Origin of the sequence: Herbaspirillum sp., from assembly GCF_035644555.1 — a bacterium.
Lineage (GTDB): Bacteria > Pseudomonadota > Gammaproteobacteria > Burkholderiales > Burkholderiaceae_D > Herbaspirillum.
This window is the reverse complement of record NZ_DASQOH010000081.1, coordinates 1-56308: the sequence shown is the minus strand read 5'-3', so window position 1 is coordinate 56308 and position 56308 is coordinate 1. Positions and strand designations below refer to the sequence as shown.

Annotated in this window: 56 protein-coding genes (1 of these 56 cut by a window edge); 23 read left to right on the top strand and 33 right to left on the bottom strand. The window is 62.3% G+C overall.

What is annotated here, in order from left to right; genetic code table 11:
• The 8 genes from fliM to fliF form a co-directional block, all read right to left on the bottom strand.
• On the bottom strand, window positions 1–232 hold the beginning of the coding sequence (gene fliM / locus VE092_RS23040; RefSeq protein ID WP_324880216.1) for a flagellar motor switch protein FliM. 773 nt of this gene lie to the left of the window's left edge; the window shows 232 of its 1005 coding nt (coding positions 1–232); the start codon lies at window positions 230–232; its stop codon lies beyond the left edge, outside the window.
• A gap of 29 nt (window positions 233–261) precedes the next feature.
• Entirely contained in the window at window positions 262–777 is a 516-nt protein-coding gene (gene fliL, locus VE092_RS23035; RefSeq protein ID WP_324880215.1) for a flagellar basal body-associated protein FliL, read from the bottom strand.
• A gap of 127 nt (window positions 778–904) precedes the next feature.
• Window positions 905–2194, bottom strand: coding sequence for a flagellar hook-length control protein FliK (locus VE092_RS23030; protein WP_324880214.1), 1290 nt, complete (start codon window positions 2192–2194; stop codon window positions 905–907).
• A gap of 86 nt (window positions 2195–2280) precedes the next feature.
• Complete coding sequence (fliJ, locus tag VE092_RS23025; protein WP_324880213.1) at window positions 2281–2721, bottom strand: flagellar export protein FliJ; 441 nt, start codon at window positions 2719–2721, stop codon at window positions 2281–2283.
• 37 nt (window positions 2722–2758) lie between these two features.
• Complete coding sequence (gene fliI / locus VE092_RS23020) at window positions 2759–4165, bottom strand: flagellar protein export ATPase FliI (protein ID WP_324880212.1); 1407 nt, start codon at window positions 4163–4165, stop codon at window positions 2759–2761.
• A 38-nt stretch (window positions 4166–4203) separates the two neighbouring features.
• On the bottom strand, window positions 4204–4908 hold the full coding sequence (gene fliH, locus VE092_RS23015; RefSeq protein WP_324880211.1) for a flagellar assembly protein FliH: 705 nt from the start codon (window positions 4906–4908) through the stop codon (window positions 4204–4206).
• Window positions 4909–4967: 59 nt separating this feature from the next.
• Window positions 4968–5963 carry a flagellar motor switch protein FliG gene (fliG, locus tag VE092_RS23010; RefSeq protein WP_006462657.1) on the bottom strand — a complete coding sequence of 332 codons (996 nt, stop codon included), beginning with the start codon at window positions 5961–5963 and terminating at the stop codon, window positions 4968–4970.
• Entirely contained in the window at window positions 5956–7740 is a 1785-nt protein-coding gene (gene fliF / locus VE092_RS23005) for a flagellar basal-body MS-ring/collar protein FliF (RefSeq protein WP_324880210.1), read from the bottom strand. The genes fliG and fliF overlap by 8 nt, the downstream gene beginning before the upstream one ends.
• 249 nt (window positions 7741–7989) lie before the next feature.
• On the opposite strand from fliF, the gene fliE reads away from it, so the two are divergent.
• On the top strand, window positions 7990–8346 hold the full coding sequence (fliE, locus tag VE092_RS23000; protein WP_324880237.1) for a flagellar hook-basal body complex protein FliE: 357 nt from the start codon (window positions 7990–7992) through the stop codon (window positions 8344–8346).
• Between the two features lie 121 nt (window positions 8347–8467).
• On the opposite strand, the gene VE092_RS22995 is transcribed toward fliE, so the two are convergent.
• The 10 genes from VE092_RS22995 to lexA all read right to left on the bottom strand — a co-directional run bounded on the left by VE092_RS22995 (window position 8468) and on the right by lexA (window position 18565).
• Window positions 8468–9223, bottom strand: a complete 756-nt coding sequence (locus VE092_RS22995) for a flagellar brake protein (protein WP_324880209.1) — start codon at window positions 9221–9223, stop codon at window positions 8468–8470.
• 27 nt (window positions 9224–9250) lie between these two features.
• Window positions 9251–9595, bottom strand: coding sequence for an EscU/YscU/HrcU family type III secretion system export apparatus switch protein (locus VE092_RS22990; protein ID WP_324880208.1), 345 nt, complete (start codon window positions 9593–9595; stop codon window positions 9251–9253).
• Window positions 9582–10763 (bottom strand): flagellar hook-length control protein FliK, encoded by a 1182-nt coding sequence (locus VE092_RS22985; RefSeq protein WP_324880236.1) that lies wholly within the window; start codon window positions 10761–10763, stop codon window positions 9582–9584. Before VE092_RS22985 ends, VE092_RS22990 begins: the two co-directional genes overlap by 14 nt.
• A gap of 2 nt (window positions 10764–10765) precedes the next feature.
• Window positions 10766–11095 carry a flagellar protein FliT gene (locus tag VE092_RS22980; protein ID WP_324880207.1) on the bottom strand — a complete coding sequence of 110 codons (330 nt, stop codon included), beginning with the start codon at window positions 11093–11095 and terminating at the stop codon, window positions 10766–10768.
• 5 nt (window positions 11096–11100) lie between these two features.
• Entirely contained in the window at window positions 11101–11559 is a 459-nt protein-coding gene (fliS, locus tag VE092_RS22975; protein WP_324880206.1) for a flagellar export chaperone FliS, read from the bottom strand.
• A 29-nt stretch (window positions 11560–11588) separates the two neighbouring features.
• Entirely contained in the window at window positions 11589–13658 is a 2070-nt protein-coding gene (fliD, locus tag VE092_RS22970) for a flagellar filament capping protein FliD (protein WP_324880205.1), read from the bottom strand.
• A 230-nt stretch (window positions 13659–13888) separates the two neighbouring features.
• Window positions 13889–14248: a flagellar protein FlaG gene (locus tag VE092_RS22965; RefSeq protein WP_324880204.1), complete on the bottom strand. Its 360-nt coding sequence runs from the start codon at window positions 14246–14248 to the stop codon at window positions 13889–13891.
• Between the two features lie 78 nt (window positions 14249–14326).
• Window positions 14327–15415 carry a flagellin gene (locus tag VE092_RS22960; protein ID WP_324880203.1) on the bottom strand — a complete coding sequence of 363 codons (1089 nt, stop codon included), beginning with the start codon at window positions 15413–15415 and terminating at the stop codon, window positions 14327–14329.
• Window positions 15416–15738: 323 nt separating this feature from the next.
• Window positions 15739–17712 carry a tetratricopeptide repeat protein gene (locus VE092_RS22955; protein ID WP_324880202.1) on the bottom strand — a complete coding sequence of 658 codons (1974 nt, stop codon included), beginning with the start codon at window positions 17710–17712 and terminating at the stop codon, window positions 15739–15741.
• Window positions 17713–17911: 199 nt separating this feature from the next.
• Window positions 17912–18565, bottom strand: a complete 654-nt coding sequence (gene lexA / locus VE092_RS22950) for a transcriptional repressor LexA (protein WP_324880201.1) — start codon at window positions 18563–18565, stop codon at window positions 17912–17914.
• A 317-nt stretch (window positions 18566–18882) separates the two neighbouring features.
• Between lexA and rpsF the strand changes: the two genes are divergently transcribed.
• The 7 genes from rpsF (at window position 18883) to VE092_RS22915 (ending at window position 23942) form a co-directional block, all read left to right on the top strand.
• A complete protein-coding gene (rpsF, locus tag VE092_RS22945) occupies window positions 18883–19248 on the top strand; it encodes a 30S ribosomal protein S6 (protein WP_006462645.1) in 366 nt (121 codons plus the stop codon).
• 24 nt (window positions 19249–19272) lie between these two features.
• Window positions 19273–19575 carry a primosomal replication protein N gene (priB, locus tag VE092_RS22940; protein WP_324880200.1) on the top strand — a complete coding sequence of 101 codons (303 nt, stop codon included), beginning with the start codon at window positions 19273–19275 and terminating at the stop codon, window positions 19573–19575.
• 54 nt (window positions 19576–19629) lie between these two features.
• Window positions 19630–19914, top strand: coding sequence for a 30S ribosomal protein S18 (gene rpsR, locus VE092_RS22935; RefSeq protein ID WP_006462643.1), 285 nt, complete (start codon window positions 19630–19632; stop codon window positions 19912–19914).
• A gap of 26 nt (window positions 19915–19940) precedes the next feature.
• The gene (gene rplI / locus VE092_RS22930; protein ID WP_324880199.1) at window positions 19941–20393 is read left to right on the top strand and encodes a 50S ribosomal protein L9; all 453 of its coding nucleotides are present in this window, start codon (window positions 19941–19943) and stop codon (window positions 20391–20393) included.
• A 205-nt stretch (window positions 20394–20598) separates the two neighbouring features.
• Window positions 20599–22044 (top strand): replicative DNA helicase, encoded by a 1446-nt coding sequence (locus VE092_RS22925; RefSeq protein WP_006462641.1) that lies wholly within the window; start codon window positions 20599–20601, stop codon window positions 22042–22044.
• Between the two features lie 203 nt (window positions 22045–22247).
• Complete coding sequence (locus VE092_RS22920; RefSeq protein ID WP_006462640.1) at window positions 22248–22874, top strand: DUF47 domain-containing protein; 627 nt, start codon at window positions 22248–22250, stop codon at window positions 22872–22874.
• Window positions 22875–22934: 60 nt separating this feature from the next.
• Window positions 22935–23942, top strand: a complete 1008-nt coding sequence (locus VE092_RS22915) for an inorganic phosphate transporter (RefSeq protein ID WP_324880198.1) — start codon at window positions 22935–22937, stop codon at window positions 23940–23942.
• Between the two features lie 93 nt (window positions 23943–24035).
• Here the strand turns inward: VE092_RS22915 and VE092_RS22910 are convergent, their stop codons facing one another.
• The 10 genes from VE092_RS22910 to VE092_RS22865 form a co-directional block, all read right to left on the bottom strand.
• Window positions 24036–25739, bottom strand: a complete 1704-nt coding sequence (locus tag VE092_RS22910; protein ID WP_324880197.1) for a PhoH family protein — start codon at window positions 25737–25739, stop codon at window positions 24036–24038.
• A gap of 386 nt (window positions 25740–26125) precedes the next feature.
• Window positions 26126–26602, bottom strand: coding sequence for a peroxiredoxin (locus VE092_RS22905; RefSeq protein WP_102662957.1), 477 nt, complete (start codon window positions 26600–26602; stop codon window positions 26126–26128).
• A 70-nt stretch (window positions 26603–26672) separates the two neighbouring features.
• Window positions 26673–27614 (bottom strand): xylanase, encoded by a 942-nt coding sequence (locus VE092_RS22900; RefSeq protein WP_324880196.1) that lies wholly within the window; start codon window positions 27612–27614, stop codon window positions 26673–26675.
• Between the two features lie 254 nt (window positions 27615–27868).
• Window positions 27869–28924 carry a bifunctional UDP-4-keto-pentose/UDP-xylose synthase gene (locus VE092_RS22895; RefSeq protein ID WP_006462634.1) on the bottom strand — a complete coding sequence of 352 codons (1056 nt, stop codon included), beginning with the start codon at window positions 28922–28924 and terminating at the stop codon, window positions 27869–27871.
• A gap of 29 nt (window positions 28925–28953) precedes the next feature.
• Window positions 28954–29871 carry a formyltransferase gene (locus VE092_RS22890; protein WP_324880195.1) on the bottom strand — a complete coding sequence of 306 codons (918 nt, stop codon included), beginning with the start codon at window positions 29869–29871 and terminating at the stop codon, window positions 28954–28956.
• Window positions 29868–30824, bottom strand: a complete 957-nt coding sequence (locus VE092_RS22885; RefSeq protein WP_324880194.1) for a glycosyltransferase — start codon at window positions 30822–30824, stop codon at window positions 29868–29870. The genes VE092_RS22890 and VE092_RS22885 overlap by 4 nt, the downstream gene beginning before the upstream one ends.
• Before the next feature lie 180 nt (window positions 30825–31004).
• Complete coding sequence (locus VE092_RS22880; protein WP_324880193.1) at window positions 31005–32135, bottom strand: DegT/DnrJ/EryC1/StrS aminotransferase family protein; 1131 nt, start codon at window positions 32133–32135, stop codon at window positions 31005–31007.
• 83 nt (window positions 32136–32218) lie between these two features.
• Window positions 32219–32590 (bottom strand): EamA family transporter, encoded by a 372-nt coding sequence (locus VE092_RS22875; RefSeq protein ID WP_006462630.1) that lies wholly within the window; start codon window positions 32588–32590, stop codon window positions 32219–32221.
• The gene (locus VE092_RS22870; protein ID WP_324880192.1) at window positions 32587–34347 is read right to left on the bottom strand and encodes a glycosyltransferase family 39 protein; all 1761 of its coding nucleotides are present in this window, start codon (window positions 34345–34347) and stop codon (window positions 32587–32589) included. Before VE092_RS22870 ends, VE092_RS22875 begins: the two co-directional genes overlap by 4 nt.
• Before the next feature lie 55 nt (window positions 34348–34402).
• A complete protein-coding gene (locus VE092_RS22865) occupies window positions 34403–34783 on the bottom strand; it encodes an Mth938-like domain-containing protein (RefSeq protein ID WP_077237067.1) in 381 nt (126 codons plus the stop codon).
• A 393-nt stretch (window positions 34784–35176) separates the two neighbouring features.
• Between VE092_RS22865 and VE092_RS22860 the strand changes: the two genes are divergently transcribed.
• On the top strand, window positions 35177–36406 hold the full coding sequence (locus tag VE092_RS22860) for a pyridoxal phosphate-dependent aminotransferase (RefSeq protein WP_006462627.1): 1230 nt from the start codon (window positions 35177–35179) through the stop codon (window positions 36404–36406).
• Window positions 36407–36478: 72 nt separating this feature from the next.
• On the top strand, window positions 36479–37789 hold the full coding sequence (locus tag VE092_RS22855) for a homoserine dehydrogenase (protein WP_324880191.1): 1311 nt from the start codon (window positions 36479–36481) through the stop codon (window positions 37787–37789).
• A gap of 112 nt (window positions 37790–37901) precedes the next feature.
• Here VE092_RS22855 and VE092_RS22850 read toward each other — a convergent pair whose 3' ends face one another.
• Complete coding sequence (locus tag VE092_RS22850) at window positions 37902–38339, bottom strand: surface-adhesin E family protein (RefSeq protein WP_324880190.1); 438 nt, start codon at window positions 38337–38339, stop codon at window positions 37902–37904.
• A gap of 314 nt (window positions 38340–38653) precedes the next feature.
• On the opposite strand from VE092_RS22850, the gene thrC reads away from it, so the two are divergent.
• From thrC to VE092_RS22800, 10 genes are all read left to right on the top strand, one after another.
• The gene (thrC, locus tag VE092_RS22845) at window positions 38654–40114 is read left to right on the top strand and encodes a threonine synthase (RefSeq protein ID WP_324880189.1); all 1461 of its coding nucleotides are present in this window, start codon (window positions 38654–38656) and stop codon (window positions 40112–40114) included.
• Between the two features lie 217 nt (window positions 40115–40331).
• Window positions 40332–41552, top strand: a complete 1221-nt coding sequence (gene glp, locus VE092_RS22840) for a gephyrin-like molybdotransferase Glp (protein ID WP_324880188.1) — start codon at window positions 40332–40334, stop codon at window positions 41550–41552.
• A gap of 16 nt (window positions 41553–41568) precedes the next feature.
• A complete protein-coding gene (locus VE092_RS22835; RefSeq protein WP_324880187.1) occupies window positions 41569–42411 on the top strand; it encodes a DUF817 domain-containing protein in 843 nt (280 codons plus the stop codon).
• A 29-nt stretch (window positions 42412–42440) separates the two neighbouring features.
• Complete coding sequence (gene moaD / locus VE092_RS22830) at window positions 42441–42698, top strand: molybdopterin converting factor subunit 1 (protein ID WP_008328251.1); 258 nt, start codon at window positions 42441–42443, stop codon at window positions 42696–42698.
• A 1-nt stretch (window position 42699) separates the two neighbouring features.
• Window positions 42700–43344, top strand: coding sequence for a class I SAM-dependent methyltransferase (locus VE092_RS22825; protein WP_324880186.1), 645 nt, complete (start codon window positions 42700–42702; stop codon window positions 43342–43344).
• A gap of 136 nt (window positions 43345–43480) precedes the next feature.
• Window positions 43481–44851, top strand: coding sequence for a gluconate:H+ symporter (locus tag VE092_RS22820; RefSeq protein ID WP_324880185.1), 1371 nt, complete (start codon window positions 43481–43483; stop codon window positions 44849–44851).
• Between the two features lie 77 nt (window positions 44852–44928).
• The gene (moaE, locus tag VE092_RS22815) at window positions 44929–45381 is read left to right on the top strand and encodes a molybdopterin synthase catalytic subunit MoaE (protein ID WP_324880184.1); all 453 of its coding nucleotides are present in this window, start codon (window positions 44929–44931) and stop codon (window positions 45379–45381) included.
• 70 nt (window positions 45382–45451) lie between these two features.
• A complete protein-coding gene (locus tag VE092_RS22810) occupies window positions 45452–46798 on the top strand; it encodes an Nramp family divalent metal transporter (RefSeq protein WP_324880183.1) in 1347 nt (448 codons plus the stop codon).
• A gap of 72 nt (window positions 46799–46870) precedes the next feature.
• On the top strand, window positions 46871–48172 hold the full coding sequence (locus VE092_RS22805; protein ID WP_324880182.1) for a type II toxin-antitoxin system HipA family toxin: 1302 nt from the start codon (window positions 46871–46873) through the stop codon (window positions 48170–48172).
• Complete coding sequence (locus VE092_RS22800; protein WP_324880181.1) at window positions 48173–48460, top strand: helix-turn-helix transcriptional regulator; 288 nt, start codon at window positions 48173–48175, stop codon at window positions 48458–48460. It abuts the gene before it with no gap.
• 54 nt (window positions 48461–48514) lie between these two features.
• Here VE092_RS22800 and VE092_RS22795 read toward each other — a convergent pair whose 3' ends face one another.
• The 4 genes from VE092_RS22795 to VE092_RS22780 form a co-directional block, all read right to left on the bottom strand.
• Complete coding sequence (locus tag VE092_RS22795; RefSeq protein ID WP_324880180.1) at window positions 48515–49489, bottom strand: HlyD family secretion protein; 975 nt, start codon at window positions 49487–49489, stop codon at window positions 48515–48517.
• Between the two features lie 78 nt (window positions 49490–49567).
• Entirely contained in the window at window positions 49568–49768 is a 201-nt protein-coding gene (locus tag VE092_RS22790; RefSeq protein WP_324880179.1) for a DUF1656 domain-containing protein, read from the bottom strand.
• Window positions 49758–51971 carry an FUSC family protein gene (locus VE092_RS22785; RefSeq protein ID WP_324880178.1) on the bottom strand — a complete coding sequence of 738 codons (2214 nt, stop codon included), beginning with the start codon at window positions 51969–51971 and terminating at the stop codon, window positions 49758–49760. Before VE092_RS22785 ends, VE092_RS22790 begins: the two co-directional genes overlap by 11 nt.
• On the bottom strand, window positions 51968–53437 hold the full coding sequence (locus tag VE092_RS22780; protein ID WP_324880177.1) for an efflux transporter outer membrane subunit: 1470 nt from the start codon (window positions 53435–53437) through the stop codon (window positions 51968–51970). Before VE092_RS22780 ends, VE092_RS22785 begins: the two co-directional genes overlap by 4 nt.
• A gap of 189 nt (window positions 53438–53626) precedes the next feature.
• On the opposite strand from VE092_RS22780, the gene VE092_RS22775 reads away from it, so the two are divergent.
• From VE092_RS22775 to VE092_RS22765, 3 genes are all read left to right on the top strand, one after another.
• The gene (locus VE092_RS22775; protein ID WP_324880176.1) at window positions 53627–54592 is read left to right on the top strand and encodes a LysR family transcriptional regulator; all 966 of its coding nucleotides are present in this window, start codon (window positions 53627–53629) and stop codon (window positions 54590–54592) included.
• 40 nt (window positions 54593–54632) lie between these two features.
• Entirely contained in the window at window positions 54633–55007 is a 375-nt protein-coding gene (crcB, locus tag VE092_RS22770; protein WP_324880175.1) for a fluoride efflux transporter CrcB, read from the top strand.
• A 104-nt stretch (window positions 55008–55111) separates the two neighbouring features.
• Window positions 55112–56308 (top strand): Clp protease N-terminal domain-containing protein (locus VE092_RS22765; protein WP_324880174.1); only part of this gene is annotated, 1197 nt, incomplete at its 3' end.

Below are 56308 nucleotides of genomic sequence, written 5' to 3'. Positions count from 1 at the left end.
CGGCGGTACGGTGAATGAAGTTGAACAAGCCGATGCGGAACAGGCGGGCGAAGCGCTCGTTGATGATTTCGAGCGTGGGCATGCGCCCACGCACGATGCGTTCCTGCGTAGCCAGGTTGTAGGTACGTACCGTACCAGGAGCTTCTTCGACGACTTTTTCTTCGTCTTCGTCTCCCGTCACACCCTTCAAGAGGGCATCGACTTCTTCCTGTGATAGAAAATGCTCGGCCATGGTCGAAAATCTCTGACTGCGATGCGGTGTTACTGCTGTTGGATCACGAACGAGGTGTAGAACACGTCGGTGATCTGCGGTCCCTTGCCCTTGCCCGAGAACGGCTCGCCCAGCTGGTCGATGATCTCGTCGGTGAGCTTGCGCTTGCCTTCACTGGTGAGCAGTTCGGAAGCCTTCTTGCTGGACAGTACCATCAGCAGGCGGCTGCGCACCTGGGGCATGTACAGCTTCAGCGCTTCGGCGGTCTGGCCATCGGGCACTTGCAGGGTCATGGCCACCTGCAGGTACTGGTCGCCGGTTTCCTGCTGCAGGTTCACCACGAAGGGTTCGATGACCACGAAGGTCGGTGCCTTGGCCTCGGCCTTTTCCTCGGCATGGTCCTCGCCTTTCTTGCCCTTGCCGCCCATCATGAAGAAGGCGCCGGCACCACCGATGACCAGCACCAGTACCACGCCGATGATGATGAACAGCATCTTCTTGCTGGATTTGGCCGGTGCTGCGTCTGCTTCAGCGCCCTTGGCAGGGGCTTTTCCTTTTGTTGCCATCTACTAGTCCTTTCAGTTCGTCAGCGCGGAGTGCGAGGATATCTGCTTATCGGCAGAGAATGCCTATTGTTGAGTCCCGACGCGGACGAAATTGCATTTTTTGTAAGTGGTTCAGATCCGGTGCGATTCAGGCGAAGGTATCTACCAGCCCCAGACCGCTGCTGGTCGCGGCCGGCGTGCTGGTGGCGGTGACCGCCAGCTCGCCATCCTGGTCCTTGCCGAAGCTGCCTGGCGCCGATGCGGCGCGGCCTTGCTGTTGTCCGGCGCCGCCCTGGTGCTGGTTGGGCATGCCGGTGTTGACAGTGGCCTGGCCCAGCTGGATGCCGGCCTGATCCATCATCTCGCGCAGCTTGGGCATGGCCGCTTCCAGGGCCTGCTTGACTTCCGGCTGGGCGGTGATGAAGGTGGCATCGGCCTGCTGGTTGTGGACGTTCAGGACCACCTGCATCGGGCCCAGGTCGGGCGGGTTCAGGCTCAGCGAGGCGCTCTGCATGCCGGCGCTGACCATCCAGGTGATCTTGCTGCCAACCGCCTGATCCCAGCCGGCGCTGCCCACATTGGGCTGGATCTTGTCGGTATAGGTGCTGAAGACGGCCTGCGGCTGGCTGGCGGCCAGGCTCTGCTGCAGGGCCGGTACCACCAACGGGGCCGGGCCACTCTGCGGCAGGTCCTGCTTGGCCGCCGGCGCGGCGTCGGCGCCGATCTTGGCCGACTGGATGCGGGCCAGGCCGGTGGAATCTTCCTTGGGTGTTGCCTTGGCATCGCCACTCAGGTCGATGGCGGGCTTGTCGCCCTTGCCGCCATTGCCTTTTTCCTGGCCCAGCGGATTGGCTTCCGTGCCGCCCGCCTTGCCGCCCAGTGCAGCGTTGTCCAGCTTGCCCTTGGCAGCCATGCTGTCCTGCAGGCCGGCCAGGTCGATCTTGCCTTGCTTGCCGTCCGCCAGCAGGGCCTGGCTCTGGTCCGCCAGCGACAGCGCACCACCGCTGCGCTTGGCCTGGGCCAGCAGGTCGGCCTCGGTGTTCTCGCTCTTGCCCTCGCTGACCGGCTTGACTGCGTTCTGCGCGATGTTGGCCACCAGCGCCAGCAGTTCGGCCGAAGCCTGGGTGGTGGTGTCGTCGCTGTCGTCGTCCTTTTCCTTGTCGGCCACGTCCTGCTTGGTTTCGCCCTTGGCAGCGGCGGCCTGGCCGGTGGTTTCGCTGTGGGCGGCCTGGTTCGTCGTGGCGGCGGACTGCGCGGCCGCTGCGGTCTGCGGCTTGTCCTGGGACTGGTTTTCCTGGTTGCGCGTGCTGACCTGGCTGTTGAGCACCTGGTTGAAGGGGACGTCGGCCGAGAAACTATCGGCCGGATTGCCGGAGCGCGTACCGGTAGCGGCTTGCGAGCCGGTAATGACGTTCAACAGCGGCAGGGAAGTGTTCATGGTGGTGGCCTGTCGGTAACTTGCTACTCGGTGCTCTGCGTGCTCTTTGCGTTGCGGTCGTCGGGTCTTGCCTGTGGCTTGCCGGCTCAGCGCTTGTAGAAGCTGATCCGTGCGGCGTGTTCGTCCATGGCCTTCTGGTCGCGCTTGTTTTCCTTGCGCGTTTCCTTGTCCCGGGCGCGTACGGCCAGGGTGTCATAGGACATGCGCTTGCGCTCGCAGGCCTGCCACGCGGCGCGCGCTTCGGCCACGCGCTGCTGGCTGCTCTGCACTACGTTCTGCTGGCCGTCGATGGCGTTGTCGATCTTTTCCAGGAACAGCTGGAAGTTGCGATAGGCCAGCGCGGTCAAGCCATTGGTCAGGGTTTCCTGGAAGCGCGCCGCGTAGTCGTCGCGGTACTGCTGCAGGATACCCAGCTTCTGCTGTGCTTCTTCACTCACGCGAATAGCCCGGCCGAGGCGTTTGGTCGCTTCGTCGGTCTCTTTGGTCGCCAATTCGATCAGCGTATCAAGTGCGGAGGGAGTAGCCATGATCGCTCAGATTATATTTTTGGCCGCTGCTGCTCAATCACCCGAATAGAGCGGTAAGTTGCCTCAAGCTCTCTGATACATCGGCTTGCTCGTGGATACCCTGCTGCAAAAAGGCTTCCATTCTTGGCAATAAGGCAATGGCTTCGTCGAGGATGGGGTCGCTGCCAGCGGCGTACGCGCCCACGCTGATGAGGTCACGGTTACGCTGGAAGCGTGAGTACAGCTGCTTGAGGTGGCGCGAGCGGCGCTGGTGGTCGGCATCGGTGATGCTGTGCATGGCACGGCTGATGGACTGCTCGATGTCGATGGCCGGGTAGTGGCCGGCCTCGGCCAGCTGGCGGTTTAGCACGATGTGCCCGTCCAGGATGGCGCGGGCAGCATCGGCGATGGGGTCCTGCTGGTCATCGCCTTCGGTGAGTACCGTGTAGAAGGCGGTAATCGAGCCGCCGCCCTCGTCGCCATTGCCGGCACGTTCCACCAGCGCCGGCAGCTTGGCAAACACCGAAGGCGGATAGCCCTTGGTGGCAGGCGGCTCGCCGATGGCCAGGGCGATCTCGCGCTGGGCCATGGCATAGCGGGTGAGCGAATCCATGATCAGCAGCACGTCCTTGCCCTGGTCACGGAAATACTCGGCAATCGAGGTGCAGTAGGCCGCTCCCTGTAGCCGCATCAGGGGCGGAGTGTCGGCCGGAGCGGCCACCACCACCGAGCGCGCCAGGCCTTCGGCGCCCAGGATCTGTTCGATGAATTCCTTGACTTCGCGGCCGCGTTCGCCGATCAGCCCGACCACGATCACATCGGCGCTGGTATAGCGCGCCATCATGCCCAGCAACACGCTCTTGCCCACGCCCGAACCGGCAAACAGGCCCATGCGCTGGCCGCGGCCGACGGTAAGCATGGTGTTGATGGCACGGATGCCAGTATCGAGGATGTCGCGGATCGGCGCCCGGCCCAGCGGATTGGCGGCACGCACGCCCAGTGGCGCGGAACGCTCGGTATGCAGCGGGCCGAGATTGTCCAGCGGCCGTCCCGCGCCATCGAGCACACGGCCCAGCAATTCGTCGCCCACCGGTAGCCGGCGGCTGTGTTCGTCGACACGGCGCGGGGTGAAGCTGATGGGGCCGGTCCGTGGTGGCGGGCGCACCGGTTCGACCGGATAGACGCGGGTGCCGGGGACGATGCCCTCGACATCGCTCTGCGGCATCAGGAACAGGCGATCATCCTGGAAACCGACGACTTCCGCTTCGATCAGGGTGCCATTGGGCAGGGGGACGTTGCAGGGGCTGCCGACCGGCAGCTTGAGGCCGACCGCTTCCATCACCAGTCCGGCGACGCGGGTGATGCGGCCGGCGGTCATGGTCGGTTCGGCCATGGAGACCAGGCTGCGGCAGTTGTGCAGGTAGGCTTGCCACAGGCTGCTATGGGATGGCATCGGGGAGTTCATGCAGGCCTCCCGGTCAGGTCGCTATCAAGGGCGCCACCTCAATCCAGCCAGTCGAGCTGCTTGGACAGCGACTCGCCTATGCGTTTCCAGCGTGTCTGGGTGGTGGCGTCGATCTGGTTGGTGCGGGTTTCGACGCGACAGCCGCCGCGGTCCATCTGGGCATCTTCGTCGATCTTCCAGCCCTGCTGGGCCAGTTCGGCGCCCATGTGTTCGCGCACCAGGGCGGCGTCTTCCGGATGCAGGGTCAGGCTGGCCGGCAGTTGCAGCACGGGCAGGGCATGGATGGCGGCGCTCACGCTCGGCAGTACCAGTTCCGGACGCGCCTGCAGGGCGGTCTTGAGCATGGCCTTGGCCAGGTCCAGTGCCAGGTCCAGCATTTCGGGCGCCATGCGTTCGCTGCACTGAGAGACTTCGGTGCTGAAGTTGACCGCGATCTGGCGGAAATGCTGGATGACTTCGTTGATTTCCTGCTGACCTTGCTGCAGACCGGCCATGTAGCCTTCCGAGCGGCCGGCTTGCAGGCCGTGCTGGCGGCCTTCTGCAAAGCCTTCCTGGCGCGCCGCTTCGCGGATGGCGTCCAGTTGCTCTGCCGTCAGTTGTGGCACCGGCGGTGGTTCTTCGAGAAATTCTTCCTCGATCTGCGGCTCCGCTTGCGGCTCCGGTTCCGGTTCGTCGTGGAAAGACGCCAGCTCCCAGCGCTGGTAGGGCGTCATTTCTTCCTTGGGAATGATCTTTGCACGCATGGCTTCTTTGACTCCTCAGGCCGGCATGCCGACGGCAAACTGCATCTGCCTTGACTGCATCAGATGAACGCGTCCTCGCCCTTGGCGCCGAGCACGATCTGCCCTTCGTCGGCCAGGCGGCGCACGATCTGCAGGATGGCCTTCTGCTGGGCATCCACTTCGGACAGGCGTACCGGTCCCTTGGATTCCAGGTCTTCCTTCATCATCTCGGCCGCACGTTGCGACATGTTGGCGAAGATCTTGTCGCGCAGGCCTTGCGATGCACCCTTCAGGGCCACGATCAGCGACTCGGACTGGACTTCGCGCAGCAGCAGCTGGATACCGCGGCCGTCGATGTCGATGATGTTCTCGAAGACGAACATCTCGTCCATGATCTTCTGCGCCATGTCCTCGTCGTAGGAGCGCAGGTTGTTCATCACCGAGGTCTCGTTCTCGCCGGACATGAAGTTGAGGATCTCGGCTGCGGTACGGATACCGCCCATCTGTTGCTTCTTCAGGCTTTCGTTGCCGGTCAGCAGCTTGGTCAACACATCATTGAGTTCGCGCAACGCGGCCGGCTGCACGCCGTCCAGGGTGGCAATACGAAGGATGACGTCGTTGCGCAAACGTTCCGTGAAATTGTTGATGATGCCGCAGGCATGGTCGCGCTCCAGGTGAACCAGGATGGTGGCGATGATCTGCGGGTGTTCGTTGCGGATGAGTTCGGCGACCGACTGCGCGTCCATCCACTTGAGGCTTTCGATACCGGAAGCGTCGCGGCCACCCAGGATGCGGTTGAGCAGGGAGGTGGCCTTGTCGTCGCCCAGCGCCTTGGTCAGGACGCTACGGATGTACTCGTCCGAATCCAGGCCCAGCGAAGAGGCCTGGCCGGTCTCGGCCACGAAGGCTTCCAGCACTTCATTGATTTCCTCGAAGCTGACGTTGCGCAGGGCCGACATGGCCGCGCCCAGCTTCTGGACCTCTTTCGGGCCCAGGTACTTCATGACTTCGGCGGCTTCATCCTCGCCCAGGGCGAGCATGAGGATGGCACCTTTCTGAACGCCGTCGTTACTCATTGTTCACCCATGACTTGATGATGCTTGCCACCAGTTTCGGATCGTTCTTGGCCCACTGCTTGGCGGTTTCGAGGTTGGCCTTGTAGGCCGCGCGTTCGTCGACCTCGGGTTCGCCCGAGAGGTTGACGATGGCATCCGGATCGTCCGGATCGAAGCCGGCGGCCACGGCTGCTGCTGCGGCGGCGGCTTCGGCCTCGGCCTTTTCCTTGGCCAGGCGTTCGCGCTCTTCGCGGCCCGACAGCTTCCAGACGATGGGGCGCAGCACACGGAAGTAGAGGAACAGCAGGACTGCGGCCACCAGCACGTACTTGCCGATTTCCTTGGCCAGCTCGATCATGCCCGGCTGCTTCCACAGCGGCACTTCCGGCTCCATGTCGGTGCTGAACTGGGTATTGACCACGTTGAGCGAGTCTCCGCGATCCTTGTTGTAACCCATCGCTTCCTTGACCAGGTCGGTGATCTGGTTGCGTTCGGCTTCGGTAAGCGGACGCATGACGATCTTGCCGGTGTTGTCCATGGTGCGCTTGTAGTTCACCACCACCGCCACCGTCAGGCGACGCACGCCGCCCATGGGTTGCTGGGTGTAGCGCACGGTCTTGTCGACCTCGTAGTTGATCGTTTCGTCCTTGCGCGAATTGCCGCTGGCCGTGGGGGCCGGTGCTGCGCCATTGGGCGTGGCGGCGGTACCGTTCTGGTTGGCGGCGCCATTGGCCACGGCCGGGTTGACGATCTGTGCGGTCGCCGGTGCCGGCGGCTGGTTGGTCAGCGCGCCCGGTACACCCGAGGTGCCGGAGGTGGCGCTGTTGGCTTCGCTGCTCTGTTTGCTGCGAACCGCGGCAGTGTCCTTGGTCTGGTTGGGCTTGTAGGCCTCGGAGGCTTGCTCTGTGCGGGAGAAATCAACGTCCGCAGTGGCTTCGGCGCGCACGTTGCCATTACCGACGATGGGGGCGATGATCGACTCGACGCGTTTGACGATGTCCTGTTGCATGTCCTGGACATACTTCAGTTGCGTCGGGTCCAGGGTATTGGTCTGGGACTGCTTGGTGGTGTCGGAGAGCAGGTTGCCGTTCTGATCGACAATGGTGACCGACTTGGGCGACAGTTCGGGCACGCTGCTGGCCACCAGATGGACGATGGCGCTGACCTGTTGCTGGTCGAGGTAGCGGCCGGGATACAGACTCAACACCACCGAGGCGGTGGGCTTCTGCTGGTCGCGCACGAAGACCGAGGCCTTGGGTAGCGCCAGGTGCACGCGGGCAGTCTGCACCGAGGACAGGGACTGTACCGAGCGCGCCAGTTCGCCTTCGAGGGCGCGCTGGAAGTTGACCTGTTCCAGGAACTGGGAAATGCCCAGCTTCTGGTTTTCCATCAGCTCGAAGCCGACGTTGCCGCCCTTGGGCAGGCCTTGAGCGGCCAGTTTCAGGCGGGCGTCGTGCACCATGTTTTCGGGGACCAGGATGGCCGTGCCGCCTTCCGAATACTTGTACGGCACGTTCATCTGCTGCAGCGAGGCCACGATGGCGCCGCCGTCGCGGTCATTGAAATTGGAGAACAGGACGCGGTATTCGACCTTCTGGCTCCACAGCCAGATTCCGGCCATCAACGCCAGGGTGGCGGCGGCGGCAATGATGAGCAGGATGCGTTTGCCTTGCGGCGAGCGGGCATAGCCGACCACGCCACCCTGGGCGGGTTGCCCCTGGGGCATGCCATCAGCGTTGCTGACCTCGCCCGTGGTATTGGTTTCGCCGGTCATCGTGCCGTCGGCTGCTACCGCCATGATTTCCCCTCTGGCGTCCCCGCGATTGCCAGCTTGATAAAGACTTTATTCACTGCCTACCTTTGTGAGGTTTTTTGCTCAGTGTGGATTGTCCGTTGGAAGCGGGATTTTGATCGGCCGAACAGAATGGCAAATTCCCCGCTTATTGGTGCGTTTTGTCAATGCGGCAGTGTTAAGGTGCTGCTGTAAATGGCAGGGGTGCGCGCTGCCCTCCTGTGGAACAGGCAAGATGAACTCAAGAGGTGGGAAATGGCGATCGAAAGCGTGATTGATACCAGCAAGATTGAGGCGATGGTGGCCCAGCTGAAGGCCGCCGCCGCGCGCGCACAGGGGGTGACCGACCCGGTCCAGGGCAGCCTGAAGGCCGAGAAGCCGGCCCAGCGGGTGGATTTTGCCGATGTGCTCAAGGGGGCCATCGATCAGGTCAATGATTCCCAGCAGAAAGCGGCCAAGATGTCGCAGGCCTTCGCTATGGGCGACGATAGCGTGAATCTTTCGGATGTCATGATTGCATCGCAAAAGGCGAGCATTTCATTCCAGACCAGCATCCAGGTGCGCAACAAACTGGTGTCGGCCTATCGTGACATCATGACCATGCAGCTGTAGCCAGGGAAAAAGGGCGCCTCGGCCTGCCCCAGGGCGGGCCTCAATGAAAACACCCCAGCAACCGGATCGGCCGGTTGCTGGGGTGTTTTCATTGGAGCCGCGGCTCGCGTTCCTATGGGACTCACAGCATGCCGGAGGCCTTGGCGTTCTGCTCGCGTTCCAGCTTGGTGATAAAGCGCTGGATGGCCGCCAGCACGGTGCGCGGGATATCGACGAACTGGCAGCCGAAGCGGTTGACCACCTTGCCGTTGGTCATCTTGAATTCCTTGCAATCCCGCACCTGCAGCTTTACCGAGACCAGGGTATTGTCGCCCAGTTCCAGTTGGCAATCTTCGTAGATCACACCGGGCGTGACCGGAAGGATCTTCTTTTCGTCGGTGATGCCAACGCCGCCCGCGCTGATGTTATTGAGCAGTGTGACCACGGTGGCGAAGGAACCATCGGCCTGGGTGATGCGGAAGGTGCAGCGCAGCGGCTTGGCGATGGGCGTGGGTATGCGGAAGAACTCGCGGCGCTGGAGTCGCACCAGGCTTTCCGGGATATCGACCCGGAGGGCGGGGCGGTTCTGGTATTCGACCTGGCGCGCGCCATCAACTGCGAAGGTAATGCGGATACTGTTGTACAGGGCTTCGAAATTGATGCGCTTGCTGGAAACGATGCTTTCGTTGAGCATGGCGCTGGGGGCGGCATCGATGATCAGCGAGTCGTCATCGGCATCCACCTCGAGGATGGAAGTGATCACGGACTCGGAGCCGCCCTTGATCAGCAGGCTCAGGAGCTGGTTTTTCTCCATCATGCTGGTCAGCAGGGCAATGATCTCCCGCCGTGAATGAACCCGGTATGGGCTGTCGTCGTCGATCTCGTCGTGATTAGCCATCTATCTGTGCGTCTTGTACGTCTGAATTCAGCGAGTGGGATCGCTTTCCCCTGGGGAATTATTGGAATAATTTAACCCCGTATCATACATCACAGACTCACTTAATTGCATATTTTCAATACGATATAGCCAGGCCAGCAATTCGGCGACGGTGCGGTAGAGGACCGGGGGGATCTGCTGGTCCAGTTCGACCTGCATCAGCAGCGAGACCAGTTCCTTGGATTCGTGGACATACACGCCGCTTTCCCGGGCGCGTGCAATGATGGCCTCGGCCACCAGGCCGCGGCCCTTGGCGACGACCTGGGGCGCGGCCTGGCTGGCGTTGTAGGCCAGCGCGACGGCATTCTGCAGGGGGATGTTAGGTTTCTCCATCGGCTTGCTTGACGGTCAGGGAGTCGAGGGAGGTGCCGGCAGCGGCCATGGCGTTGGCAAACAGGCCACTGTGGCCGCGTAGCGCGGCGGCTGCAGCTTCGTTGTCGGCTTTCACCTGCACGTGAATCTGCTGGCCGATCAGGCGGATCGAAGCGGAAACGCTGCCCAGTTGGGCGAAATTGAAGCGCACCACGCTATGCCAGGTGGGTGGCGACGCTTCGTCATCGCGCGCACCGGAGGAATGGTCGTGTTCCTGGCTGATTTCCCATTCCATCTTCTGGCCAGGCCAGACCTGGCCATGCCAGACTACGCGTTGCTGTTCCAGGGCATTGAGCTGCAGATTGATCAGTTGCCCCAGCTGGTTCTGGGCCGGGTCGCTCTGGCTGAGCAGGTTGATGTCGCCGCCTTTCTGGGCGGCTACCTGGGCCTGCGGCTCCTTCATCAGCTCCTCGGCCGGACGTTGGCCGGCGGCCCAGGCCGAGACGTGCGATTCGTAGAAAACGCCGCTATAGGCGATGGCATCCTTCAGGGCGGCCGCCATCTGTTCCGGCGGCGCGTTGGGCTTGGCCATCAGCGGGGCAGGGGCACTGACGTGATCAGCCATGTCACCCTGCTGGGAGGCCTGCAGCAGGCTGCCGATGAGGCGACCGGCATTGCTCAGGGTAGTGGTGCTGCTGGCGGGTGCGCCAGACGGGTTCTGGTTCGCCCCCTTGGCACGGGCATCGGCGGGGACTTCCTCGTTCTGGCCGATCTGGCCGGCGCCACTCTCGTCGCGGGTAACGAACTGCAGAGACTTGAGGTCCTTCTGCATGGCGCGCCCGGCATTGCTCAGGGCGACCGAGGCACTGTCCTCGTCACTGCGGATGCTGCCTTCGTTGACCGAGAAAGTGGGACGAGGGTCCTTGGAGACCAGCGTCAGGATCAGCGAATCACCGACCTTGGCAGTGTTGGGCAAGACCATGCGCGCTGCCGTATTGGCAATGCGTACCAGGAAAGTGCCATCACTGAAGTTGGAGAGGATGCGGCCCGACATCTGCTGGCCGATGGCGATCTGGGCCAGCCGGCTGAAGGCTTCCTGCCGGGTATCGGCGACCGCGACCACGGCGGTGGCCGCTTCGACTGCATGGACAGGCTGGACGGCGCTGGCGATATCGGCCCGCGGCAGCATGGTCAACTACCCATGCCGTAGGTATTGAGCAGCTTCTGTTCGGTCTGGTTGCTTTGGATGAGCGCCGACAGCTTGCGCAATCCCGGTTCGGTCAGGTTGCGGATGTGGCGGTCGTCTTCGAGGATCTTCTTGATGATGTCGACCTTGCGATGGCGCAGGTCTTCCCGCAGCGTCACATGATCCTCGCAATTGCGCAGGTTGGCGATGTGCTTGCCACATTGCGTCTCAAGGGCGGCAAGCAGGTCCCAGTCCGCTGCGCGTGCGGCAGCCAGCATTTCGTCAGTCAATTGCGAGATCGACTCGTAAATGGCGATGACTTCGTCACCGTTCATATCCGTCAGGCCTTTGCGAAACTGGGTTGGGAATGATCCTGGAGTACCGCCATCTGCGGTGCTGACTGTGCAGCGTTCGGGCCGATCTGTTCCCAGGCCGAACGGATGTCATCCAGCAGGCCGTGGATCTCGTCGAGGATGGCCGGATTATTGGTGGCATTGGCCTCGAACAGGCGCCGGCTCATGTATTCATAGAGAGCGTCCAGGTTCAGTGCCAGTTCGCCGCCGACCTCCTTGTTGAGGCTGGCGCGCAGGCCATTGTCGATGATCAGGATGGCCTTGGTGACGGATTCACCCTTGTCCTTGATATTGCCTTCGCTCATGTGCTTCTTGCCCAGGGCAATAGCCACCAGGGCGCCGTCGAAGAGCATGGTGATGAGCTTGTGTGGACTGGCGGCGACCACGCCGGTTTCCACCCCGATATTGGCGTAGGCGTTGGCCCCGCGTTTCATGCTTCCGAACATGACTTTCTCCTATGTTCGCGGATTCAGGCTCAACTGTTCTTGGCCAGGCTGGCCAACTGCTGGGTCAGGTAGCTTTGCGTGGATTGCATGCTGGACAGTGTGAGGTTGAGCTGGTTGAACTGGTTGGTGTAGGCATCTTTCAGGTTGGACAGGCGGGTCTGCACGGCCGTCTGCCGATCCTGGTTGATCTTCAGGCTGGCTTGCAGGCCGTTGGTCTTGGTGGCGATGATGCCATTGTCACTCAACAGGTTCGTCATCAGCGTCGTCAACTTGGTGACGATACCATTTTTGGAGGAGGTGGTGTTGGTCGGATCCGGATCGGTGCCGGCGAACAGGTTGGCGATGCCGGCGAAATTGTTGGTGGCCGCGGTCGACAACTTGGTCGCGTCCAGCGCCAGGGTGCCGTCCTTCTGGAAGGCGATGCCGATGTCGGACAGGGTACTGATGCCGTTACCGCCATCCACCGAGGAGAACAGCGTGCTGCGCAACTGGGTCATGATGGTCTGCACCGACGACTCGCTGGCCAGTGGAGCCGAGTTGTTGGCCTCGCCCAGGGTGGTCGACGGTGTCTGTGCAGTCATGCTGGCAATCGCCTTGGCCAGCGTGTTATAGGCCGAGACGAAGGTATTGGCCGCACTGGTCAGGCCGGTGGTGTCGTTGCTGATGTTGAGCGTGAAGTTGTCGGCCGAGGTGGTCACCTTGGACAGGTTCAGGGTCACGCCCGAAATCACGTTTTCTACCTTGTTGCTGGGGCTGGTCACGGTCACGCCGTCGATGGACAGCGTGGCATCCTGCGCCTTGAGCAACTGCCCCATGCCACTGGAGGTCAGGCCGGAGTAATCGCCATCTCCGGTCAGTGAAACGGCCGCCGTGGCATTCGCGCCGTTCGGGGTCAGCACCAGGCGGCTGTTGGTGCCATCATTGGTGATCGAGGCCGTCACGCCGGCGCTGGCGCCGTTGATGGCGGTCATGACCTGGGTCAGGTCGATGTCACCGCTGGCATTGGCCGTCGGGTTGATGGCAAAGCTGGTGTTGCCGACCTTCAGGTTCAGGGTGCCGGAAGTGTAGACCTTGCCATTGCTGACGTTAGCGGAAGTTACCGTGCCGCTGGGGTCGGAGTTGAACACTGCAAAGTCGTCGGTGCCGGTGACCCGGATGGTGTTGGCAGCACCGCTGTCCTTGGCAGTGATGACCAGATGGTCATTGGTGCCATCGTTGACGATGGTCGCATTGACCCCCGCATCGCTGCTGTTGATGGCATCGCGCACGCCGGCCAGACTATTGGTCGTCGGCTTGATAATGGTGGTCGAACCGGTACCGGTCTTGATGGCCAGCAGGCCGTTCTCGAAGGTGCTGCCCGGTGCGATGCCGGCCGAACTGAGCTTGGCCGTCTGTGCCAGTTGCGTCACGCCGACCGAATAGGTGCCCGAGGCCGCCTTGGTGGCGTCACGCGGAGCCTGGATCTGGGTGGTGGTGCTGGGCGTCGAGCTTGACGGATCGTAGGCGAAGCGCGACAGGCTGTTGTTGGCCGTGACCTTGATGGTATTGGCGGTGCCGCCGGTATTCGATTCCAGCACCAGATGGTCGCCGCTGCCATCGGTGACGATGGAGGCAGTCACGCCGGCTTTGGAGGCATTGATGGTATCGCGTACGCCAGCCAGCGTCGAATTGGCCTTGAGCGTGATGAAGGTGGGCTGGTTGGTGCCGACCTTGATGGCCAGCGAATCGCCGGCATTGAAGGTGGTGCCGCTGGCAACACCTTCGGACTTGATCTTCTGTGCCAGGATCTTGGTCGAGTCATCACTGTTGATGTCGGCCGAAAACGGATCGGTGGTCAGGTTGCTGCCGGGGCCGGCGTTGCTGACGCTACTCTTCTGAGAGCTGAAGCTGGCCGCGCTCATTCCCTTGATGGCCGACTGGTAGGTCGACAGGGCGCTCTTGAGGCTGCCATAGGCAGAGATCAGGGTGTTGTAGCTGCTGGCCTGGGTGGTCAGTGGGGTCAGCTGCGACTGGCTTTCCGCCGAGATCAGCTGGCTGACCAGGGTGGCGACGTCAAGCGGGCCCGCCGAGGTGGAGATAGTGCCGGTGGAAGTGGCCATGGTTCAACTCCTGAATCTTTGCATGAGGCACAGCGCTTTAGGGGGAGCTGCGCGCGCGGTCAAGAGGAGAATGGCTCTCTAGTACGGCGTCGGTGCAGGAGGGACGCTGTGCGGGATATTAGGCGAATCCGTTATGAACTGGGGTAGTCGAATCCGCCATGCGCCATGAGCGAACATGGGCGCACGCGGTATTTCGAGCCACTGCAGTTCGTACCAGACTCAGGTTCAATTCAGACCTTGTGGTTGATCAGCAGGCCTTGCATCTTGTCGATGGACTTGGCGATGGCGATCGCTTCTTCGCTGGGGATCTGGCGGATCACGGTGTCGGTGGCGGTGTCGACAACCTTGACGATGGTCCTGCCGGTGTCCTGATCCTTCGAGAAATTCAGGGCGGAGGCATTGTTCGCGGCAAAGTCGTTGAGCTTGCTCACGGCATCGTTGACATCGCTCTCTGTTGCGCGACGTGCTTCCGGTGTGGCTGCCGGTGCGATGGTCGATACCACGGGATCGGGCTTGACGGCGGTCTGCGGCAAGGCATATGCCGTACCGGAATCGCCAGCAGCTGTGATATTAAGTGGGGCAATCGACATGTTACTACTCCCTTCCTTAAAGGAACGTGCGGAGAATAAAGCCTATCCTCCGCACGTCATCCTACCTAGCTATCAGGCTTATTTCAACAGCGACAGGACTTGCTGCGGTGCCGAGTTGGCCTGCGACAGCATTGCGTTACCAGCCTGTTGCAGGATCTGCGCACGGGTCAGGTTGGCAGTTTCTGCTGCGTAGTCGGTATCCATGATACGGCTACGGGACGAGGTGATGTTCTCGCTCGACACTTGCAGGTTGCTGATGACCGCGGTGAAGCGGTTCTGAACGGCACCGAACTCTGCACGCTTGGACGAGATCAGGCTGATGGCCTTGTCCAGGTTGGTGATCGCCTTCTGTGCGTCGCTTTGTGCGGACGGAGCAGCAACTGCCTTGTCCAGAGCCAGCTTGGCGCTGTCCACAGCCTTTTGCAGGGTCACGGCCGAAGCAGCCAGGGCGCTGGCGGTCAGGGTCGAGCCGGTAGCGAACAGGTTGTCCAGCTTGGCTTTGGCCGAGGTGTAAGTGTTCTGAGCGGTGCTCACGCCGGTGGTGTCGCCCAGACCGATCAGGCCCTTGGCGCTGGTGCCGATGACGTCGGACATGGTGCCGTTGTTCGACAGGTCATCCAGGGTGATGGTGATCTGGTCGTTCAGCTTGTTGTCTTGAACGTTGGCGCCAACCTGGAACGACAGGGTCAGCGAGGACTTGACATTGGCCGAGTCCGAACCGACGCCAGCGGATGCGCCTTGACCAGCGCCGGTGAACAGGTTTTGGCCGTTGAAGCTGGTGCCGTTCAGCACGCGGAAGACTTCGCTGGACAGTTGCTTGTATTCGTCGTTCAGGGTCTTGCGGTCTTGCGCGCTGTTGGTGCCGTTCGAAGCTTGAACAGCCAGTTCACGCATACGCTGCAGGTTGTCGGTCACGGTGGACAGAGCGCCTTCAGCGGTCTGGGCCATCGAGATGCCGTCGTTGGCGTTACGTTGTGCAACTGCCAGACCCTTGATCTGGGAGTTCATGCGGTCGGCGATGGCCAGGCCGGCGGCGTCGTCCTTGGCGCTGTTGACGCGCAGACCGGAGGACAGGCGTTGGATCGAGGTGTTCAGCGACGACTGCGACGCATTCAGATTGCGTTGCGTGTTCAGCGACGCAATGTTGGTATTGATGACTGATGCCATGTTAATTCTCCTAAGATTTGAGACCGATGATCCGAGTTTCAGTGCTTAACTTTGGTCTTCTACCCATGAGCCCCAGGCGTTTCAACCTCTGTTGATTGCTTTATCGGGCAGTCTTGGAAAAAGTTTAGGGTTTTTCGCAAAAAAATCTTTTTCAAGGCTTTCCGAACTAAAACTACGTGCTTTGAAACTCCAAGCAAATCCTTTTTCGACGCCGATCAGGAAAACTTTAGGGAAATCTTTGTTGAAACCGAGAAATTTTCGCTCCAACGAAAAAGCCGCTCTGTGCGAGCGGCTGTTGTCCTGGAATGCGCCGGGATGCAGTCTTATTGCTGCACCTTTTTCTGTTGCAAACTGATTAACTCTTCGGCGACGCGTTTTATCACCGAGTCCCAGTCACTGAAGGTCGGCTGACGGAACAGGCGCATGCTCGGGTACCAGGGCGAATCGTCACGGTCTTGCAGCCAGCGCCAGTCGGGAATATGTGGCAGCAGCACCCAGGTGGGGTGGCCAATGGCGCCGGCCAGGTGCACCACGGAGGTATCCACGCTGATAACCAGATCCAGGTTGTGGATGGCGGCGGCGGTATCGGCAAAGTCTGCGCACTGGTCGCCCAGATTGTGCGCGGTCCGGTCCGCAGGCAAGTTCTTCAAGCCTTCCATGGGCTTGCCCTTTTGCAGGGAGTAGAACTCGATCTTCGGTAGGCCGAACAATTGCTTGAAGGTCTCCAGAGGAATCGAACGGTGTCGATCATTGCCGTGCTCCGGGTTGCCGCCCCACACCACGCCCACGCGCAGATGCTGTTCTGATGTTGTCAGCGAGGCAATTTTCTGCCGCCAGTCTTCTGCCAGGAGCGGATCGGCTGCCAGGTAGCTGGGGAAGGAGGGGATGTCGTCCACGGTATCAGTGCCCAGGGCGTAGGGCAGGCTCATCATCACGTAGGCGCAGTCGCAGGGGGGGAGCGGGTCACTTTCCCGGATCAGGGTGACTTCTGGTGTGAACGACTGGAACAGCCGATACAGCGGATTCTTCACGTGCACCGCCACCCGGGCGCCGCGATCCATGACCAGGCGCGCATAACGCAGGAACTGGATGCTGTCGCCAAAACCCTGCTCGTGCATCAGCAGTACGAACTTGCCCTCCAGTGAGCTTTTGCCATCCCACTTGGGAATGATCTGGAACAGTTTGTGGATGAGCTTGTAGACGTAGGCGCGTTCCCTGGTTTCCAGGCGGCTCTCGTGGCACGCCCAGCCTTGCTTGAGCTCGCCGTGCAGCAAAAGGCTCAGGGCCAGGTTGTGCTTGGCCGTCGGATAGTTGGGGCGCAGTTCGAGCGCCTTGCGGAAGCTTTCAACGGCCTCGTGGGTGTCTCCATGATCGTGCTGGATGGCGCCGATGTTGTTATAGGTCAAGGCCTGCTTGGGATTCAGCTCCAATGCCTTGTTGAACATGCGCATGGCATCGTCGAAGCGATCCTCGGCGGAGAAGTAGCTGGCGCCGATCTTGAGGTAGCTGTTGGGGTCCTTGGGTGCGATGTCGATGACCCGTAGCAGGTGTTCGTGGGCTTCGCCAACCTTGTTCAGCTTCAGATAGGTATCGGCAATCTTGTTGTGGGCATAGGTATCTGTCGGATCCAGCAGGATGGCGGTCTTGTGAGACTCCAGGGCTTCCTTGTACATCTCCATGGCATGGAAGGCTTCCCCCAGGGCGGTGTGCGAGGGGGCAAAGTTGATCTGCAGCTCCAGCGATTTGAGGATGGTGGCGACCGCTTCGTCATAGCGTTTGGCTTCCACCAGTGCCCGGCCCAGGTGTGAGAGCGGGCCAGGAGCCTCGGGTTCGCGCTTGACCGCATCTTCGAAGTAGGCGATTGAGGCGTCCGGGTCGTTCTTTTCATGCAGGGCATTGGCCAGGCCGATGCGGGCCGTGCGGCTTTCCTTGTCGACTGCGATGGCCCGTTCATAGGTGCTGATGGCCTCGTCGATACGATCCTGCGCCAGGAGTGTGCTTCCCAGATTGCTCAGGTATTCGGCATTCTGTGGATCGGCAGCGATGGCCTTCCGCAGATAAAGTTCGGCTTCGCTGTTGAGGCCCTCGTGCATGGCGATGAGTCCGCGTGCATGGTTGGCAAATACCAGGTTGGGCGCGCGGGCCAGCACTGCGATACACAGCGCCTTGGCCTCATCAACCTTGCGATTGTCCAGGAGGTCCAGGCATTTGCGGACATCCAGCAAGTCTTGCAGATTGGACCGGGCGGCGGCCTGGGTGGGGTTGCCGTGCTTGTTGCTGCTCTTGCGCGTCGACATCTAAAAGGGTCCTCTTGGTTGGGCGCATGCGCTGCGCCAGACATAGCTATCCAGCAGAAATAATATGCGCAAGGGCCGGATGCCGAAGAGGCGAATAGAACGCAAAAAACCTTCGTTTTAGACGAAGGTTTTTGTTGAAGGGGCAAGGGGCGGGGCGCTGCCGTTGCGTGAAAGGCGGGCAGTCGTGCTGCCCGGAGCATCAGTTCCAGCTGCGCAGCAGGCCCACTGCCAGCCCTTCCAACGCAAACTGTTCTTCCTCAGGCTTGACGATGATGGGGTCGAACTCCGGATTTTCAGGGAACAGGGTGATGACCGAGCCGGTCTTCTGGTAGCGCTTGACGGTGACCTCGTCAGCCAGTCGTGCCACGACGATCTGGCCATTGCGGGCTTGATCGGCCTTGCGCACCGCCAGCAGGTCGCCGTCGAGGATGCCAGCGTCGCGCATGGACATGCCGCGCACCTTCAGCAGGTAATCAGGCTTGCCGGCAAACATCGCCGGATCGACCTGATAGGTCTTTTCCACGTGCTCCTGGGCGAGGATCGGTGAGCCCGCAGCGACCCGTCCGATCAGCGGCAGGCTCAGCTGCATCAAGGCCGGATGAGGCAGGGCCATCTGCCTTGCACCCAGGGTCTGGCCGCCGGATTCACGCAGGCGGATGCCGCGCGAGGTGCCAGGGGATATTTCGATGGCGCCCTTGCGGGCCAGAGCCTGCAAGTGCTCTTCAGCGGCATTGGCGGAGCGGAAGCCCAGCTCGGCGGCGATCTCGGCGCGCGTGGGGGGGAAGCCGGTGTTCTCGATGGCGTTCTTGATCAGGTTCAGGATCTGTTCCTGGCGCGCGGTCAGTTTGAGCATGGGGTGGGCCTTTCTCTCGGGGAAGGCTGTGTGGATGAACAGTCTGTATTTTTATACAGGTGCAATCCTTGTGTCAACGGCAACAGGCGTTTTCCGGCATGGAAAGCACGGGCTTTCCACTTTATATATAGTGAGGTGAAGGATCGTGCGACCCGCCAGAGGTCCGGAATCGCCGCGCCACTGTCTCCGCCTGGCCTCGCCGGCGATAGCCGACATTGCTGTTCCGTGCAAAACCGTGTATGATCTTGGGTTTTCCTCTTCCCACACCCGTCTTGACGCCGGGGTGGGCGTCTTCAATAAGTCCATAAGGAGTCTACATGCGTCATTATGAAATCGTATTTATCGTCCACCCGGACCAAAGCGAGCAAGTGCCGGCGATGATCGAGCGTTACAAGGGCATCGTCACCACCCGCGGCGGCAAGGTTCACCGTGTCGAAGATTGGGGTCGTCGTCAACTGGCCTACCAGATCCAGAAGCTGGCCAAGGCTCACTACGTCTGCCTGAACATCGAAGTCGACAGCGAAACGCTGGCCGAGATCGAAACCGGCTTCAAGTTCAACGACGCCGTCCTGCGCCACCTGACCGTCAAGATGAAGAAGGCCGAAACCGGTCCTTCCCCCATCCTGAAGGCAGTGCAGAAGGAAGACGCGGCCAAGAGCCGTACCGAAGCACCGGCAGCCTGATTGCGCTGCGATTCATAGCGGAGAGTGAACCAGCTTCAAGTCATCGCCAGCCTGGCCGAACGTGATGTATTGCGTTATACGCCGGCCGGTATCCCGATCGTGACTGCCAGGTTGCAGCACCAGTCGGAGCAGATGGAAGCTGGCATGCGTCGCCAGGTCGAATTCGAGATCGCGGCGATGGCAGTAGGAGAAATCTCCGGTGCGCTCAACAAGGCTGCGCTGGGAGAAGTCTTCCGCTTCACCGGCTTTCTGGCCCGCAGGAATCGCAACAGCAAGAGCGTCGTGTTTCATATCGTTGATTTTGGCGCTGTCCCGTCCGAAGACTGACGAGAGACTGCGCTAAAAAGACCTTACCCAATTTTTAGATACAGGAGCCAAATCATGGCATTCGGTAAAAAGTTCGATAAAAGCAAGCTGAAAAACAAGCGTCAACAGCAAAACCCGCTGTTCAAGCGCAAGAAATTCTGCCGTTTCACCGCCGCTGGCGTTGAGCAGGTCGATTACAAGGACGTGGACACCCTGAAGGACTTCGTCCAGGAAAACGGCAAGATCATGCCGGCACGCCTGACCGGTACCAAGGCCCACTACCAGCGTCAGGTTGACACCGCCATCAAGCGCGCGCGTTACCTGGCCCTGCTGCCGTACACCGATCTGCACAACGCGTAATCTGCGCCGAGAAATAGGAGAAAAACATGCAAGTCATTCTGTTGGAAAAAATCGTTAATCTCGGCGGTCTGGGTGATGTCGTGCGCGTCAAGGACGGTTTCGCACGTAACTTCCTGATCCCGCAACGCAAGGCCCGTCGTGCTACCGACGCTGCCATCGCTGAATTCGAAGCCAAGCGCGCCGAGCTGGAAAAGGCCGCTGCCGAGAAGCTGGCTGCCGCTCAAGCCCAAGGCGAGAAGCTGGCTGGTGCCACCGTGGAAGTGTCGCAGAAGGCCGGCGTTGACGGTCGTCTGTTCGGTTCCGTGACCAACTTCGACATCGCTGAAGCCCTTGGCAAGAAGGGTTTTGCCGTGGAAAAATCGCAAGTGCGTCTGCCCAACGGCCCGCTGAAGATCGTTGGCGAACACCCTGTGTCGGTTGCTCTGCACACCGACGTGGTGGTCGACGTCACCATCGCAGTGAAGGGCGAGCAAGCGTAATACGCCTGTTTACTGCAATTCGTTTTGCAATAGAAAAGCCGGGTTCGCCTGGCTTTTTTATTGTCATTTTGCTTCTGCTCCACCTGCGGGAAAAGCCTGCTGGCCTGCCACCCGGCAAGAATGAAACCTCACATACGTTCCTCGGGTCGGCATGATCCTGCAAAAACGTCCACCTGAACCAACGGCTTCACATCAGCAGGTTATAATGCGCGCCATGAAAGAATCGTCCCGCGGCAATCCTGAATTTTTCCGCGGCCAGAAGGAGTCTTCCGATCCCCAGATCGATGCGCTCCGTGTGCCGCCACACTCCATCGAGGCCGAGCAATCGGTGCTGGGCGGCCTGCTGCTGGATAACGCAGCCTGGGACCGCATCGCCGATTTCGTCAGCGCGGAAGATTTCTACCGCTACGACCACCGCATCATCTTCGAGCACATCGTCAAGCTCATCAACAGCACCAAGCCGGCGGACGTGATCACGGTCTATGAGGCCATGTCTACCAGTGGCAAGGCCGAGGAGGTCGGTGGCCTGGTCTATCTGAACGCGCTGGCGCAGAACACGCCGTCGGCGGCCAATATTCGCCGTTACGCCGAGATCGTGCGTGACCGCGGCATCCTGCGCAAGCTGATCACGGTGGCCGACGAAATCTCCGGCAATGCCTTCAACCCGCAGGGCAAGGACGTCAAGTCCATGCTCGACGAAGCCGAATCCAAGATCTTCGCCATCGCCGAAGAGGGCTCGCGCGGCTCGCAGGGTTTCATGGAAATCCAGCCGCTGCTGACCCAGGTGGTGGAGCGTATCGACGAACTCTACAACCGCGACAACACCAGCGACATCACCGGCGTGCCTACCGGCTTCATGGATCTGGACAAGATGACCTCCGGCCTGCAGCCGGGCGACCTGATTATCGTCGCCGGTCGTCCTTCCATGGGTAAGACGGCGTTCTCGATCAACATCGGCGAACACGTGGCGATCGAATCCGGCTTGCCGGTGGCGGTATTTTCCATGGAAATGGGCGGCGCCCAGCTGGCCATGCGTATGCTGGGCTCGGTCGGTCGTCTGGACCAGCACCGCCTGCGTACAGGTCGCCTGCTGGACGAGGACTGGCCGCGCCTGACGCACGCCATCCAGAAGATGAACGATGCCCAGTTCTACATCGACGAAACGCCGGCGCTGTCGCCCATCGAATTGCGCGCACGCTCGCGTCGTCTGGCGCGCCAGTGCGGCAAGCTGGGCCTGATCATCATCGACTACCTGCAGCTGATGTCGGGTAACGGTGGCAGCTCGTCGGAAAACCGCGCCTCCGAAATCTCGGAAATCTCGCGTAGCCTGAAGGGCCTGGCCAAGGAACTCAATTGCCCGGTGATTGCGCTGTCGCAGCTGAACCGCTCGCTGGAACAGCGTCCCAACAAGCGCCCGGTGATGTCTGACTTGCGCGAATCCGGCGCCATCGAGCAGGATGCCGACGTCATTTTGTTCATTTACCGGGATGAAGTCTACAATCCGGACTCGCCCGACAAGGGCACTGCGGAAATCATTATCGGCAAGCAGCGTAATGGCCCCATTGGCAGCATTCGCCTGTCTTTCCTGGGGATGTATACCAAGTACGACAACTATATCGGGAATCTGGCGCAGCCCTACGGTGGCGACTGAACGGTTGGGGTGGCGGGCAGCGATGGCCGTCGCCGCAGGAGGAACACGGGTGGCGAGGGCCACCCGTGTCATGCAAGGCGGATGGCTCCCGAGGCCGTCCGTGCAGGACCGGCAGGGCGGGATTCCGGCTTCCAAGGGGGCAAGCCGCAGGCCGGTTCGAAACGGCGCCCGATACGGGCGCTAACCATTGATGAGAGAGAAAAATGTTTGGACGATTGATGCCGACGGAAGGCAAATTCTTTGACCTTTTCAATCAGCATGCAGAGCTGGCGGTCAAGTGCGCGAAGGAAATGGTGGCGCTGATGACCAATTTCGACGACCTCGAAATCCGTGTGCACGCCATTGAAGCCGTCGAGAAGGAGGCCGACAAGGTCACGCACAATGCCATCGAGTTGCTGCACAAGACCTTCATCACCCCGCTGGACCGCGATGACATCCACCAGCTGATCACCCGCATGGATGACATCCTGGACCTGCTGGAAGATGCCGCCCAGACCATCTCCCTGTACGACATCAAGGCCATCACGCCGGAAGCCAAGCGCCTGGCCGAGTTGTGCCTGTCCTGTGCGGAGAAGGTGCAATCGGCCGTGGGCCTGCTGTCGAACATGGACAATTCGCGCCAGATCCTGGCCATCTGCCAGGAAATCGACCGCCTGGAATCCGATGCCGACCACGTCATGCGCGCTGCCATGTCCAAGCTGTTCCGCGACGAGCCGGATGTGCGCACGCTCATCAAGCTCAAGGCCATCTACGAAATCCTGGAAACCGTCACCGATCGCTGCGAAGACGTGGCCAACATCATCGAAGGCATCATCGTCGAAAACGCCTGATCCCCGGCGTAGCGGCGATTCCTCCGGGGAACGCCGCTGGCTTCACACAACGGTTTCCCCATGCAAACAATCCAAATCAGCTTACATATCCTCGCGCTGTTGATCGTCCTGGCGCTGCTGTTCGACTTCATGAACGGCTTCCACGACGCCGCCAATGCGATTGCCACCGTGGTCTCCACCGGTGTGCTGCGCCCGCAGACGGCCGTGGCCATGGCGGCCTTCTTCAACCTGGCCGCGGTGTTCGTTTTCCACCAGTTGCACGTGGCGGCTTCGGTCGGCAAGGGCACCATCGACCCCGCCATCGTTGATCAGTACGTCATCTTCGGGGCCTTGATCGGCGCCATCTTCTGGAACCTCGTGACCTGGTACTACGGCATTCCGTCCTCGTCCTCGCATGCCCTGATCGGTGGTCTGGTCGGTGCGGCTGTGGCCAAGGCCGGCACGGGGGCCCTGATCTCGGCGGGCTTGCTCAAGACGATTCTCTTCATCGTCCTGTCGCCCTTGCTGGGCCTGGTATTCGGCTCGTTGATGATGCTCATGGTGTCGTGGATATTCTTCCGTTCCACCCCCCGCAAGATCGATGGCTGGTTCCGGCGCCTGCAGTTGCTGTCGGCCTCCATGTACAGCCTGGGCCACGGTGGCAACGATGCGCAGAAGACCATCGGCATCATCTGGATGCTGTTGATCGCCTCGGGTTATTCCTCGCCGGAAGCGCCGCCGATGTGGGTCATCATCTGCTGCTACTGCGCCATCAGCCTGGGTACCTTGTTCGGTGGCTGGCGCATCGTCAAGACCATGGGACAGAAGATCACCAAGTTGAAGCCGGTCGGTGGTTTCTGTGCCGAAACCGGCGGTGCCATCACGCTGTTCATCGCCACTGCCCTGGGTATCCCGGTCTCCACCACCCACACCATCACCGGCGCCATCGTCGGGGTGGGCGCGGCGCAGAAGATGTCGGCCGTGCGTTGGGGCGTGGCCAGCAACATCGTCTGGGCCTGGATCTTCACCATCCCGGCTTCGGCCTTCGTGGCGGCGATCGCCTGGTGGATCGGCGTGCACGTGCTGTAAGCCATCCCCCTGGTCGTTGCCTGTGCAGCGGCTGTCCAAAAGCAAAAAGCCACGAACTTCGTGGCTTTTTGCTTTGTTGCGGAAGGAAAGTGCTTACAACACGTCGCTGGCGTGATCAGCCAGGCGGGAACGCTCGCCCCGCGCCAGAGTGACGTGGCCGCTGTGCGCCCAGCCCTTGAAGCGGTCGACCACATAGGTCAGGCCGCTGGAGCCTTCGGTCAGGTAGGGCGTGTCGATCTGGGCGATATTGCCCAGGCAGACGATCTTGGTGCCCGGACCTGCACGCGTGACCAGCGTCTTCATCTGCTTGGGCGTGAGGTTCTGCGCTTCATCGATGATCAAGAACTTGTTCACGAACGTACGACCGCGCATGAAGTTCAACGACTTGATCTTGATACGCGAACGGATCAGGTCCTGGGTCGCTGCACGGCCCCATTCGCCGGCGTCACCGTCAGACTTGTTGAGCACTTCGAGGTTGTCGTCGAAGGCGCCCATCCAGGGGCCCATCTTTTCTTCCTCGGTCCCCGGCAGGAAACCGATGTCTTCGCCGACCGGGACCGTCACGCGGGTGACGATGATCTCGTTGTAGAGCTTGGTTTCAAGCACCTGCGCCAGGCCGGAAGCCAGTGCCAGCAGGGTCTTGCCGGTACCGGCCTGACCCAGCAGGGTGACGAAGTCGCACTCCGGATTCATCAGCAGGTTCAGCGCGAAGTTCTGCTCGCGGTTGCGGGCGGTGATGCCCCAGACGCTGTTCTTGGCGTGGCCGAAGTCGCGCAGGGTCTGCAGTACCGCCGTCTTCCCGTTGATCTGGGTCACCTGGCCATAGAAGGCCGGTTCGCCGTTCTTGGGCTCAATGAAGACGAACTGGTTGACCAGCAGCGACGGCACGTAGGGACCGGTGACGCGGTAGTAGGTATAGCTGCTGCCGTGGCGGCTTTCCTGCCACGACTCCATGCCCTTGCCGTGCTTGTTCCAGAAGTCGTCCGGCAGCTGCTGGATGCCCGAGTACAGCAGGTCGGTATCTTCCAGCACGTGGTCGTTGAAGTAGTCTTCGGCGGGCAGGCCAATGGCACGCGCCTTCAGGCGCATGTTGATGTCCTTGGACACCAGCACCACCGGACGCTCCGGATACTGCTGGTCCAGCGCCCGGACCACGCCCAGGATCTGGTTGTCGGCCTTGCCCTCGGGCAGGCCTTCCGGCAGGGCGGCATTCTGCAGCTTGGTCTGGAAGTACAGACGGCCCTTGGCATCCTTGTTGCCCAGCTTGGAGAGCGGAATGCCCAGGTCGATGGCGTCCTCGGCGATGTCGGACACCAGCGCATCCAGCGAACGCGAGATCTGGCGCGCATTGCGGGCGACTTCGGACATGCCTTTCTTGTGGTTGTCCAGCTCCTCCAGCGTCACCATGGGCAGGTAGATGTCGTGTTCCTCGAAGCGGAACAGCGAGGTCGGATCGTGCATCAGCACGTTGGTATCCAGCACGAACAGCTTGGACTTGCCCAGCTTGTCAGCCACGCGGCTGGTGGGCGACTTGGGACGGACTTCGGCGCTCTTGGGCGCAGCTTTGGGTTTTTCGGCGACAGCAGCGGTCTTGCCGGAGATGCGCGCACGGGGTGCTGCGACCTTGGCATCGGCAACGGGAGGAGCGGCTACGGCGACTTCTTGTGGTGCGACAGCGGGAGCGGACGTTTCAACGAGAGTGATGTTCGGTTTGACAGGCTTGTTGCGATCGGCCTTGGGATAGTCCTCGGGAGACAGCATCGAAGCTGGTTTGCTCGGCATTTTGGGCAGGGGCATCAGGACCTCGGAAGTGGATGAAGAAAACTCCGCTTTGTCAGAGCGAACAGGTGAAGCAGAACAGCGAACAGCAAAGGGAAGCAGGGTGAAGCTGCCGGGCCGAGAAGTCTAATGAAACCCTTGCCGGGCAAGCTGGCAAACGGGTGGGCAAGGGCTTGATTAGAGGTGGCGGCAAATCGAAAAGTAAAAAAGCCGTTTCGGCAGGCCTGAGGCCTAAACCTGAAACGGCTTCCAGCAAACGTTTTTCTGTTTGAATTCAATGGCTTGTATCGTTTGACCGCATTTTTTTCGAACGCGTCGGAAACGCTTGCCAGACGGATCCTTCGCTGCCGGAACCAGCTGCCTTTTGGGCAACACGACAGTCGCGGCAGCGAATATCGTTTAGTTCAGGCAAGGGTGTTGATGAAGGCCAGTACCTCATCCACGTGGGCAGGAACCTTCACTCCACGCCATTCTTTCACCACTTTACCTGCGCCGTCAATCACAAACGTGCTGCGCTCCACGCCGCGAACCTGCTTGCCATACATGTTTTTCATCTTCATGACATCGAACATGGTGCACAGGGTTTCATCGGGATCGGAGATCAGCTCGAAAGGCATGCCCAGCTTGCCTTTGAAGTTTTCATGCGACTTCAGGCTGTCGCGGCTGATGCCGAAGATTTCGGTATTGGCGGCCTGGAATTGCGGGTGCAGGTCGCGGAACTGCATGCCCTCGGTGGTACAGCCCGGGGTATTGTCCTTGGGATAGAAGTACAGCACCAGGTTCTTGCCCCGGTAATCGGCCAGGTTGAAGGTCTTGCCACTGGTCATGGCGGCCGAGAACTCCGGCACGGTCTTGTTCAGGATGGATGGTCGGTCTGTCAAAATGGCGCCCCGTAGGTGAAGTCTTGTTGGTGGAAGTGATGCCGGCCAGAAGCTCGATCTGTTGCCCGGATTACATGGCCTGAACGATCATCTCGCCCGAGCGGCCGGGCAATTCGCCCCAGCTGATCGGCAGGATGGGCAGGACGTCGTTGCGGATACTGTCGTAATAGTCACCCATGGAGACCAGTTCGTATCCCTGGGCGCGCCAGCCTGCCAGCAATCGTTCGAAAATGGGGGCGAGTTTCTGCCCTTCAAGTTCGGCGTGCAAGGTGAAGACATGGTCACGCGGCTCCCTTGTCAACTGCAGCAGGAAATCGGCGGCTTTGCCCGCATCGATCAGCTTGCCGCCGATCTCGCGGCCCAGGATTTCGTCCAGCGTCGGCAGGGTGGTCGGCAATTGCACGCAGGACAGCGGCTTGCCGAATGCCGAGAGCCGATGCGGGCCGGCATCCTGGTCGGCCAGACGGCCATCCTCGCGCAGTTGCGAGCGACCGTCGGAGGAGTAGGCCATGCCGAACTGGTCCAGTTGCACGAAGGCATGGTCGTTCATCTGCCAGCCGGCGGCGCCGTGGGTACGCGGGGTCTCGCCGAAAATCTCGCGGTAACGGGCATGGGACCGGTGCATGGTCTCGACCGTCCACTGGGCATCGGCGGTACGCACATCGTCCTGCCAGACGCGGTGGTCCCAGGTGTGGATGCCGCATTCGAAGCCGGCATCACGCGCCTGGCGCATGAAGCCGGCACAGGTCTTGCCGATGTCCGGTGCCGGCAGCAGAGTGCCGTACATCAGGGTCTTGATGCCATAGTGCTCCACCACCGAGGTGCGCGACACCTTGCTGAAGAAGCCCGGACGGAAAATCTGCTTGAGCGCCCAGCCGGTGTGGTCGGGGCCCAGCGAGAACAGGAAGGTGGCGCCGGCGCCATGGCGGCGCAATTGCGCGATCAGGTTGGGGACGCCGACGCGGGTGCCGCGATAGGTGTCGGCGTCGATCTTGAGTGTGAGTTTGGGCAATTCGCTGAACCGGGAATGGGTGATGGCCGTGTTGCGCCATGGTGTGGGGCGGGCTCTGGAAGAAGACGCCAACGCCCGCCGACAAGTTGCGAGACTAGCATTGTGCGGCCGATAGAACAATATGCAGCGATGCAGCAAAATGGGGCAAACAGGCTGCAGATCGGCTCATGATGATGGTCTCTGTGACGGTTTCTCGCCAGAAAAAACAAAACCGCGCCAGAAGCGCGGTTTTGCGGGCCGTGGCGGGATGGAAATCAGTCCATCAGGGCGCGGGCTTCGGCGACCTGGCTGCGGTAGGCGTCGAAGATGTTGCGCAGGGTGTCGGCCATGGTGGTCTTGGGCGCCCAGTTCAGTTCTTCGCAGGTATTGGTGATCTTCGGGACGCGGTTCTGCACGTCCTGGTAACCCTTGCCGTAGTAGGCAGCGGAGGTGGTCTCCACCAGTTGCACCTGCTTGGCGGTGTCGGCGTATTCCGGATACTCCGCAGCCAGCTTCAACATCATGTCGGCCAGATCCTTGATGGAGTAGTTGTTGACCGGGTTGCCGATGTTGTAGATCTTGCCCGTGGCCACGCCGCCTTCGTTGGCGATGATCTTCATCAGCGCATCGATGCCGTCATCGATATAGGTGAAGGCGCGCTTCTGCAGGCCGCCGTCGACCAGGGAGATGTTCTCGCCGCGCACGATGTGGCCAAAGAACTGGGTCACCACGCGGGACGAGCCCTCCTTGGGGGTATGGATCGAGTCCAGGCCGGCGCCGATCCAGTTGAACGGGCGGAACAGGGTGAAGTTCAGGCCGGCTTCCATGCCGTAGCCCCAGATCACGCGGTCCATCAGCTGCTTGGCGCAGGAGTAGATCCAGCGCGGCTTGTTGATCGGGCCACAGATCAGCTCGGATTCTTCCGGATCGAATTCCTCGTCGTGGCACATGCCATAGACTTCCGAGGTCGAGGGGAAGACCAGGTGCTTCTTGTACTTGGCAGCCGAACGCACGATCGGCAGGTTGGCTTCGAAGTCCAGCTCGAACACGCGCAGCGGGGCGTTGACGTAGGTCGACGGGGTGGCGATGGCCACCAGCGGCAGGATCACGTCGCACTTCTTGACGTGGTATTCCACCCATTCCTGGTTGATGGTGATGTCGCCCTCGAAGAAGTGCATGCGCGACTTGTAGGCCTCGTTTTCCAGAATGTCGGTGATACGGTCAGTCATCATGTCCATGCCATAGACGTGCCAGTCCGTGGTTTCCAGGATGCGCTTGGACAGGTGGTGGCCGATGAAGCCGTTGACGCCGAGAATGAGGACTTTTTTCATAATGTTGAGAGCTAGTGAATGGCCGGACTTCAGGAGGCCATGTATTTCAGGTAATTGTTGAGTGAAGCATCCTGATCATTGATCTGGATGCCCAGGATCTGGAGGAAGTTGCCATCGCCACAACGGGCGTACAACTTGCCGCCTTCGAAGAACTTGTCCTGCATGCCATGGGCCCGTTGCAGGGCAGGGTGGGCCGATGGCGGAACCAGCCGGGTTCTCGTGACCGTAATTTTATCACCCGCGATTTCCTCGAAGGCGCCGGGGTAGGGCGGCGCCACCGCGCGCACCAGATTATGGACTTCGCGGGCGGTGCGGCGCCAGTCGATGCGGCCATCCTCGGGCTTGCGGCCGCTGAAGTAGCTGCCCTTGGACAGATCGTTGGGCAGCTGCGGCGTGCGACCCGCCAGCATGGCTGGCAGTGCATTCCACAAGGTCATCTCGGCAGCCACCACCACCTTGCCGAAGACTTCGTGCGCCGTGTCGTCGGGCAGGATGGGCACGGCCGTCTGGGCCACGATGCTGCCGGCGTCAGGCTTGACGGTCATTTCGTGCAGGGTGGCGCCGGTCTCGGTTTCGCCATGCAGCACCGCCCAGTTGATCGGCACGCGGCCGCGGTACTTGGGCAGCAGCGAGCCGTGCATGTTGTAGGCGCCACGGCGGGCGGTCGCCAGCACTTCCACCGGCAACATGTAGCGGTAATAGAAACTGAAGATAAAGTCAGGCTGCGCCGCCTGCACCTGCGCCAGCAATTGCGGCGACTTGGGGTCGGTCGGAGTGATGCAGGTGATGCCGTGCTCACGGCAGACCCCGGCCACGGAGCCGAACCAGATGTTCTCGGCGGCATTGTCTTCGTGCGTGACCACCAGCGAAACCTGCACGCCACGGGCGAGCAAGACTTTCAGGCAGCGCACCCCCACGTCATGGTAGGCGAATACGACGGCGTTCATAGGGCTTGCTTGTCTTCCGAAGAGGATTGCTCAAGGATGGCCTGCACCACATAGCGGGGGCGCGCACGCACCTGCATGTAGATGCGGCCGATGTATTCACCCAAAAGGCCGATCGAGAACAGGATCACGCCCATCAGGAAGAAGGTGATGGCGAACAGCGTGAAGACGCCGCCCACTTCCGCGCCGATCAGCAGGCGGCGCAGTACGATCAGGATGAACAGCGCCGCCGAGGCGAAGGACAGGCCGATCCCCAACAGCGAGAAGAACTGCAGCGGCACCAGCGAAAAACCGGTTACCAGGTCGAAATTGAGGCGGATCAGGCTGTAGAAGGAGTATTTCGATTCCCCGGCCGAGCGCTCTTCATGCTCCACCACGATCTCGGTCGGATTGCGCGAGAAGGTGTAGGCCAGGGCTGGCACGAAGGTATTGACCTCGCTGCAGCGGTTGACCAGGTCGATGACGTTGCGGCCATAGGCGCGCAGCATGTTGCCCTGGTCGGTCATCTTGATGCGGGTGATCTTTTCGCGCAGGCGGTTCATGGCCTTGGAGGCATAGGTGCGCCAGGCCGAATCCTGGCGCTTGCGGCGGATCGAGCCCACATAGTCGTAGCCCTCGCGCATCTTGGCGACCAGGTTGCCGATTTCTTCCGGCGGATTCTGCAGGTCGGCGTCCAGTGTCACCACGACTTCGCCCCGGGTCGCCTCGAAGCCGGCCATGATGGCCATGTGCTGACCGTAGTTGCCATTGAAGAGCACTACCCGCGTGACATCCGGGCGCAGCCGATACTGTTCGGCCAGGATGCCGGCCGAGCGGTCGCGGCTGCCATCGTTGACGAAGATGACTTCATAGCTGTAACCCAGCGCGTCCAGCGCCGGGTAGAGGCGCTCGAACAGTTTGGAGAGCCCGGATTCCTCGTTGTAAACCGGGATGACGACGGACAGTTCTGGTTTCATCAAATATCGAATGCTGGAAATGCAGGTACTGAAATAAATCAAAGGCCCGATGCGCTGCGACAGTAGCGGTCGCGGCGTTCAGGCCAGCGTGTTGCAAGGGTGACGAATTGCGATGGCTACAAATTGCGGAAATGCAAATAAATCGAATTATGCCGAAATTTTCGAACAATTCCGTAAAAATCAGCCCAGCACCGATTTTACCGTTTCAACCGCGCGCACAACGTCCTCTTTACGCATGACATTGAACATCGGCAGGGAAACGATGCGCTGGCCAACGCGTTCGGCCACCGGGAACATGCCTTCCTTGAAGCCGCGTTCACGGTAGAGCTTGAGCAGGTGAATGGCCGGGTAGTGGTAGCCGATGCCGACCTGCTTTTCCATCATCTTTTCCATGAAGGCAGCACGGGTAATGCGTTCCGGCAGCACCAGCTGGAACATGTGCCAGTTCGAGTTCTCGAAGTCGGCCACCGGCAGCTGGGCGCCGTAGTTGGCTTCGAAGTCGCTGCCGAAGCAGGCGAAGTAATGGCGTGCCAGTTCCTTGCGGTGGGCGGTCACTGCGTCGATATGGGCAAACTGGCCCAGGCCGATGGCGGCATTCACATCGGTCAGGTTGTACTTGCCGCCCAGCACGTCCACTTCCAGCCCGTCGAAACCGCTGCGGGTGACGCCCTGCAGGCGGTACTTCTCAGCCAGGCGTGCTTCGTCGGCATTGTTGAGCACCAGGAAGCCACCTTCGGCGCTGGTGATGTTCTTGTTGGCCTGCAGACTGAAGGAGACAAAGTCGCCGAACGAGCCGATGCGCTTGCCATTCCAGGTCGCACCCAGCGCCTGGGCGGCGTCTTCCACCACGCGCAGCTTGTGCTTGGCGGCGATCGCATACAGGCGGTCCATGTCCACCGGCAGACCGGACAGATAGACCGGGATGATCGCCTTGGTGCGCGGGGTGATGGCCGCCTCCAGGCGGTCCAGGTCGATATTGCGGGTGATCGGATCGATGTCGGCAAATACTGGCGTAGCGCCGGTTTCCAGGATCACGTTGGCGGTTGCCACCCAGGAGATGGGAGTGGTGATGACTTCGTCACCGGGGCCAATGCCGGCGATGCGCAGCGCGATTTCCATCGTGCAGGTGCCGGAATTGAAGGTACGTACGATGCGCCCGCCCAGATATTCCGACAGCGCCTTTTCGAAGGCCTGGACCTTGGGGCCGCTGGTGATCCAGCCCGAGCGCAGCACCTCGCCGACAGCGGCGATGGTGGCTTCATCGATGGTGGGTTTGGCGAAAGGCAGGAAGGGCAGCGAAGGCAGGCTCATGGTGGAATCCGGTCAGGCGATATTCAGGATGGGAGGGCCGGCGCGGCGCTGGCGGGCGCCGCGCGGCAACCCGGTATTGTAAATCAGCTTCGGGTCAGCAAGACCACGCCGACAATGATCACGCCGATGGCCAGCAGGCGCTGCATGGAAATGGCCTCGCCCAGGAAATACCAAGCGCCGATGGCGTTGATGATGTAACCCAGGGACAGCAGCGGATAGGCGATGGTCACGTCCACCCGCGACAGGCCGATGATCCACACGCCCACCGAGATCACATAGCACGACAGGCCGCCGATAATGGGCAGCTGGGTGGCCAGCTTCAGGCCGGTGGAAAACCAGTTGTCCGCGGTCAGATGGATCGCACCCACGGCATTGGTACCGGCCTTGAGCAGCAGTTGCGCTACTGCGTTCAGGCAGATGCCGACAAAGATGAAGCCAAAGGTCGCCAGGTTCATTTGCCGGCCTTCTTCTCGCCGTTGGCATGGGCAGAGCCATGGGTGGCAGGAGCGGCAGGAGTGGACGCAGGCGGCGGATCATTGGCCACGATGACGCGGCGCGGATCCTGGCCGATCAGGCGCATCGGCAGCTTGCGTTCGACCAGTTGCTTGTAGATCGACGGGTCGATGATGGCGATGTCCTTCTTGCCAGCCGCATTGTCGGCCACCCACTGTGCCACGAAGGCATCCACCGTCGGCAGCCACAGCTGCGGTTCCTGTTTCAGGCCGAACTCCATTTCATCGGCGTGTTGCACCAGGGTCATGGTGCGACGCAGGTAGAAGGGCAGGGCCTGTTCATAGCGGCCGACCAGGTAGATCGGGGTTTCCGGCTTGAGCTCGGCCTGCAGCGCCGGCACGTAGTCGACGCCGGCCGAATAGCGTCCTTGTGGGTCATGGCCCAGCAAGAGCAGCTGTCCGGCCACGAAGGCGGTCGCCGCCAGCGAGGTGACGGCCCAGTCCTTGTGCTGGCGCGCCAGGCGGATGGCGGCGATGCCGCCGACGAAGAAGATCAGGGTGGCGGCGTAGAGGTAGGGGACATGCGCCTCGACCAGCGGCAGCGAGTAGGCATCCTTGGCCAGCGAGGGCACGCGCGGGATAAAGGCCAGGGCCACGGCGGCCGGCAGCGCCACCAGCGAACCGGCCCAGGCCAGCGCCTTGTAATCGGCTTCTTCCAGGTAGCAGGCGATCAGCAGCGCCAGCGCCGGGAAGATCGGCAACACGTAGGAGGGCAGTTTGGAGTCCGAAATGCTGAAGAACACAAAGATGAACACTGCCCACACCAGCAGCAGCCGCTTGGGCTGGAAACGTCCGCCGTTGAGGCTGTTGTAGCCGGCCGTGTCGCGCTGTTCGCGGGTGCCTTTCCACAGGCTCTGGAAGAACACGCCCAGCCACGGGATGATGCCCAGCACCAGGATGGGAATGAAGTAGTACCAAGGGCCGGTGCGGCTATGGATCTTGGTGGTGAAGCGCTGGAAATGTTCGTGGATGAAGAAGAACTGCGGGAATTCCGGGTTGCGCAGCGACACCGCCACGAACCAGGGCGTACAGATGGCAAAGAACAGGATCAGGCCCTTGACCAGATGCAAGCGCTTCCAGATCGCCCAGTCGCGGGCGAAGAAGGTGTAGAGCACCAGCACCGCGCCCGGCAGCACGATGCCGATCAGCCCCTTGGACAGCACCGCCAGGGCCATGCCGGCCCAGCACAGCAGCATCCAGTTGCGCTGGCCCTCGCGGGAGGCGCCGTCGCGCTGGGCCATCAGCAGGGCACACAGGGCGATGGTCATCATGCCCGACAGGCCCATGTCCAGCGTATTGATATGGCCCATGCCGGCCCAGAAGAAGCTGGACGCCAGCACCAGTGCGGCATAGAAGCCCACGCGGCCGTTGAAGACGCGGGTTCCGGTATAGCCGGCCAGACCGATGCCGAGCAGGCCGCACAGGCCCGTCCACAGGCGCGCCTGCCATTCACCCAGGCCGAACAGCTCGAAGGTGATGGCATTCATCCAGGTCTGCAGCGGCGGCTTTTCGAAATACTTGATGCCGTTCAGGCGGGTGGTGATCCAGTCTTGCGTGGCCACCATTTCGCGTGCCATCTCGGCGTAGCGGCCTTCATCGGTGGGCACCAGGACGCGAGCGCCCAGCATCCAGAACCAGACCAGCAGGAAGAGGATAAGCAGCGTCCAGACGAACGCCTTGGATTTGTACAGTTCGCGCATTGACAGCGGTTCCTTGTTGCGTGTTCTTGGGTTTCTTGTCGCGGCAAGTGCCGGTTCAGGCTTGCGGCGCGATGATCAGCGCCAGTGCCACCTTGCGTCCCTCGGCCATGAGGATATTGTAGGTGCGGCAGGCGGCCTGGTTGTCCATGCATTCCACACCGATGCGGCGCGCCGTGAGCACGGTCGTCAGCTTGGGGTGGACGAAGCGCTGGCGCTCGCCGGTACCCAGGATGACCACGTCGGGCGCGGTGGCGTCGATCTGGTCGAAATGCTGCGGGGTGAGCGCCTCGAAGCTGTCCACCGGCCAGGGCACCGGCTCGGTTTCGGGCAGCACCAGCAAGCTGTTGGTGAAACGGATGGCATTGAGCTCGACACCGTCCTCATCGTAGGCGGTGACGGTCTGGTATTGCTTGGTCTCGGTCGTGTGGAGCTTCATCGCAGGATGGGCAGGATGGGTTGCAGGCGCCCGGTCCGGGCAGACGGCCGGGCCGGGATGTCATGGCGACATGCATCGCGGCAACGTGGTCGTAAAGTGCGCCATTGTAGCCGTTTCCGACCCCGGCGCACGCCTATTTGATTGATAAAATGCTTAGCTTTGGGCAAAATGGCCGGTTCCCGGGCGGCCCGTGGGGCGCCGCCGCCGGCCTTTTTGCAGGTGCTTTACATTGCACTGCAGCGGGCAGGAACATGCAGGAAAATGACGGCAAGCGTGTTAATGGAGAGGGCCGGGAGGCAAAGGTTCCGATCCCGCCATGCAAGCCGAGAGACCCGATGAGATCCGATGGGGGCCACGCTGGCCGAACCCTGCGAAACGATTAGAGGAAGAGCTGTGCGACCGATTCAGAAATCCAAGAAGCTGGCAGATGTGTGTTACGACATTCGGGGTCCCGTGCTGGAAAAGGCGCGTCAGATGGAGGAAGAGGGCCACAAGATCATCAAGCTCAACATCGGCAACCTGGCCGCCTTCGGCTTCGATGCGCCCGACGAGATCGTGCAGGACATGATCCGCAACATGGGCAATGCCTCCGGCTATACCGACTCCAAGGGCCTGTTCGCCCCGCGCAAGTCGGTCATGCACTACACCCAGCAAAAGAAGATCGAAGGCGTCACCATCGATGATATCTACCTCGGCAATGGCGCCTCCGAGCTGATCGTCATGAGCGTGAACGCGCTGCTCAACACCGGCGACGAAGTGCTGGTGCCGTCCCCCGACTACCCGCTGTGGACGGCGGCCGTGAGCCTGTCCGGCGGCACTCCCGTGCATTACGTCTGCGACGAGCAGCAAGGCTGGCAGCCCGATATCGCCGACATCAAGAAGAAGATCACCCCCAATACCAAGGCCATCGTTGTCATCAACCCCAACAACCCGACCGGCGCGCTCTATTCGGTCGAGGTGCTCAAGGAAATCATCGAACTGGCACGTCAGCACCAGCTGATCATCCTGGCCGACGAGATCTACGACAAGGTGCTCTACGACGGCAACACCCACACCTCGCTGGCCTCGCTGGCCGATGATGTGCTGTTCATCACCTTCAATGGCCTGTCCAAGAACTATCGTTCCTGCGGCTATCGTGCCGGCTGGATGGTGGTCTCGGGCGAGAAGAAGCACGCCCGCGACTACATCGAAGGCCTCAACATGCTGGCCTCAATGCGCCTGTGCGCCAATGCGCCAGGCCAGTTCGCGATCCAGACCGCACTGGGCGGCTACCAGAGCATCAATGACCTGGTCGGCCCCAATGGCCGCCTGACCAAGCAGCGCGACCTGGCGCACAAGCTCCTGACCGACATCCCGGGCGTGACCTGCGTGAAGCCCAAGTCGGCGCTGTACATGTTCCCGCGCCTGGACCCGGAGATCTACCCGATCAAGGATGACCAGGAGTTCGCCTACGAACTGCTGGCCGAGGAAAAGGTGTTGATCGTGCAAGGTACCGGCTTCAACTGCCCCACGCCGGACCACTTCCGCGTGGTGTTCCTGCCCAATACAGACGACCTGACCGAATCCATGGGCCGCATCGCCCATTTCCTGGAGGGCTATCGTCGCCGCCACGGCACCGCCTGACCGTTTCTGCAGTAACCCGTCCAGCCCGCTGATGCGGGCCGGGCGGCCTTTTTCATCAACCACGAAGACAATATGAAATCCATCAAAGTAGGTTTGCTCGGCATCGGCACCGTGGGTTCCGGTACTTTCAATGTTCTCAAGCGCAATCAGGAAGAGATTGCGCGCCGTGCTGGCCGCGGCATTGAAATTACCATGGTCGCCGTTCGCAACACTGCCCGCGCGACCGAACTGACCCGTGGCGAAGTCAAGGTCGTCAACGACGGCAACCTGGTGGTGAACGATCCCGAGATCGATATCGTCGTCGAACTGATCGGTGGCTGCGACATCGCCCGCGACCTGGTCCTCAAGGCGATTGCCAACGGCAAGCACGTGGTCACCGCCAACAAGGCCCTCATCGCCATGCATGGCAACGAGATCTTCAAGGCCGCGCAGGAAAAGGGCGTCATGGTGGCCTTCGAGGCGGCCGTGGCCGGTGGCATCCCCATCATCAAGGCACTGCGTGAAGGCCTGACCGCCAACCGCATCCAGTGGGTGGCCGGCATCATCAACGGCACCACCAACTTCATTCTCTCCGAGATGCGCGACAAGGGGCTGGATTTCGACGTGGTCCTGAAGGAAGCGCAGCGCCTGGGCTATGCCGAGGCCGATCCCACTTTCGACATCGAAGGTGTGGATGCAGCCCACAAGCTGACCATCATGGCCTCGATCGCCTTCGGCATCCCGGTGCAGTTCGACAAGGCCCACGTGGAAGGCATCACCAAGCTGCAGGCCAGCGACATCACCTATGCCGAAAAGCTGGGCTACCGCATCAAGCTGCTGGGCATCACGCGCCAGACAGGGAAGGGCATCGAACTGCGCGTGCACCCGACGCTGATCCCGGCCTCGCGCCTGATCGCCAATGTCGAGGGTGCCATGAACGCCGTGGTGGTGCGGGGCGACGCTGTCGGCGAAGCCCTGTACTACGGCAAGGGTGCCGGTTCCGAGCCGACCGCCTCGGCCGTCATCGCCGACCTGGTCGACATCACCCGCCTGGCCACGGCCGATCCGGAACACCACGTGCCTTCGCTGGCCTTCCAGCTCAATGCCATGGCCGATACCCCGGTGCTGCCCATGAGCGAAGTGGTGACCAGCTACTATCTGCGCATCCGTGTGGCCGACCAGGCTGGCGTGCTGGCCGATGTCACCCGCATCCTGGCCGATTCGACCATCTCCATTGACGCCATGCTGCAGAAGGAGCCGGGCGAAGGTGAACAGCAGACCGACATCATCATGCTGACCCACCAGACCCAGGAAAAGAACATCGAGGCCGCCATCGCCAAGATCGAAGCCCTGTCCACCGTCGTGGGCAAGGTCACCAAGATCCGTCTGGAAGAGCTGAGCTGATCCCTGGCCGGTCAGGTCTTGCCGCCAACGAAAATCGGAGCCCGCGGGCTCCGATTTTTTTTATTCCGGCAGGGCGGACCGCCGCGCCGGGCGATGGCGGTCCAGCTGTGTCCTACTTCTTCAGTTCGAAGCTGCACACCGCCTGCAGCATGGCGTCACCCACCGACATCGGCTTGGGTTTGACGAAGTCCATGCCCTTGAGGGCGTCGGAATGGTCGCGCTTGTCGCCCTTGCCATCGTTCTCGGCAAAGATGATCTCGCGCACCAGCTTCATGGTGCCGGCCTTGCAGTTGTACTGGTGCAGGTCCTTGTACGACTTCAGCGACGGGAAGCTCTTGTCGCCATTGTTGGGACGCGCTTCCTTGAAGTTCCACAGCGACCAGGCTTCGCGGATACCACCGGCCTCGACGATGGAATCGGTATCGACCAGCAGTTCCGACTGGTCGGTGCCGCCCAGCGATTGCCAGTTCTCGGCGTGGGCCGGCAGACTCGCCAGGAGGGCCGCCAACAGGCCGGTCGTTGCGAGCAGGGTCTTGGTCTTGTGATTCATGCCGTTTTCCATCCTTGTTGAGTTTGAATAGGTCTTTGACGTAGCCAGCGTGCAAACATTCCGCCAATCCGGCGCTGCACACGAAGTGGCGCAGCATAGCCCGGCCATGGCCGGCTTTCAAGGGTGGTAACGTTTTATTTCAGCTCAGTGATGTTCCGGGGCAATAGTCCTTCCCATGATCACCTTGCCCCGGATGCCACAGGGATTTCATGGCTGGCCCCTTGCTGCGCTTTTGTCGTAGCCCGTCTGGCCTTATAATCCAAGGCTTTCCTGCCAATTCACCCTCCAGCCGCCTGCCGGCGCTTCCTATCGACATGCAATACGTCTCCACTCGCGGTCACGCTGCAACTCCTTCCTTCTCCGAAATCCTGCTGGGCGGCCTGGCCCCGGACGGCGGCCTGTACCTCCCGGCGCAGTATCCGCAGGTGAGCGGCGCCGAGCTCGACCAGTGGCGCAAGCTGTCCTACGCCGACCTGGCCTTCGAGGTGCTGCGCAAGTTCGCCACCGATATCCCCGAAGCCGATCTCAAGGCGCTGGCGCACAAGACCTATACCGCCGACGTGTATCGCAATACCCGCGCCGGCGAGGACGCCGCCCAGATCACCCCGCTGCGTACGCTGGAAGAGCGCGACGGCAACAAGCTGGTACTGCAAAGCCTGTCCAACGGTCCTACCCTGGCCTTCAAGGACATGGCCATGCAACTGCTGGGCAACCTGTTCGAGTATGCCCTGGCCAAGCAGGGGGCCGAACTCAATATCGTCGGCGCCACCTCCGGTGACACCGGCAGCGCCGCCGAATACGCCATGCGTGGCAAGAAGGGCATCCGCGTCTTCATGCTGTCCCCGCACAAGAAGATGAGCGCCTTCCAGACCGCACAGATGTTCAGCCTGCAAGACCCCAACATCTTCAACCTGGCGGTGGAAGGCGTCTTCGACGATTGCCAGGACATCGTCAAGGCCATCTCCAACGACCTCGACTACAAGGCCGCCAAGAAGATCGGCACCGTCAACTCGATCAACTGGGCACGCGTGGTGGCGCAGGTGGTGTACTACTTCCGCGGCTACCTGGCCGCGACCAGTAGCAACGAACAGAAGGTCTCCTTCACCGTCCCTTCGGGCAACTTCGGCAATATCTGCGCCGGTCACATCGCCCGCATGATGGGCCTGCCCATCGACAAGCTGGTGGTGGCCACCAACGAGAACGACGTGCTCGACGAGTTCTTCCGCACCGGCGTGTACCGCGTGCGCAAGTCGGCCGAGACCTACCACACCAGCAGCCCCAGCATGGATATCAGCAAGGCCTCCAACTTCGAGCGCTTCGTCTATGACCTGCTGGGCCGCGACAGCGCCCGCGTCAAGTCCCTGTTCCATAAGGTCGAGACCGCCGGTGGCTTCGACCTGACCGGCAAGCCCGGCAGCGACGGCGATGAATTCGCCAGCGTGATCAAGTACGGTTTCGCCTCCGGCAAGTCGTCCCACGCCGACCGCCTGGACACCATCCGCTTCGCCGAAAAGACCTACGGCATCACGGTCGATACCCACACCGCCGACGGCATCAAGGTGGCGCGCGAAAACCTCACCCCAGGCGTGACCATGATCGTGCTGGAGACCGCCTTGCCGGCCAAGTTCAACGAGACCATCCGCGAAGCCCTGGGCCGCGACGCCGACCGCCCGGCCGGCTTCGAGAACATCGAGGCGCTGCCGCAGCGCTTCGAGGTCATGCCGGCCGATGCCGCCCGCGTGAAGGCCTTCGTGGCCGAGCACACGGGCCTGTAAGCATCGTCGGTCTGCCCGATCACGCCGTCCGCGCATAGGCCCGGGCGGCGTTTTTCATGGGCCGCGGAGGGGCGGCGATTGCATTAGAATGTCGGGTCGCTGTATTGACCGGTATCGACCAGAAAGCAGCGCACTTTCCGCATCCCATCCGTCAGCCACCATGCAATCCACGCCCGCTCCTTCTCCAGATTCCCCGGCCAAGCCCGCCCGCGCGCCTATGCAAAGCGTCGCCCAGGCACTCGACACCTTGCTTGATGCGGCCGTGCCGGTCACCGGCAGCCAGACCATCGCCACCCTGGACGCCTGCGACCGCGTGCTGGCCACCCCCGTGCAGGCCCACATCAACGTGCCTGGCATGGACAATTCACAGATGGATGGCTATGCCGTGCGCGCTGCCGATTGCGCCTCCGGCCAGGCGCGCCTGCGGGTGTCGCAGCGCATTCCCGCCGGTCACGTCGGCCAGCCGCTGGAAGCCGGCACGGCCGCCCGCATCTTCACCGGCGCCATGCTGCCCGAGGGCGCAGACGCCATCGTCATGCAGGAAGCCTGCGAGGTGGACGGTGACCACGTCGTGATCCGCCATGTGTCCACCCGTGGCGAATGGGTGCGCTATATCGGCGAAGACATCCGCCAGGGCAGCACCATCCTCCACGCCGGCACGCGCCTGCGCCCGCAGGAACTGGGGCTGGCGGCTTCGGTCGGCCAGGCCGAACTGGAGGTACTGCGCCGGGTAAGGGTGGCGGTGTTCTTCACCGGCGACGAACTGACCATGCCGGGCGAACCCCTCAAGCCTGGTGCCATCTACAACTCCAATCGCTTCCTCCTGCGTGGCCTGTTGCAAAAGCTGGGTTGCGCCGTCAGCGACTACGGCATCGTTCCCGACAACCTGGCCGCCACCCGCCAGACCCTGCGCGAAGCCGCCCGCGAGCATGACCTCATCATCACCAGCGGCGGTGTTTCCGTGGGCGAGGAAGACCATGTGAAGCCGGCCGTGGAAGCGGAAGGGCGCATCAACATGTGGCAGATCGCCATGAAGCCCGGCAAGCCCCTGGCCTTTGGTCAGGTGCGGCGCGGGGAAGAGGGCGCGGGTGAAGCGTTCTTCATGGGTTTGCCCGGTAATCCTGTCTCTTCCTTCGTCACCTTCCTGCTGTTTGTACGACCTTTCCTGCTGCGTCTGCAGGGTCTGTCACGCGCTGCCGTGCTGCCGCAGGCGGTGAGCATGCGCGCCGATTTCGACTGGCCCCGCGCCGACCGCCGCCAGGAATTCCTGCGCGTGCGCCGCAATGCCCGGGGCGGCCTGGATCTCTTCCCCAGCCAGGGCTCGGCCGTGCTGACCTCGACCGCCTGGGCCGACGGTCTGATCGACAACCCGCCCGGACAGACCATCGCCGCCGGCGACATGGTGCAGTTCCTGGCCTTCGATCATCTGCTCAACTGAGCGCTGCGGAGCACGGATGAGACTGGCTGACATCGATCAGTATCTGAGCAGCAGCATTCCCAGCGAGGCCACCGGCTGGCGCCGCTTCGTGCTGGAGTTCCTCATGTTCGGGATCAAGGAAGCGCGCTGCTGTCTGTTTGCGGGGCTGTTCTTTGCTGCCGTCTTCCTGATGCCACGGGCCGGCCTGTTTGGCATTCCCCGCTATGATGCCTTGCTGCTCTTCGCCGTGCTGGTGCAGGTCTGGATGGTGTCTGCCCGCATTGAGACCATCGCCGAACTCAAGGCCATCAGTGTGTTCCACGTCGTCGGGTTTGCGCTGGAAGTATTCAAGACTTCGGGAGCGATCCAGTCATGGAGCTATCCTGATTTTGCCTACACCAAGCTGTTCGGGGTGCCGCTGTTTTCCGGATTCATGTATGCCGCCGTAGGCAGCTACATCATCCAGGCCTGGCGGCTATTCGACCTGCGCATCGAGCATCACCCTCCCTACTGGATGGCGACCCTGATTGCCCTGCTGATCTACGTCAATTTCTTCACCCATCATTACATCGGTGACTATCGCTGGTATCTGGCCGCGTGCGCGCTTGGCCTGTACGCCCGCTCCACGGTGCTGTTCCGTCCGCTGGATCGCGATCGCAAGATGCCGCTGCTGCTGGCTTTCCTGCTGATCGGATTCTTCATCTGGCTGGCCGAGAACATCAGCACCTTCTTCGGCATCTGGCGCTATCCCAACCAGATGGGGGCCTGGTCCACGGTGCACCTGGGCAAATGGAGCGCCTGGTCGCTGCTGGTCATGATGACCTTCACCATCGTGGTTCATCTCAAGCATATCCGCAGCAAGATTCATATCGCCCAGTGAGGGCGTGCTGCCATCGTCAAGGAAATCTCATGAAAATCGAACTCCGTTTCTTCGCCAGCGTGCGCGAAGCCCTGCAGACCTCGCAGGAAATCATCGAGCTGCCGGACAGCGTCAAGACCGTCGGCGACGTGCGCGCCTTCCTGATGGGGCGGGGCGGCATCTGGGCCGAGGTGCTGGGACCGGAAAAGAACCTGCGCATGGCCTACGACCATGAGATGACCGAGGCCGATACCGAAATCGTCGACGGCGGCGAGGTGGCCTTCTTCCCACCCGTCACCGGCGGCTGACATGAGCACCCGCCGCGATTCCTCGGTCGGCACCATTGCGCACTACAGCAGTAATGCCGAGAGCTTTCGTGAAGGCACCTGGGATCATGACGTCAGCCAGAACATGGCGGCCTTGCTGGATGCCCTGTACGCCAGAGCCGGCCAGGCCGGGCAGGGACCCTTCACGATTCTGGACTTCGGCTGTGGCCCGGGGCGCGACCTGATCGAATTCACCCGGCGCGGCCATGTGGCCGTCGGGCTGGACGGCACGGCCGAGTTCGTCGAGATGGCGCGTGCGGCCAGTGGCTGCGAGGTCTGGCACCAGGACTTCCTGCAGCTGGACCTGCCGCCGCAACGCTTCGACGGCATCTTCGCCAATGCCTCGCTGTTCCATGTGCCTTCGGCTGCACTGCCGAGCGTGCTCGCCCGATTGCACGCCAGCCTCAAGGCGGGCGGCATCCTCTTCAGTTCCAATCCCCGCGGGGAAGACCTGGAAGGCTGGAGCGGCCCGCGCTATGGCGTCTGGCACAGCCTGGAGGGCTGGCGCCGTTACCTGCTGCCAGCAGGATTCGTTGAATTGCGGCATTATTACCGCCCTGACGGTTTGCCGCGCGAGCAGCAGCCGTGGCTGGCCAGCGTCTGGCAAAAGACGGAAGACCCGCGTTAAGCGGGCAAGCCCACAACATTCGACATCCGGATTCTTTGGGAGGAGACCAAGCCTGCGCCAAACAGGTTTGCGGAGGGGCTGCACAAAAGACATCGTCCATCGATGCGCATTCATCCACACCTAAGAAGGAACCATCTTGATTTCGACCCAACTGGCCGCCTGGGCGGCCCAGGACACGCAGTTGCTGCTGGTCACGCTGGCGGCATTGATCGCCATCGTGGTGCTGATCAGCTTCCTGTCCATCGCACCCTTCCTGTCCATCCTCATCGGCACCTTCATCGCCGGTATCGGCGCCGGCTTGCCGCTGGAAGACATCGCCAAGGCCTTCAGCAAGGGCGCCGGCAGCCTGTTGGGCGAGGCCGGCATCATCATCGCCCTGGGCGCGATGCTGGGCGCGCTCATGGCCGAATCGGGCGCGGCCGACCGCATCGTCAATACCCTGCTGCGCTATGCGCGTGGCAGCATCATTCCCTGGATGATGGCGCTGGTGGCCCTGGTGGTCGGCCTGCCGCTGTTCTTCGAGGTCGGGCTGGTGATGATGGCGCCGATCATCTTCGTCATGGCACGCCGTTCGCAGTTGCCCATCATGCGCGTGGCCATTCCCGCGCTGGCCGGCATGACCACGCTGCACGCGCTCTTGCCGCCGCACCCCGGCCCGCTGATTGCCGTGTCGGCCCTGCATGCCGATCTCGGTACCACCATGCTGCTGGGCTTCATCGTCGCCATTCCGGCGGTCATCATTGCTGGCCCGTTGTATGGCAACTTCCTGGCACCGCGCCTGAACCTGGCCGAACCGGACCAGATCGGCAAGCTCTTCAGCGCCCGGGAAGGGCAGTCGCAGCCGGGCTTCGTGGCCTCGCTGGTGACCATCCTGCTGCCGGTGGCGCTGATGCTGGGCCGTACCGTGGCCCGCATCTGGGTCACGCCCAAGACCGAGCTGTTCGAGATGCTCAACTTCTTCGGCGAACCCATCATCGCCCTGACCGTCACGGTGCTCTTTGCCGTGGTGGTGCTGGGCTGGGGCCAGGGCAGCAGCCGCTTCCAGGTGGGTGCCACGCTGCGCCGCGCCTTGCCGCCCATCGCCGGCCTGCTGCTGACCATCGGCGCCGGCGGCGGCCTCAAGCAGACCCTGCTGGCCGCCGGCATCAGCGACACCATCACCAAGATCGCCACCGGCACCCACATGCCGCTGATCCTCTTGGCCTGGATCATCGCCGTGGCACTGCGCCAGGCCACCGGTTCGGCCACCGTCGCCACGACCGCCACCGCCGGTATCGTCGCGCCGCTGGTGGCGGGCCTGTCGGCCACCCACAATTCGCTGATGGCCCTGGCCATCGGTGCCGGTTCGGTGTTCTTCTGCCACGTCAATGACGCCGGCTTCTGGATGGTCAAGGAATACTTCGGCCTGAACCTCAAGCAGACCCTGGCGACCTGGTCGGTAATCCAGACCCTGGTCTCGGTGATCGGCCTGGGCATGACGCTGCTGCTGTGGGGGCTGATCGTTTGATCGTCTGATGCACGTGTGCTCGCGGGCAGGGCTGCGCTGGTAGAATCGCAGCCCTGCCTTTCACTTTCCGTCTCGCCATGCCTGTCCGCGTCCAGACCGCCGATTTCGATCTCTCCACCGAAGTGGCGCAACTGCGCCTGTCCAATCCCCGCGTAGGGGCGGTGGTGAGCTTCGTGGGCACGGTGCGCGATCTCAACGAGGGCGCGGCCGTCTCGGCCATGGAGCTGGAACACTATCCAGTCATGACCGAGCGTGCCCTGGAGCAGATCGTGGAACAGGCCAAGGCGCGCTGGCCCATCTTCGATGCGCTGGTGATCCATCGCATCGGGCCCATGCAGCCGCTGGAGCAGATCGTGCTGGTGGCGGTCACCTCGCCCCATCGCGGCGAAGCCTTCGCGGCCTGCGAATTCATCATGGATTACCTCAAGACCCAGGCGCCGTTCTGGAAGAAGGAACAGACGCCGGACGGCGCGCGCTGGGTCGATGCCCGCGAGAGCGACGACAGCGCGCTGTCCAAATGGAAACAATGAGGCGCCGCGGGCCGGGACGCTGATCCCGGGCACCAGGACGCCCATCCGCACAAGTTCAGGGGAAACCGTTTTGCCATTTACCTTCCGCTTGCCTCGCATCCCGGGTTTGCCCCAGACTGCGACGGCGCCTTTCTGTCCCTCCGAAGTGGCCGGCTCGGTCGCTGTGCCGGCCGGCGCCTCGGTCTGGCAAAAGCTGCGCATCTATGTCGGCCCCGGCCTGCTGGTGTCGATCGGCTACATGGACCCGGGCAACTGGGCCACGTCCATCCAGGCCGGTTCGCAGTTCGGCTACCAGCTGCTGTTCGTGGTGATGCTCTCCAGCCTGGCCGCCATCGTGCTGCAATGCCTGTGCGCGCGGCTGGGGATTGCCACCGGCAAGGATCTGGCCGTGCATTCACGCGAACATTACCCGCCCGCCGTGGGCAAGGGCATGTGGGTGCTGGCCGAACTCTCCATCATCGCCTGCGACCTGGCCGAAGTGCTGGGCTGCGCACTGGCCTTCAACCTGCTGCTGGGCGTCTCGCTGCCGGTGGGGGTGCTGCTGACCGCGCTCGATACCCTGATCGTGCTGGGACTGAAGGGCAGGGGCTTCCGCCAGGTGGAAGCCATCATCCTCGGACTGGTCATCACGATCGCCGCCTGCCTGCTGGCACAACTGGCCTTCGTCAAGGCCGACTGGCATGAGGTGATGCAAGGCTTCGTGCCCTCGCTGCAAGCCATCTCCAGCCGCGAGCCGCTGTATCTGGCCATCGGCATCATCGGCGCCACCGTGATGCCGCACAATCTCTACCTGCATTCTTCCATCGTGCAGACCCGCAGCGTGCGGCGCGATCCGGCCTCCCTGCTGGAGGCGGTGCGCTACACCCGGGTCGATACCACGATCTCGCTGCTGATCGCCATGGTCATCAACGCCACCATCCTGATCCTGGCCGCCACCGCCTTCCACAAGAGCGGCAATACCCAGGTCGCCGAACTGGATGAGGCCTACCATCTGCTGGATCCCATCACCGGCTCGGCCATGGCGGCCGTCCTGTTCGGCGTGGGCCTGTTCGCGTCCGGCCAGAGCTCGACCTTCACCGGCACCATCGCCGGCCAGGTCATCATGGAAGGCTTCCTGAAGCTGAAGATTCCCTGCTGGCAGCGCCGCGTCATCACCCGCGCCCTGGCGTTGGTGCCGGCGCTGATCGGCGTGCTTACCCTGGGGCCGCATTCGGTGGGCAAGCTGCTGGTGGCCAGCCAGGTGGTGCTGTCGCTGCAGTTGCCCTTTGCCATGTATCCGCTGATCCGCCTGACCAGCCGTGCCGACCTGATGGGCGAGCTGGTCAACCCCTGGTGGGTCAGCGCCACGGCGTGGCTGCTGTTCGTGGCGATCTCGGCTGCCAACGTGTGGCTGGTGTGGCAGGTGTTTGCCACCTGATACAGCTTTTACACATCAAACTATCATGTTTACTCTGTATTTTATGGGTATTGATGATAGTATGATGTGTATATGAAGACTTCTTGCACCCTGCAACTGCATATCGACGGCGCCTGGCGCGACGCGGCCGCGTTGTCCCTGACCGGCCCGGTCGAACAGGGCATGGCGGCCTCGTCCTTCCTGGCCTATGAGGCGGCGCACGTGGTGGACTACCAAAACCGGCGTGATGCGGCGGCGGTCTCCGCAAATGTGCCCGTCAGCTTCGATGACCTGCGCGAACAGCGCTGGCCGGCGTTCCTGATCGATCTGCTGCCGCAAGGGTACGGCCGGGGCGAGCTGCTGCGCCAGCTTGGCCTGGATGAGCGCGCCGAAGCCAGCGCCGACTGGCCATTGCTCTGTGCCGGCGCCGGCAATCCCATCGGCAACCTGCGTCTGCTGGAAGCCTGGCAATGGGCGCAGCAACGCAGCGGACCGCAGTTGCGCGGATTCGCCATCGACGAGATCGCGGCGCGTTCGGAAGACTTCAACGAATACCTGGCCCAGCACGGCCTGTTCCTGGCCGGCTCCTCGGGGGTGCAGGGCGAATGGCCGAAGATTCTGTTGACGCGTGCCCGCGACGGCCTGTTCTATCTCGACCACGCCTTGCCCGATGACCTGGCCGACCAACACTACATCGTCAAGTTCGGACGAGGGCCCGATCCTGACCTGGCCAACATCCTGCAACTGGAAGCTCCCTATATGCAGCTGGCGGCCAGCCTCGGCCTGCGGGTCCACGCCGCGCTGGAACTGCACGGCAAGGCCTTGTTCATTCCGCGTTTTGATCGCGAGGTGCAGGTCATTGACGGTCGCCGCCAGGTAGTGCGCTACGCCCAGGAAAGCATTGCCTCGCTCTGCGGCGTAACCGGCTTTGCGGCGACGCCGTCGCATAATGTGGCCTGCGCCCGGCTGGGGGAAGTGGCCACCGATCCGATGGCGGAGATCATCGAATACCTGAAGCGCGATATCGCCAATATCGTCCTGCGTAACAAGGACAACCACGCCCGCAACACCGCCATCCGACGCGACGCGCAGGGGCAGATCGGACTCACGCCGCTGTTCGATTTCGCGCCGATGTGGTTGCATCCCGATGGCATCGCCCGCCGCATGCGCTGGGAGCACGATGACGGCGGCTCGCCGCAGTGGGCCAGCGCGATCGCGCAGGCCTGCGACGCGGCCCGACTGGAGGAAGCACCGGTGCGGGCGGCGGTGCGCGAGATAGCGCAGCCGCTGGCAGGACTGCTGGAGCGCGCCCGCGATCTGCGCATTGACGCACAATTCCTCGACCCCTTGGCCGTCACGCTGGCCCAGGTCCGTACCCAGCTGGAGGCGCTTTGAATGGACAAGCGCTTCAAGCCTCTCACTGCCATCGAGCAATTGGAAGAACGGAGGATGCTGTTCGACGAACTGGCTGCCGATCCGACCCTGCCCATTCCCGCCGTGATCCGCAAGATCCGCACCACTCTGCGCCTGACCATTGCCGAATACGCCAAGCTGTGCGGCGTATCTGCCCGCACCTTGCAGGATATCGAGCGCGGTGAGTCCAGCCCCACGCTGGCCACTGCCGACAAGCTGCTCAAGCCGGTCGGCATGAGCGTGGGTGCGGTGGCGCGCAAGCGCACATGAAAAAGGCGGCCCTGATGCTGCATCAGGGCCGCCTTTCCACTACCTCAGGCTGGTTCAGTTGCGCGCTGCCGTCTGCGACTTGCCGCTCCCCGGCTCCAAGACCACCGTGCAGGTCAGCCCCGAGGCCAGCAGTACATGTTCCGGCACCTTGTCGAGCTGGATGCGTACCGGAATGCGCTGGGCCAGCCGCACCCAGTTGAAGGTCGGGTTCACATCGGCGGTCAGTTCGCGGCTTTGCGGATTGTCACGGTCATAGATGCCGCGGGCGATGCTGTCGACATGGCCTTCCAGGGTGGCGCCGTTGATCAGCTGGATCTTGGCGCGGTCGCCGATGGATAGTAGCGGCAGCTTGGTTTCCTCGAAATAGGCATAGACCCAGAAGGAGTGGCTGTCGATCAGTGCGATCTTGGCCGCGCCGGCAGCCGCATAGTCGCCGCGGCGTACGGCCAGGTTGGTCACATAGCCATCCACCGGGGAGAACACCTTGGTGCGCTCCAGGTTCAGCCTGGCCGTATCGCGCTGCGACAGGGCCGCCTGGTATTGGGCCTGGGCGCCTTGCAGCTGGGCCTGGGCGGCTTCCAACTGGGCTTGCGAGGCGGTAACCTGGCTGCCGGCATCTTCGCGGGCTTCCCGCGACACCACCAGCGCATCCACATCGGCCCGGCGGCGGGCCTGGGCGCGGCGCATAGCCAGGTCGGCGCGACGTGCCTCGACCTCGGCACGGCGCACATCCAGATCTGCCTTGCGCGCGGTGACGGCGGCCTCGGCCTGTTGCAGCGCCAGCGTGTAGCGGGCCGGGTCGATTTCCATCAGCAGGTCGCCCTTCTTGACCAGCTGGTTGTCACGCACCGGCAGCGCCACTACCTGGCCGGAGACATCCGGCGCGACGTTGACCACTTCGGCGCGCACCCGGCCGTCGCGGGTCCAGGGGGAATGCATGTAGTGCTGCCACAGGCTCCAGGCGAGCAGGATGGCCAAGAGGAAAATGGCCGAGGTGATGAGGACGCGGAAAATCGATTTGACCGACATGGTGAACTACTCCTGATTGTTTCTTTATCTTTTCTGAAGTGATGGGTTTGGCGCAGAAGGCGGTAAAGCCGATGTCCCTTAGCGGTACACGTACAGCCCCAGCAAGGCCGCCAGGCAGACGAACAGGCTCACGCGGAACAGCGCCGGGTGCCAGGTCAGTTCGTAGAAGCCCAGCCGCACCAGGACCCGGTCCGCGGCCATGGCCAGGATGGCGGCCAGCACGGCCAGCAGCAGTACCGTTGGGATGTAGGCGTCGAAGAAGGAAATCTCACGTGGCATGGCGTTCTCCGGAAGCGGGGTTGGCACCGGCGCGCATGGTATGCAGCGGCGATTGCTGATCGAGCAGGGCGGTGCGGATGAAGTGCAGGTAACTCAGGGTGCGTTGCAGGCGATGACGTTCGCTGCGTTCGCGGTAATGCGGGCCGATGGCGGTCTGGACTTCGACGATGGTGGCGTCATTGGCCTCCAGCGCCGCCTGCAGGGTGGCCGCCGAAGGCCGGGCGAACAGGGCCGGGATGGCTTCGCGCAGGCGGTTCAGTGCGGCGTAGGCGGACGGTGGCAGCAGGTCCGGGGTTTCGGTGCGGATGCCGTGCAGTTCGGTACGCAGTTCGATGATGGCGTGGCCCACTTCCAGGGTGGCAAACATCCAGCCCAGCGCCTTCTGGCGCAGGACCGGGCGACTGCTGGTGAGGATCGTGATCTGGTGCATCAGGTCACGGGTGCCGCTTTCGAACTTCAGCGCCAGGCGGCCCAGCTTGCCGAAACAGGCGTCCACCACCTGCTTGCGCAATTGCTTTTCCAGCACGCGCACGGTCCAGTCGGTGGTCGGCGGCAGCAGCAGCATGAAGGCCACGGCCGTCACCAGCAAGGACACCACCAGCGCCACCGATTCGTTCAGGTAGCCGGCCGCATTGAAGTGGGCGAAGTTGTCCGGTACCGCCAGGAAGGGAAAGAAGATGCAGATCCCCAGGCCGTAACCGGCCCATTTGGGTTTGGTGGTCAGCCAGACGGCCAGCATCAGCACCGGCATGAGCGCGCTGGCCAGCATCCAGTAGCCATCCAGGCGCGGCAGGATATGGAAGGTGTAGACATAGCCGGCCACGGCCGCGAAGAGCACGCCGATGGCGACCGTACGCGTGGCCTTGGCCGGGTCGGGTGCGGCCGAGGTGATGGCGCAGAAAGCCGCCGCGTTGAGCACGGCCACGTCGCCGCTGGGCCAGCCGCTGGCGATCCAGAAGCCTGCCAGGCACAGCATCACGATGGCGGCGCGGGCACCGGCGATCAATGCCGTGGTCATGCTGGTCTTGGGGGCGTAGGAATGCTCCCATTGCTCGCGCTCGTGGTGGCGCTGGTTCAGCGAGGCATAGGTCAGGGTGTAGGCATGCAGTTCTTCGACCACCCGGTACAGGAGTTCAGAGGCCGTATCGAAATCCAGCATGGCGCTGTCGCTGTCGCACTGTTCGGCCAGCGTGCCGCGGGTGGCGCGCACGCGGCGCGGCAGTTCGCGCTTGAAGGCGTCCAGCTTGAGGGCGGCGTCGGCGGCATCCACCGCACTCATCACCGGTTCGCCGCTGGCGCGGGTCAGCAAGGGCTGCACCTCGCGGAAATACGGCGAGATGGCGGCAATGACCACCTGCGCACTCGGTGCGGGATTGGCGTGCAGCCGGTTCATCAGCTGGTGCAGCGCGTGTACGCGGGTGGACAGCGCCATGAATTCGCTGTTCATGCGGCTCAGGCGACCGCTGCGCAGGCGCACTTCCGGGTCTTCGAAGATGGCCGAGCTGCGCAGGGCTTCCAGGCCGATGATGTCGCCCACGAAGCGGGCATTGGTGGCTTCCAGTTGCTTGCGGTCGTTGCTGCCGCCCAGGGTGGCGCTGATCAGATCAACGAAGGCGGTAAAGCGGCCACGGATGATGCGTACCAGGCCCGGTGCACTGGCCTGCGGGAATACCAGCGCGCTGACCAGGCCCACGCAGACGATGCCGACCATGATTTCGGAGACCCGTGTCATCACCGAATCGAACGTGATGGCCGGATGCAGCGCGGCCGGCAGGCCGATCAGTGCCACCGTATAGCCGGACAGCACGAAGCCATACGAGCGGAAGTTGCGATTGTGCGCCGAGCCCACCGTGCACAGCCCGATCCACAGGGCCGAGGCCAGCAGGAACAGTTCCGGCGTCTGCGCAAACAGGCCGACGAAGACCACGATGGCCGCCGAGCCGACCAGGGTACCGATGACCCGGTAGAAGCTCTTGGCCAGGATCATCCCGCTTTGCGGCTGCATGACGATGAAGACCGTGATCAGCGCCGAGCGCGGCGACTCCAGGTCCAGGCCGTAGCCGATGCCCAGCGCCAGTAGGCCAGCGAAGACCATCTTGAACACATACACCCAGGTCGGTGCATCACTGCGCCACCAGTCGCGGGCGGCCTCGTGCAGCTGCGCCTTCAGGGGCAGGGCGGGGGCAGGCGTGGGTGTGCTCATTTGGCGGCCACCTGCTCATCCGGGGCGCTGCCATTATCCATGCCCCCGCCCAGGGCAGTCTGCAGCGCGGCGTAGGCGCTCAGACGCTGTGCCTGCAATTGCTGCACGATCTGCTGCTGGCGCAGCCATTGGGTCTGGGCGTGCAGGATGTTGAGGTAATCGGTCAGGCCGCGCTGATAGGCACGGGTGGCGATATCCACGTTCTTTTGTGCGGCTTGCACCGATTGCTGTGCCTGCTCCTGCTGGCGGGCTACTGATTGTAGCGTCACCACCTGGTCGGAAATGCCCTTGAGGGCTAGTGAGAGCAGGGCGTTGTAGTGCTCCACCTCGATGTCATAGCCGGCGCTGGCCGCACCCAGTTGGCCACGCAGGCGGCCACCCTCGAAGATGGGCAGGGAGATGGCTGGACCGTAGGTGGTCTGGAGATTGGGCGCAGAAAGGAAGGAGAACAGCCCGCCACCGGCGGCCGCCGGGCCGATGCCGGCCAGCAGGTTGATGTTGGGGTAGAAGGCGGCCTTGGCCACGGCGATGCCCTTGCCAGCGGCTTCCACGCGCCAGCGGGCGGCGCTGATGTCCGGGCGGCGGCCCACCAGGTCGGCCGGCAGTGCGCTGGGCAGGCCGATGGCGGCCTGCAGCTGCAGGGTGGGGCGGGTGATGCCGTCGGCGGCGCCGGGGCCGGCGCCCAGCAGCGCGGCCAGCTGGTTGCGGATCAGGGCGATGCTCTCTTGCAGGGCTTCGATCTGGCGCCGGGTCTCCGGCAACGGGGCTTCGGCCTGGGTGATCTCAAGCTGGGTGCCGAGTCCACCCTTGAAGCGACGATGGGCTAGGTCGAGGATCTTCTGTTCTTCCTTCAGCATGGCTTCGGTGTTGTCCAGCAGGCCGTATTGCAGGGCCAACTGCACATAGGTGCGCACCACATTGCCTTCCAGGTCGAGCTGGGCAGCGCGGGCGTCGGCCGCCACGGCGTGCATCTCGTCCTCGGCACGCAGGGTGGCGTTCTTGTTGCGATCCCAGAGGTCGACGTTATAGGACAAGCCCAGGGTGGCGGTGTTGTTCCAGGTCAGCTTGTCGCGGAAGGCGGCACCGTAGTAGACGTTATCGGACCAGTCCTTGCGGCCGACCGCCACATCCAGCTGGGCGCTGGGCAGCTCGCCGGCATGGGTGGCCACGGCCAGCGAGCGCGCCTGGCGTACGCGGGCGGCGGCCACCGCCATGCTGGGGTTGCCGGCCACGGCGCGGCTGACCAGTTGGTCCAGCTGCGCATCGCCATAGACCTGCCACCAGGCGCGTTGCGGCCAGCCGGCCTCGCTGGCCGCCTGGCGGATAGCCTGGCCGGCGTCCAGCGTGGCGACCTCGCGGACCTGCGCTTGCGGCTGGATGCCGCCCTGGTCGGCGCAGCCGGCGATTGTCAGCGCCAATGCAACGACGGTCAGGGCAGGTAGCTTGAAAATGGCGATACGTGTCATGGGATTACCCGAAAATATGCAAATATCAGAAGTTATGTATTCTATTTTGTAATTATTTCCAAAAAAATCCGCTATTACGCAATTCTTTATCTCAATATTGGAAATAATGATTGCACCGTTTTGGGTAACAATGCTGACATCCGGTGTTGCGCCCGCCGTGCTCGGCACCTGTTTATTGATAGGAACAAGATGGATACCCTGCAAAACATGCGCGTCTTCACGCGCGTGGTCGAGGCCGGCAGCTTTACGCAGGCGGCCCAGCAGATGGCCCTGACCACCGCCCATGTCTCGCGCGCGGTGGCCGACCTGGAGCGCCATCTGCGCACCCGCCTGTTGAACCGTACCACGCGCCGCATCGCCCTGACCGAAGCGGGCGAGCGTTATCTGCTGCGCTGCCAGCAGATCATGGCCTACGTGGATGAGGCCGAGGCCGAGGCCAGTGCCGCCTATGTGCGACCCTCCGGCCGCCTGCGCATCCACGCCATGACCAGCTTCGGCCAGCGTTATGTGATTCCCTCCATCTCCGGTTACCAGAAGCGCTATCCGGACGTGGCGGTGGAGCTGACCCTGGCCCAGCGCATTCCCGACATGCTGGAAGAAGGCTATGACGTATCGCTGGTGCTGGCCCGCGAACTGCCGGATTCCGGCCTGATCTACCGCCAGCTGGGCAGTACCTTCAGCATGCTGTGCGCAGCGCCCGGGTACCTGGACAAGTATGGCGCGCCCCAGCAGCCGGCCGACCTGCTCAATCATGCCTGCCTGCAGTTGGTGAGCCCCATTTCGCCGTTGGACGAGTGGATCCTGGATGGGCCGGAAGGCGAGGCGGTGATCGCCGTCAAGAGCAATTTCCAGGTCAACGTGGCCGAAGCCATGCTTACCGCCGTCCGCGAGGGCATGGGGATCGGCGTGTTGCCCATCTATTCGGCAGTGGATGCGCTGCGCGCCGGTACCATTGAGCGGGTGCTGCCGCAGCACCGCTTGCAGAACATGGGGGTCTACGCGCTGTATCCTTCACGTCAATACCTGGACGCCAAGATCAGCACCTGGGTAGACTGGATGCACGAAACCGTGGACAAGACCCTGGAGGAAGACCACCTGGCGCTGGAGCGTCTGGGCAGCCTGCGGGAAGAAATGCGGGGCGTCACGACGCGCTGATGCGGGGTCTGGCCCGGGTAGTGACAAAAGGAGAATGCGGATGGGATGGCTGGCAGTGGGAATGGGCGCGGCGCTGGGCGCATGGCTGCGCTGGCGCATATCGGTGGTATGGAACGTGGCCGGCCACTTCGTACCGCTGGGCACGCTGGCGGCCAACTGGGCAGGGGCCTATGTGATCGGTTTCCTGGTGGCCTATTTCGAACAGCATCCGGGGCTCTCGCCCGAATGGCGGCTGTTCGCGGTGACCGGTTTTCTGGGCGGCCTGACCACCTTTTCCACCTTCTCTGCCGAGGCCATGATCCTCTTGCAGCGGGGCGACTATCTGTGGGCCATTGGCCATTCCGCGCTGCATCTGCTGGGCTCCATCGTGCTCTGTGTTGCCGGGTTTGCAAGCTATCGCGCCTTGGCAGGGTGACGTCCCCCGGCGAACTGATGCAGATCAAAACAGACGGCATGATCATTGCTTGAAAATCAAAGCGCAGGCCCAACTTTCATCTCATTGAAAAATTGGAGCGAACCATGCGTCTCGACAAACTCACCACAAAATTGCAGGAAGCGCTGGCCGATGCGCAATCCCAGGCAGTCGGCCACGACAATCAATACATCGAACCCGTTCACCTGATCCTGGCCTTGCTGGGCCAGGATGACGGCGGCGCACGCTCGCTGCTGCAGCGTGCCGGCGTGAACGTGAACGGCCTGAATACCGCCTTGCAGGCGGCCCTCAAGCGCCTGCCGCAAGTCTCCGGCAACGGCGGCGAAGTGCAGGTCGGGCGCGAACTGGTGGCCCTGCTGAACCTGGCCGACAAGGAAGCACAAAAGCACGGCGACCAGTTCGTCGCCAGCGAAATGGTGCTGCTGGGCCTGGCCGACGACAAGTCCGACGCCGGCCGTGCCGCCCGTGAAAACGGTCTCAGCCGCAAGTCGCTGGAAGCAGCCATCCAGGCCGTGCGCGGCGGCGCGTCGGTGTCCTCGCAGCAGGACGAAGGCCAGCGCGAAGCCCTCAAGAAATACACCCTGGACCTGACCGAGCGCGCCCGTGCCGGCAAGCTCGACCCGGTGATCGGCCGCGACGATGAAATCCGCCGCGCCATCCAGGTGCTGCAACGGCGCAGCAAGAACAACCCCGTACTCATCGGCGAACCGGGCGTGGGCAAGACCGCCATCGTCGAAGGTCTGGCCCAGCGCATCGTCAACGGTGAGGTGCCGGACAGCCTGAAGTCCAAACGCGTGTTGTCGCTGGATATGGCGGCCCTGCTGGCTGGTGCCAAGTATCGCGGCGAATTCGAGGAGCGCCTGAAGGCGGTCTTGAAGGAAATCGCCCAGGATGAAGGCCAGACCATCGTCTTCATCGATGAGCTGCACACCATGGTGGGTGCTGGCAAGGCCGAGGGCGCCATGGACGCCGGCAACATGTTGAAGCCGGCCCTGGCACGCGGCGAGCTGCATTGCGTGGGTGCCACCACGCTGGATGAATATCGCCAGTACATCGAGAAGGACGCCGCGCTGGAGCGCCGCTTCCAGAAGATCCTGGTCGACGAGCCCAGCGTGGAAGCCACCATCGCCATCCTGCGTGGTTTGCAGGAAAAATATGAAGTGCACCATGGCGTGGACATCACCGACCCGGCCATCGTGGCGGCCGCCGAGCTGTCGCATCGCTACATCACCGACCGCTTCCTGCCGGACAAGGCCATCGACCTGATCGACGAAGCCGCTTCC

Coding starts and splice junctions, on each gene's coding strand:
- fliL (WP_324880215.1), bottom strand. CDS start 777: ATGGCAACAAAAGGAAAAGCCCCTGCCAAGGGCGCTGAAGCAGACGCA.
- VE092_RS23030 (WP_324880214.1), bottom strand. CDS start 2,194: ATGAACACTTCCCTGCCGCTGTTGAACGTCATTACCGGCTCGCAAGCC.
- fliJ (WP_324880213.1), bottom strand. CDS start 2,721: ATGGCTACTCCCTCCGCACTTGATACGCTGATCGAATTGGCGACCAAA.
- fliI (WP_324880212.1), bottom strand. CDS start 4,165: ATGAACTCCCCGATGCCATCCCATAGCAGCCTGTGGCAAGCCTACCTG.
- fliH (WP_324880211.1), bottom strand. CDS start 4,908: ATGCGTGCAAAGATCATTCCCAAGGAAGAAATGACGCCCTACCAGCGC.
- fliG (WP_006462657.1), bottom strand. CDS start 5,963: ATGAGTAACGACGGCGTTCAGAAAGGTGCCATCCTCATGCTCGCCCTG.
- fliF (WP_324880210.1), bottom strand. CDS start 7,740: ATGGCGGTAGCAGCCGACGGCACGATGACCGGCGAAACCAATACCACG.
- fliE (WP_324880237.1), top strand. CDS start 7,990: ATGGCGATCGAAAGCGTGATTGATACCAGCAAGATTGAGGCGATGGTG.
- VE092_RS22995 (WP_324880209.1), bottom strand. CDS start 9,223: ATGGCTAATCACGACGAGATCGACGACGACAGCCCATACCGGGTTCAT.
- VE092_RS22990 (WP_324880208.1), bottom strand. CDS start 9,595: ATGGAGAAACCTAACATCCCCCTGCAGAATGCCGTCGCGCTGGCCTAC.
- VE092_RS22985 (WP_324880236.1), bottom strand. CDS start 10,763: ATGCTGCCGCGGGCCGATATCGCCAGCGCCGTCCAGCCTGTCCATGCA.
- VE092_RS22980 (WP_324880207.1), bottom strand. CDS start 11,095: ATGAACGGTGACGAAGTCATCGCCATTTACGAGTCGATCTCGCAATTG.
- fliS (WP_324880206.1), bottom strand. CDS start 11,559: ATGTTCGGAAGCATGAAACGCGGGGCCAACGCCTACGCCAATATCGGG.
- fliD (WP_324880205.1), bottom strand. CDS start 13,658: ATGGCCACTTCCACCGGCACTATCTCCACCTCGGCGGGCCCGCTTGAC.
- VE092_RS22965 (WP_324880204.1), bottom strand. CDS start 14,248: ATGTCGATTGCCCCACTTAATATCACAGCTGCTGGCGATTCCGGTACG.
- VE092_RS22960 (WP_324880203.1), bottom strand. CDS start 15,415: ATGGCATCAGTCATCAATACCAACATTGCGTCGCTGAACACGCAACGC.
- VE092_RS22955 (WP_324880202.1), bottom strand. CDS start 17,712: ATGTCGACGCGCAAGAGCAGCAACAAGCACGGCAACCCCACCCAGGCC.
- lexA (WP_324880201.1), bottom strand. CDS start 18,565: ATGCTCAAACTGACCGCGCGCCAGGAACAGATCCTGAACCTGATCAAG.
- rpsF (WP_006462645.1), top strand. CDS start 18,883: ATGCGTCATTATGAAATCGTATTTATCGTCCACCCGGACCAAAGCGAG.
- rpsR (WP_006462643.1), top strand. CDS start 19,630: ATGGCATTCGGTAAAAAGTTCGATAAAAGCAAGCTGAAAAACAAGCGT.
- rplI (WP_324880199.1), top strand. CDS start 19,941: ATGCAAGTCATTCTGTTGGAAAAAATCGTTAATCTCGGCGGTCTGGGT.
- VE092_RS22925 (WP_006462641.1), top strand. CDS start 20,599: ATGCGCGCCATGAAAGAATCGTCCCGCGGCAATCCTGAATTTTTCCGC.
- VE092_RS22920 (WP_006462640.1), top strand. CDS start 22,248: ATGTTTGGACGATTGATGCCGACGGAAGGCAAATTCTTTGACCTTTTC.
- VE092_RS22915 (WP_324880198.1), top strand. CDS start 22,935: ATGCAAACAATCCAAATCAGCTTACATATCCTCGCGCTGTTGATCGTC.
- VE092_RS22910 (WP_324880197.1), bottom strand. CDS start 25,739: ATGCCCCTGCCCAAAATGCCGAGCAAACCAGCTTCGATGCTGTCTCCC.
- VE092_RS22895 (WP_006462634.1), bottom strand. CDS start 28,924: ATGAAAAAAGTCCTCATTCTCGGCGTCAACGGCTTCATCGGCCACCAC.
- VE092_RS22890 (WP_324880195.1), bottom strand. CDS start 29,871: ATGAACGCCGTCGTATTCGCCTACCATGACGTGGGGGTGCGCTGCCTG.
- VE092_RS22885 (WP_324880194.1), bottom strand. CDS start 30,824: ATGAAACCAGAACTGTCCGTCGTCATCCCGGTTTACAACGAGGAATCC.
- VE092_RS22880 (WP_324880193.1), bottom strand. CDS start 32,135: ATGAGCCTGCCTTCGCTGCCCTTCCTGCCTTTCGCCAAACCCACCATC.
- VE092_RS22875 (WP_006462630.1), bottom strand. CDS start 32,590: ATGAACCTGGCGACCTTTGGCTTCATCTTTGTCGGCATCTGCCTGAAC.
- VE092_RS22870 (WP_324880192.1), bottom strand. CDS start 34,347: ATGCGCGAACTGTACAAATCCAAGGCGTTCGTCTGGACGCTGCTTATC.
- VE092_RS22865 (WP_077237067.1), bottom strand. CDS start 34,783: ATGAAGCTCCACACGACCGAGACCAAGCAATACCAGACCGTCACCGCC.
- VE092_RS22855 (WP_324880191.1), top strand. CDS start 36,479: ATGAAATCCATCAAAGTAGGTTTGCTCGGCATCGGCACCGTGGGTTCC.
- VE092_RS22850 (WP_324880190.1), bottom strand. CDS start 38,339: ATGAATCACAAGACCAAGACCCTGCTCGCAACGACCGGCCTGTTGGCG.
- thrC (WP_324880189.1), top strand. CDS start 38,654: ATGCAATACGTCTCCACTCGCGGTCACGCTGCAACTCCTTCCTTCTCC.
- glp (WP_324880188.1), top strand. CDS start 40,332: ATGCAAAGCGTCGCCCAGGCACTCGACACCTTGCTTGATGCGGCCGTG.
- VE092_RS22835 (WP_324880187.1), top strand. CDS start 41,569: ATGAGACTGGCTGACATCGATCAGTATCTGAGCAGCAGCATTCCCAGC.
- moaD (WP_008328251.1), top strand. CDS start 42,441: ATGAAAATCGAACTCCGTTTCTTCGCCAGCGTGCGCGAAGCCCTGCAG.
- VE092_RS22825 (WP_324880186.1), top strand. CDS start 42,700: ATGAGCACCCGCCGCGATTCCTCGGTCGGCACCATTGCGCACTACAGC.
- moaE (WP_324880184.1), top strand. CDS start 44,929: ATGCCTGTCCGCGTCCAGACCGCCGATTTCGATCTCTCCACCGAAGTG.
- VE092_RS22805 (WP_324880182.1), top strand. CDS start 46,871: ATGAAGACTTCTTGCACCCTGCAACTGCATATCGACGGCGCCTGGCGC.
- VE092_RS22800 (WP_324880181.1), top strand. CDS start 48,173: ATGGACAAGCGCTTCAAGCCTCTCACTGCCATCGAGCAATTGGAAGAA.
- VE092_RS22795 (WP_324880180.1), bottom strand. CDS start 49,489: ATGTCGGTCAAATCGATTTTCCGCGTCCTCATCACCTCGGCCATTTTC.
- VE092_RS22790 (WP_324880179.1), bottom strand. CDS start 49,768: ATGCCACGTGAGATTTCCTTCTTCGACGCCTACATCCCAACGGTACTG.
- VE092_RS22785 (WP_324880178.1), bottom strand. CDS start 51,971: ATGAGCACACCCACGCCTGCCCCCGCCCTGCCCCTGAAGGCGCAGCTG.
- VE092_RS22780 (WP_324880177.1), bottom strand. CDS start 53,437: ATGACACGTATCGCCATTTTCAAGCTACCTGCCCTGACCGTCGTTGCA.
- VE092_RS22775 (WP_324880176.1), top strand. CDS start 53,627: ATGGATACCCTGCAAAACATGCGCGTCTTCACGCGCGTGGTCGAGGCC.
- crcB (WP_324880175.1), top strand. CDS start 54,633: ATGGGATGGCTGGCAGTGGGAATGGGCGCGGCGCTGGGCGCATGGCTG.